General features: G+C 60.5%; 52 protein-coding genes, 3 tRNA genes and 1 riboswitch (2 of these 56 running past the window's edge). Of the genes, 15 read left to right on the top strand and 40 right to left on the bottom strand.

Going from position 1 to position 57,509, the window contains the following annotated elements:
* The 4 genes from rnr to rpmG all read left to right on the top strand — a co-directional run.
* On the top strand, positions 1-2,075 hold the 3' portion of the coding sequence (rnr, locus tag NE852_RS08260; RefSeq protein WP_258156392.1) for a ribonuclease R. It extends 298 nt beyond the left edge of the window; the window shows 2,075 of its 2,373 coding nt (coding positions 299-2,373); its start codon lies beyond the left edge, outside the window; it ends in the stop codon at positions 2,073-2,075.
* A gap of 59 nt (positions 2,076-2,134) precedes the next feature.
* On the top strand, positions 2,135-2,587 hold the full coding sequence (locus tag NE852_RS08255) for a DUF983 domain-containing protein (protein ID WP_008521785.1): 453 nt from the start codon (positions 2,135-2,137) through the stop codon (positions 2,585-2,587).
* Between the two features lie 255 nt (positions 2,588-2,842).
* Positions 2,843-4,027, top strand: coding sequence for an MFS transporter (locus NE852_RS08250; protein ID WP_008521787.1), 1,185 nt, complete (start codon positions 2,843-2,845; stop codon positions 4,025-4,027).
* Between the two features lie 93 nt (positions 4,028-4,120).
* On the top strand, positions 4,121-4,288 hold the full coding sequence (gene rpmG, locus NE852_RS08245) for a 50S ribosomal protein L33 (protein ID WP_003587245.1): 168 nt from the start codon (positions 4,121-4,123) through the stop codon (positions 4,286-4,288).
* Positions 4,289-5,052: 764 nt separating this feature from the next.
* Here rpmG and NE852_RS08240 read toward each other — a convergent pair.
* Together NE852_RS08240 and NE852_RS08235 are read right to left on the bottom strand one after the other, a co-directional pair.
* A complete protein-coding gene (locus NE852_RS08240; RefSeq protein WP_008521799.1) occupies positions 5,053-6,426 on the bottom strand; it encodes a PleD family two-component system response regulator in 1,374 nt (457 codons plus the stop codon).
* A gap of 18 nt (positions 6,427-6,444) precedes the next feature.
* Entirely contained in the window at positions 6,445-6,816 is a 372-nt protein-coding gene (locus NE852_RS08235) for a response regulator (RefSeq protein ID WP_003547430.1), read from the bottom strand.
* Between the two features lie 133 nt (positions 6,817-6,949).
* Here NE852_RS08235 and NE852_RS08230 point away from each other — a divergent pair, with 133 nt between their 5' ends.
* Together NE852_RS08230 and NE852_RS08225 are read left to right on the top strand one after the other, a co-directional pair.
* Complete coding sequence (locus tag NE852_RS08230; RefSeq protein WP_008521803.1) at positions 6,950-7,258, top strand: DUF3572 domain-containing protein; 309 nt, start codon at positions 6,950-6,952, stop codon at positions 7,256-7,258.
* Between the two features lie 2 nt (positions 7,259-7,260).
* Entirely contained in the window at positions 7,261-7,935 is a 675-nt protein-coding gene (locus NE852_RS08225; RefSeq protein ID WP_037170555.1) for a hypothetical protein, read from the top strand.
* Here NE852_RS08225 and NE852_RS08220 read toward each other — a convergent pair.
* On the bottom strand, positions 7,910-8,497 hold the full coding sequence (locus tag NE852_RS08220; RefSeq protein ID WP_008521807.1) for a GNAT family N-acetyltransferase: 588 nt from the start codon (positions 8,495-8,497) through the stop codon (positions 7,910-7,912). The two genes, NE852_RS08225 and NE852_RS08220, sit on opposite strands and share 26 nt — an antisense overlap.
* A gap of 75 nt (positions 8,498-8,572) precedes the next feature.
* On the opposite strand from NE852_RS08220, the gene NE852_RS08215 reads away from it, so the two are divergent.
* Both NE852_RS08215 and NE852_RS08210 read left to right on the top strand, forming a co-directional pair.
* Complete coding sequence (locus NE852_RS08215) at positions 8,573-9,865, top strand: DNA polymerase IV (RefSeq protein WP_008521809.1); 1,293 nt, start codon at positions 8,573-8,575, stop codon at positions 9,863-9,865.
* 92 nt (positions 9,866-9,957) lie between these two features.
* Positions 9,958-11,214 (top strand): L,D-transpeptidase family protein, encoded by a 1,257-nt coding sequence (locus tag NE852_RS08210; RefSeq protein WP_008521810.1) that lies wholly within the window; start codon positions 9,958-9,960, stop codon positions 11,212-11,214.
* Between the two features lie 20 nt (positions 11,215-11,234).
* Here NE852_RS08210 and dnaE read toward each other — a convergent pair whose 3' ends face one another.
* Positions 11,235-14,732: a DNA polymerase III subunit alpha gene (gene dnaE / locus NE852_RS08205; RefSeq protein ID WP_258156391.1), complete on the bottom strand. Its 3,498-nt coding sequence runs from the start codon at positions 14,730-14,732 to the stop codon at positions 11,235-11,237.
* A 511-nt stretch (positions 14,733-15,243) separates the two neighbouring features.
* Here dnaE and NE852_RS08200 point away from each other — a divergent pair.
* Positions 15,244-15,708, top strand: a complete 465-nt coding sequence (locus NE852_RS08200; protein WP_008521824.1) for a DUF5680 domain-containing protein — start codon at positions 15,244-15,246, stop codon at positions 15,706-15,708.
* A 7-nt stretch (positions 15,709-15,715) separates the two neighbouring features.
* Here the strand turns inward: NE852_RS08200 and NE852_RS08195 are convergent, their stop codons facing one another.
* The 25 genes from NE852_RS08195 to NE852_RS08075 all read right to left on the bottom strand — a co-directional run bounded on the left by NE852_RS08195 (position 15,716) and on the right by NE852_RS08075 (position 39,580).
* Positions 15,716-16,399: an ABC transporter ATP-binding protein gene (locus NE852_RS08195; RefSeq protein WP_008521827.1), complete on the bottom strand. Its 684-nt coding sequence runs from the start codon at positions 16,397-16,399 to the stop codon at positions 15,716-15,718.
* A 14-nt stretch (positions 16,400-16,413) separates the two neighbouring features.
* Positions 16,414-17,718, bottom strand: coding sequence for a lipoprotein-releasing ABC transporter permease subunit (locus NE852_RS08190; protein ID WP_008521829.1), 1,305 nt, complete (start codon positions 17,716-17,718; stop codon positions 16,414-16,416).
* A gap of 15 nt (positions 17,719-17,733) precedes the next feature.
* Positions 17,734-19,056 carry a proline--tRNA ligase gene (proS, locus tag NE852_RS08185; protein WP_008521831.1) on the bottom strand — a complete coding sequence of 441 codons (1,323 nt, stop codon included), beginning with the start codon at positions 19,054-19,056 and terminating at the stop codon, positions 17,734-17,736.
* 589 nt (positions 19,057-19,645) lie between these two features.
* Positions 19,646-19,921, bottom strand: coding sequence for a DUF1467 family protein (locus NE852_RS08180; protein ID WP_037170556.1), 276 nt, complete (start codon positions 19,919-19,921; stop codon positions 19,646-19,648).
* A gap of 116 nt (positions 19,922-20,037) precedes the next feature.
* Positions 20,038-20,442: a methylmalonyl-CoA epimerase gene (mce, locus tag NE852_RS08175; RefSeq protein WP_008521843.1), complete on the bottom strand. Its 405-nt coding sequence runs from the start codon at positions 20,440-20,442 to the stop codon at positions 20,038-20,040.
* A 2-nt stretch (positions 20,443-20,444) separates the two neighbouring features.
* Positions 20,445-22,115 (bottom strand): ribonuclease J, encoded by a 1,671-nt coding sequence (locus NE852_RS08170; RefSeq protein WP_008521844.1) that lies wholly within the window; start codon positions 22,113-22,115, stop codon positions 20,445-20,447.
* Between the two features lie 17 nt (positions 22,116-22,132).
* Positions 22,133-22,897: a biotin--[acetyl-CoA-carboxylase] ligase gene (locus tag NE852_RS08165; protein WP_008521846.1), complete on the bottom strand. Its 765-nt coding sequence runs from the start codon at positions 22,895-22,897 to the stop codon at positions 22,133-22,135.
* On the bottom strand, positions 22,897-24,342 hold the full coding sequence (gene nuoN, locus NE852_RS08160) for an NADH-quinone oxidoreductase subunit NuoN (RefSeq protein ID WP_258156390.1): 1,446 nt from the start codon (positions 24,340-24,342) through the stop codon (positions 22,897-22,899). The genes NE852_RS08165 and nuoN overlap by 1 nt, the downstream gene beginning before the upstream one ends.
* A gap of 18 nt (positions 24,343-24,360) precedes the next feature.
* Positions 24,361-25,872, bottom strand: coding sequence for an NADH-quinone oxidoreductase subunit M (locus NE852_RS08155; protein ID WP_008521856.1), 1,512 nt, complete (start codon positions 25,870-25,872; stop codon positions 24,361-24,363).
* Positions 25,872-27,872, bottom strand: a complete 2,001-nt coding sequence (gene nuoL / locus NE852_RS08150; RefSeq protein WP_258156389.1) for an NADH-quinone oxidoreductase subunit L — start codon at positions 27,870-27,872, stop codon at positions 25,872-25,874. The genes NE852_RS08155 and nuoL overlap by 1 nt, the downstream gene beginning before the upstream one ends.
* A gap of 7 nt (positions 27,873-27,879) precedes the next feature.
* Positions 27,880-28,188, bottom strand: coding sequence for an NADH-quinone oxidoreductase subunit NuoK (nuoK, locus tag NE852_RS08145; RefSeq protein ID WP_003587269.1), 309 nt, complete (start codon positions 28,186-28,188; stop codon positions 27,880-27,882).
* A 23-nt stretch (positions 28,189-28,211) separates the two neighbouring features.
* Positions 28,212-28,826 (bottom strand): NADH-quinone oxidoreductase subunit J, encoded by a 615-nt coding sequence (locus NE852_RS08140; protein ID WP_008521871.1) that lies wholly within the window; start codon positions 28,824-28,826, stop codon positions 28,212-28,214.
* 139 nt (positions 28,827-28,965) lie between these two features.
* A complete protein-coding gene (nuoI, locus tag NE852_RS08135; RefSeq protein ID WP_008521873.1) occupies positions 28,966-29,457 on the bottom strand; it encodes an NADH-quinone oxidoreductase subunit NuoI in 492 nt (163 codons plus the stop codon).
* Between the two features lie 40 nt (positions 29,458-29,497).
* Positions 29,498-30,541, bottom strand: a complete 1,044-nt coding sequence (nuoH, locus tag NE852_RS08130) for an NADH-quinone oxidoreductase subunit NuoH (protein WP_008521876.1) — start codon at positions 30,539-30,541, stop codon at positions 29,498-29,500.
* Between the two features lie 12 nt (positions 30,542-30,553).
* Positions 30,554-32,635: an NADH-quinone oxidoreductase subunit NuoG gene (gene nuoG, locus NE852_RS08125; protein WP_258156388.1), complete on the bottom strand. Its 2,082-nt coding sequence runs from the start codon at positions 32,633-32,635 to the stop codon at positions 30,554-30,556.
* A 225-nt stretch (positions 32,636-32,860) separates the two neighbouring features.
* Positions 32,861-33,535 (bottom strand): 5' DNA nuclease, encoded by a 675-nt coding sequence (locus NE852_RS08120; protein WP_008521892.1) that lies wholly within the window; start codon positions 33,533-33,535, stop codon positions 32,861-32,863.
* Positions 33,536-33,537: 2 nt separating this feature from the next.
* Complete coding sequence (gene nuoF / locus NE852_RS08115; RefSeq protein ID WP_008521894.1) at positions 33,538-34,842, bottom strand: NADH-quinone oxidoreductase subunit NuoF; 1,305 nt, start codon at positions 34,840-34,842, stop codon at positions 33,538-33,540.
* Between the two features lie 10 nt (positions 34,843-34,852).
* A complete protein-coding gene (locus tag NE852_RS08110; protein ID WP_008521896.1) occupies positions 34,853-36,019 on the bottom strand; it encodes an NADH-quinone oxidoreductase subunit E in 1,167 nt (388 codons plus the stop codon).
* A gap of 16 nt (positions 36,020-36,035) precedes the next feature.
* Positions 36,036-36,308 carry a hypothetical protein gene (locus NE852_RS08105; protein WP_008521898.1) on the bottom strand — a complete coding sequence of 91 codons (273 nt, stop codon included), beginning with the start codon at positions 36,306-36,308 and terminating at the stop codon, positions 36,036-36,038.
* A complete protein-coding gene (locus NE852_RS08100; RefSeq protein WP_008521900.1) occupies positions 36,308-37,498 on the bottom strand; it encodes an NADH-quinone oxidoreductase subunit D in 1,191 nt (396 codons plus the stop codon). Before NE852_RS08100 ends, NE852_RS08105 begins: the two co-directional genes overlap by 1 nt.
* Before the next feature lie 68 nt (positions 37,499-37,566).
* Positions 37,567-38,169, bottom strand: a complete 603-nt coding sequence (locus NE852_RS08095; RefSeq protein ID WP_008521902.1) for an NADH-quinone oxidoreductase subunit C — start codon at positions 38,167-38,169, stop codon at positions 37,567-37,569.
* 18 nt (positions 38,170-38,187) lie between these two features.
* A complete protein-coding gene (locus tag NE852_RS08090; RefSeq protein WP_008521904.1) occupies positions 38,188-38,772 on the bottom strand; it encodes an NADH-quinone oxidoreductase subunit B family protein in 585 nt (194 codons plus the stop codon).
* A complete protein-coding gene (locus NE852_RS08085; RefSeq protein WP_258156387.1) occupies positions 38,763-39,347 on the bottom strand; it encodes an NADH-quinone oxidoreductase subunit A in 585 nt (194 codons plus the stop codon). The genes NE852_RS08090 and NE852_RS08085 overlap by 10 nt, the downstream gene beginning before the upstream one ends.
* A 28-nt stretch (positions 39,348-39,375) precedes the next feature.
* Positions 39,376-39,452, bottom strand: a tRNA-Asp gene (locus NE852_RS08080).
* A gap of 51 nt (positions 39,453-39,503) precedes the next feature.
* A tRNA-Asp gene (locus NE852_RS08075) sits at positions 39,504-39,580 on the bottom strand.
* A gap of 414 nt (positions 39,581-39,994) precedes the next feature.
* Between NE852_RS08075 and NE852_RS08070 the strand changes: the two genes are divergently transcribed.
* Positions 39,995-40,070: transfer RNA gene (locus NE852_RS08070), tRNA-Val, on the top strand.
* Between the two features lie 536 nt (positions 40,071-40,606).
* On the opposite strand, the gene NE852_RS08065 is transcribed toward NE852_RS08070, so the two are convergent.
* Both NE852_RS08065 and NE852_RS08060 read right to left on the bottom strand, forming a co-directional pair.
* Positions 40,607-41,155 carry a glutathione peroxidase gene (locus NE852_RS08065; RefSeq protein ID WP_258156386.1) on the bottom strand — a complete coding sequence of 183 codons (549 nt, stop codon included), beginning with the start codon at positions 41,153-41,155 and terminating at the stop codon, positions 40,607-40,609.
* Positions 41,156-41,291: 136 nt separating this feature from the next.
* The gene (locus NE852_RS08060; protein ID WP_258156385.1) at positions 41,292-41,645 is read right to left on the bottom strand and encodes a hypothetical protein; all 354 of its coding nucleotides are present in this window, start codon (positions 41,643-41,645) and stop codon (positions 41,292-41,294) included.
* A gap of 163 nt (positions 41,646-41,808) precedes the next feature.
* Between NE852_RS08060 and NE852_RS08055 the strand changes: the two genes are divergently transcribed.
* Entirely contained in the window at positions 41,809-42,414 is a 606-nt protein-coding gene (locus tag NE852_RS08055; RefSeq protein WP_008521923.1) for a class I SAM-dependent methyltransferase, read from the top strand.
* A 5-nt stretch (positions 42,415-42,419) separates the two neighbouring features.
* On the opposite strand, the gene NE852_RS08050 is transcribed toward NE852_RS08055, so the two are convergent.
* Positions 42,420-42,842 (bottom strand): cupin domain-containing protein, encoded by a 423-nt coding sequence (locus NE852_RS08050; RefSeq protein WP_037170558.1) that lies wholly within the window; start codon positions 42,840-42,842, stop codon positions 42,420-42,422.
* A 124-nt stretch (positions 42,843-42,966) separates the two neighbouring features.
* Here NE852_RS08050 and NE852_RS08045 point away from each other — a divergent pair, with 124 nt between their 5' ends.
* Positions 42,967-43,953 (top strand): aldo/keto reductase, encoded by a 987-nt coding sequence (locus tag NE852_RS08045; protein ID WP_258156384.1) that lies wholly within the window; start codon positions 42,967-42,969, stop codon positions 43,951-43,953.
* 72 nt (positions 43,954-44,025) lie between these two features.
* Here NE852_RS08045 and NE852_RS08040 read toward each other — a convergent pair whose 3' ends face one another.
* Positions 44,026-45,015 carry a zinc-dependent alcohol dehydrogenase family protein gene (locus NE852_RS08040; protein WP_008521927.1) on the bottom strand — a complete coding sequence of 330 codons (990 nt, stop codon included), beginning with the start codon at positions 45,013-45,015 and terminating at the stop codon, positions 44,026-44,028.
* A gap of 104 nt (positions 45,016-45,119) precedes the next feature.
* Between NE852_RS08040 and NE852_RS08035 the strand changes: the two genes are divergently transcribed.
* The gene (locus NE852_RS08035; RefSeq protein WP_008521928.1) at positions 45,120-46,019 is read left to right on the top strand and encodes a LysR substrate-binding domain-containing protein; all 900 of its coding nucleotides are present in this window, start codon (positions 45,120-45,122) and stop codon (positions 46,017-46,019) included.
* A 160-nt stretch (positions 46,020-46,179) separates the two neighbouring features.
* Here NE852_RS08035 and NE852_RS08030 read toward each other — a convergent pair whose 3' ends face one another.
* The 5 genes from NE852_RS08030 to clpP form a co-directional block, all read right to left on the bottom strand.
* On the bottom strand, positions 46,180-47,088 hold the full coding sequence (locus NE852_RS08030) for a DMT family transporter (RefSeq protein WP_205621914.1): 909 nt from the start codon (positions 47,086-47,088) through the stop codon (positions 46,180-46,182).
* 83 nt (positions 47,089-47,171) lie between these two features.
* Positions 47,172-47,323: riboswitch (FMN riboswitch) on the bottom strand.
* Between the two features lie 120 nt (positions 47,324-47,443).
* Complete coding sequence (hupB, locus tag NE852_RS08025) at positions 47,444-47,719, bottom strand: DNA-binding protein HupB (protein ID WP_003558438.1); 276 nt, start codon at positions 47,717-47,719, stop codon at positions 47,444-47,446.
* A gap of 206 nt (positions 47,720-47,925) precedes the next feature.
* Positions 47,926-50,343 carry an endopeptidase La gene (gene lon / locus NE852_RS08020; protein ID WP_008521930.1) on the bottom strand — a complete coding sequence of 806 codons (2,418 nt, stop codon included), beginning with the start codon at positions 50,341-50,343 and terminating at the stop codon, positions 47,926-47,928.
* A 406-nt stretch (positions 50,344-50,749) separates the two neighbouring features.
* Positions 50,750-52,027, bottom strand: coding sequence for an ATP-dependent Clp protease ATP-binding subunit ClpX (gene clpX / locus NE852_RS08015; RefSeq protein WP_004680013.1), 1,278 nt, complete (start codon positions 52,025-52,027; stop codon positions 50,750-50,752).
* 302 nt (positions 52,028-52,329) lie between these two features.
* Positions 52,330-52,959 (bottom strand): ATP-dependent Clp endopeptidase proteolytic subunit ClpP, encoded by a 630-nt coding sequence (gene clpP / locus NE852_RS08010; RefSeq protein WP_003573944.1) that lies wholly within the window; start codon positions 52,957-52,959, stop codon positions 52,330-52,332.
* A 225-nt stretch (positions 52,960-53,184) separates the two neighbouring features.
* Between clpP and NE852_RS08005 the strand changes: the two genes are divergently transcribed.
* Entirely contained in the window at positions 53,185-54,615 is a 1,431-nt protein-coding gene (locus NE852_RS08005) for a GGDEF domain-containing protein (protein WP_205621915.1), read from the top strand.
* 142 nt (positions 54,616-54,757) lie between these two features.
* Positions 54,758-56,002 (top strand): cytochrome P450, encoded by a 1,245-nt coding sequence (locus NE852_RS08000; RefSeq protein ID WP_008521932.1) that lies wholly within the window; start codon positions 54,758-54,760, stop codon positions 56,000-56,002.
* A gap of 84 nt (positions 56,003-56,086) precedes the next feature.
* On the opposite strand, the gene pstB is transcribed toward NE852_RS08000, so the two are convergent.
* Both pstB and pstA read right to left on the bottom strand, forming a co-directional pair.
* Entirely contained in the window at positions 56,087-56,896 is an 810-nt protein-coding gene (pstB, locus tag NE852_RS07995; RefSeq protein WP_374992002.1) for a phosphate ABC transporter ATP-binding protein PstB, read from the bottom strand.
* A protein-coding gene (gene pstA, locus NE852_RS07990) for a phosphate ABC transporter permease PstA (protein WP_008521934.1) crosses the window boundary here: on the bottom strand, positions 56,896-57,509 show its 3' portion. 244 nt of this gene lie beyond the right edge of the window; the window shows 614 of its 858 coding nt (coding positions 245-858); its start codon lies beyond the right edge, outside the window; the stop codon is at positions 56,896-56,898. Before pstA ends, pstB begins: the two co-directional genes overlap by 1 nt.

The raw sequence follows: 57,509 nt of genomic DNA, 5'->3' as shown, positions 1-57,509 counted from the left end.
CGCTTCCGCCCGTCACCGTTCTCGATATTACGACGCGCGACAAGGACGGCGATCTGATCGGCCGGCCGGCTGAATGGCCGGAGGATCAGGGCGTGGCGCCCGCCGTCGCCATCCGTCAGCAGTCACCGGCAGGTCGCCAGGGCAAGGGTAAGGCGCCCGTCGCCGGCCTCGGCGACCGCATTCTGGCAAAGATCTTCCCGGCCGTCGATCGTGGCGGACCGGCCTATACGGCGCGGATCATCAAGGTGATCGACAGGCGCCGCGGGGCGTCGATGGGTGTCTTCCGCACAGCGCCTGGCGGCGGCGGCCGGTTGTTGCCGATTGAGCGGCGCGGCGAGGAGATGGTGATCGATCCGGAATTCACCGGCGACGCCAAGGACGGCGACCTGGTCGAGGTCGAAATCGCCCGCCTCGGCCGCTTCGGCCTTCAGCGCGCCAAGGTTCTCTCCGTCGTCGGCTCCGTCGGCTCGGAAAAGGCGATCTCGATGATCGCGATCCATGCGCACGGGATTCCGCATGTCTTCCCGCCGGCCGTCATCGCCGAGGCGGAAGCCGCCAAGCCGGCGACGATGTCGCATCGGGAAGATTGGCGTGGCGTGCCGCTGATCACTATCGATCCGGCCGACGCCAAAGACCATGACGATGCCGTTTACGCCGAGCTCGACCCCTCGGCCGACAATCCCGGCGGCGTCATCGTTACCGTGGCGATTGCCGACGTCTCCTGGTATGTCCGCCCGAATTCCCCGCTCGACCGCGAGGCGCTGAAGCGCGGCAATTCCGTCTATTTCCCGGATCGGGTCGAGCCGATGCTGCCGGAGCGGATATCCAACGATCTCTGCTCGCTGAAGGAAGGCGTCGACCGCCCGGCTCTCGCCGTGCGCATGAGCTTCTCGGGAGAAGGCCGCAAGATCGGCCACACCTTCCATCGGATCATGATGAAGAGCGCGGCCAAGCTTTCCTACCAGCAGGCGCAGGCGGCGATCGACGGAAATCCCGATGACAAGACCGGACCGATGCTTGAGCCGATCCTGAAACCGCTCTGGCACGCCTACGGGGTGATGAAGCGCGGACGCGACAGGCGCCAGCCGCTGGAACTCGACATGCCGGAGCGCAAGATCCTGCTGAAGCCCGACGGCACGGTCGACCGTGTCTTCGTGCCGCCGCGGCTTGACGCGCACAAGCTGATCGAAGAGATGATGATCCAGGCGAACGTCTGCGCCGCCGAGACGCTGGAAAAGAAGCGCCAGCCTCTGGTCTACCGCATTCACGACGGCCCAACGCTCGCCAAGCAGGAAGTCCTGCGTGAGTTCCTGGCGACGCTCGGCATCTCGCTCGCCAAGGGCGGCAGCGTGCGCGCAAACAGCTTCAACGGCATTCTCGCGAAAGCCGAAGGCACGGCGCACCAGACGATGGTCAACGAAATGGTGCTGCGCTCGCAGAGCCAGGCGATCTACAGTCCTGAAAATATCGGCCATTTCGGTCTCAACCTGATGAAGTACGCGCACTTCACCTCGCCGATCCGTCGCTACGCCGATCTGATCGTGCATCGCGCACTCGTCGGCTCGCTTGGATTCGGCGAAGGCGGCATCACGCCAGACGAAGAAGCCACCCTCGACGATATCGCCGCCGAAATCTCGACCTTTGAGCGCCGCGCCATGGCGGCCGAGCGCGAGACCATCGATCGGCTGATCGCGCATCATCTCAGCACCCGTGTCGGCGAGGAATTTTCCGGCCGTGTTTCGGGCGTTACGAAATCGGGACTTTTTATAACCTTGCCGGACTATGGCGCCGACGGTTTCGTTCCTATATCTACGCTCGGCACCGATTATTTCATCTATGACGAAGCGCATCAGGCGCTCTCGGGTGAAAGAACGGGGCTCGGCTATCGCCTCGGCGACAGCGTCACCGTGAAGCTTGCCGAAGCGATCCCGCTTGCCGGCGCGCTGCGTTTCGAAATGCTGAGCGAAGGGCGCGAGATGCCGACGGCGGTGCGCTCCTTTCACAAAGCCGGCCGCCGCGAGAGGGGCCAGGTTCGCAAGAAACCGGGAACGCGGCCTCCGCGCGGGCGCCGCTAGGGCATCGGCCCCGATTCAGGGTCTGATCCAATACTCCCGGTCCGAAAGGGGAAGATGCGATGAGCACACCGACCGATCCGGTCGTCCGCTATGGGGATACGCCCGAGGTCGAGCGCCCGCTTGGACGCTCGATCATGCGCGGACTGATGAACCGCTGCCCGGCCTGCGGCAACGGCAAGCTCTTTCGCGCATTCCTGAAGCCGGTCGATCATTGCGCGGCCTGCGGCGAAGCGATGCATCACCACCGCTCGGACGATCTGCCGCCCTATATCGTCATCCTCGTCCTCGGCCATGTCGTGGTCGGCGGCTATATGCTGACCGATATGACCTTCGTGCTGCCGGTCTGGGTCCATCTTGCCATCTGGGCGCCGATCACGGTCATCACCGCGCTGGCGTCGATCCAGCCGATCAAGGGCGGCGTCATTGGTCTGCAATGGGCGCTGCGCATGCACGGCTTCGGCGGAGAGAGCGACAGTCCCGATGATTACGACCTTCCCCGGCGGCCGGACTGAGCGCCTTCACCTTCCAGACATATTTAACGTGTAGGGCCAGCCCTCCACCGGCCACCACCGGCAGGTGGGCGTCGACGATCTTCAACGACTTGACATGGTAAGCTTTTCTTGTCCGAACAGGCTTTACATTCCGCGGATGGTCACGCACATCGGAAATACTGCGAAACGCTGCTCGTCACCCGGATTTGGCACGCCAGTGTCTTTCTATGTGACGCGACCGGCCGATTCGCTCGAGCAGCTTCTAAGGATGGATAAATGTCTCAGCCGAGAAACGGCACACCAGGCGATGTCGAGGAAATCCATTGGCCTTCTCTGGTGGCAGCCATCTCGTCCATTTCGGCCGTCGGCATAGCAATCGGCCTCGGACTCCCGCTTCTCAGCATCATCCTGGAAAAACGCGGAATCTCGTCCACCCTGATCGGGCTCAACACGGCAATGGCCGGGATTGCGGCGATGGCCGCCGCCCCTGTCACCACCAAGCTCGCCCATAAATACGGCGTTGCGCCGACAATGCTCTGGGCCGTGCTGATTTCGGCGCTAAGCGCGCTCGGTTTCTATTACGCCCAGGATTTCTGGATGTGGTTTCCGCTGCGTTTCGCCTTCCATGGCGCGACGACGACGCTGTTCATCCTCTCGGAATTCTGGATCAACGCCGCCTCGCCGCCCACCAAGCGCGGCTTCGTGCTCGGCATTTACGCGACGGTGCTTTCCCTCGGCTTTGCGGCGGGACCCCTGCTCTTTTCACTGCTGGGCAGCGATGGCATCTTTCCCTTCCTGATCGGTGCCGGCGCCATCCTGCTTGCCGCCATTCCAATCTTCATCGCCCGTGACGAAAGCCCGATACTGGAGGAAAAACCGGAGCTGCATTTCATGCGCTACGTGTTCCTGGTGCCGACAGCGACGGCTGCCGTCTTCATTTTCGGCGCAGTCGAGGCGGGCGGGCTTTCGCTTTTTCCGATCTTTGCCGTGCGCGCGAATTTCACCGAATCGCAGGCCGCGCTGCTGCTCACCATGATGGGCGTCGGCAACGTCATCTTCCAGATCCCGCTCGGCCTGCTTTCCGACCGCATTGCCGACAAGCGGCCGCTTCTGGCCTGCATGGCGCTGATGGGCTTCGTCGGGTCGATGATGCTGCCGGTGCTGGTCAACAACTGGCTGCTGATGGCCGGAATCCTGCTTTTCTGGGGTGGCTGCGTGTCCGGCCTCTACACGGTCGGCCTCAGCCATCTCGGCTCACGGCTGACGGGTTCCGACCTTGCGGCTGCGAATGCGGCCTTCGTCTTCTGTTATGCGATGGGAACGGTCGCAGGGCCGCAGGTGATCGGCGCGGCGATCGATGTCGCCGGCAATAACGGTTTTGCCTGGGCGATTGCTGCTTTCTTCGGCCTCTATGCCCTACTTTCCGGCATCAGGCTGATGTTCATTCGAAAACGGGCTTGACTTTTCGGGCGGGATTCGTAGTTTCGCGCCAGAATTTGCCGTGGAGCCTCATCCGGCTTCCACGGCTTTCATTTTCTTAAAGGCAGGACGACCATGGCCAAGGCTACAACAATCAAGATCAAGCTGCTGTCGACAGCCGACACCGGTTTCTTCTACGTCACGACGAAGAACAGCCGTACGATGACGGACAAGATGACGAAGACGAAGTACGACCCGATTGCAAAGAAGCACGTCGAGTTCAAGGAAACCAAGATCAAGTAATTACTTGGTCCCAGGGATTTCGAAAAAGCGCGCGCCCCAGGGTTGCGCGTTTTTTATTGTCCGGATTGGCTCGCCCCGGATCAGATCGCAATTGAATATGATAGCGCAAACAGACAAAACGCCGCCCTTCCATCTTCGGGAAGTGGCGGCGTTTTCTTGAAAGGGGGTCGGCCAGCATGCAAAGCGGCACGAGGAACCGCTATAGCTTGCCTACTAGCCGACCGACCCCACGACCCAGGAGATGCGGCGGACCTGAGCATCATGGGGTATGGACAACTCCTCTACGGGAGCGCTTCTCTTATGAGCCGATAATTTGCGCAAAAATGAAAGAAAATCAACAAATTCTTAAGGGTTATTTTTCCGAGCTTGATTCTATGGTTAAAAGTCCAATTTTGGCACATACAAGATTCATGGAGTTTGCTTGGGGCGCGAAGCGCAATGCATGAACCGTCGAAGAAATTCGACAATATAACCTAATAACTTACGCCTCCCCTTCCCTTACGTGAGGTGACGTCGGCGCAATCTATTTGTCGCCTGTTGGCGGCAGGCTTTTTTATAGTCTCTATTTCGAACCTGGGGACGGCCTAACGTTTTCAAGACTGTCGAATGTCAGCACATTCGCAGCAATGCGGGAAGTCCATTTTTGGGCTATTAAGGCGCAAAATTTTCACCGCCCATAGCGCAGGCGAGCATTAAAAATCGGTAATAATTCACTTACCGCAGTGGAAAACTCCAATGTGGCGTCTAAAGCGGCAAATGATTCGCTAGGCAGCCGCGGCGACCACGCGATTGCGGCCCGTATTTTTGGCTTCGTAGAGTGCCAGATCCGCCTGCTTCATCAATTGGTCGGGTGTCAGCACCGAGGCGATGCGCGAGGCGATGCCGAAGGAAGCGGTGACGTTCAGCGCATGACCGGAATGTTTCAGCGCGAACGAAGTGCTTTCGACCGCGGCGCGCAGGCGCTCGGCGACAGAGGCGGCAACTTCCGGTGAAGTGTCGGGCATCACGACGACGAATTCCTCGCCACCGTAGCGGCAGGCGAGATCGGCGCCGCGGATGGTCGAGCGGACGCGATTTGCGAATTCCCGCAACACCTCGTCGCCGCCGTCATGGCCGTAGGTGTCGTTCACCTGCTTGAAACGGTCGATATCGGTGATCAGCACCGAAAGCGGCCGGCCGCGCGCCATCGAACGATTGAAGAGCACGTTCAGGTGATTGTCGAGATAGCGCCTGTTGTAGAGACCGGTCAGCGGATCGGTCACGGCAAGCTCGATCGTCTGCTTGACGCTGTTGCGCAGGCGGTCGTTGTAGCGCTTGCGGCGGATCTGCGTCAGGCTGCGGGCAACCAGTTCGTTGGGATCGACCGGGCGGACGATGTAGTCATTGACGCCGAGATCGAGCGCGCGGACGACCATCTCGTCGGAGCCCTGCTCGGTGATGATCAGGATCGGCAGGAAACGCGTCCGTTCCAGCGAGCGCAGTTGCGAGCACAGGCGAAGCGGATCGTAATCGTCGAAGTTGGCGTTGACGATGACAAGGTCGAACGGGCTCTCCGCGGCCTCGAAGAGGGCGGCCTGCGGATCGGAAAGAGCAAGCACGTCGGCGATGGGCTTCAGCGCCTTGATGATGCGCTCCTGGGAATTGGCGCGGCCGTCGACGAGCAGGACTTGGCCGGTCTCGTCGGCGCGCCCCTCGCCCGCGCGCATGATATCGTCCATGCCCATCGTATGAGCGGTGTCGGCGCGGATACGCAGCTCATCGCTCAGCGTCTTCAGCCGCAGCAGGCTTTTCACCCGCGAGATCAGCTGCAGGTCATTGACCGGCTTGGTCAGGAAATCGTCGGCGCCGGCCTTCAGGCCGCGCACGCGATCGGCCGGCTGGTCGAGCGCAGTGACCATGACGACGGGAATATGTGCGGTCTTCTGGCTGGCCTTCAGCCGCTCGCAGACCTCGAAACCGTCTATCCCCGGCATCATGATGTCGAGCAGGATGAGATCGACCTGGTGGCGCTCGCAGATTGCCAGAGCCTCGTAGCCGTCGGCTGCGGTCATCACGTCGAAATACTCTGCAAGCAGCCGCGCTTCGAGCAGCTTTACGTTCGCAGGAATATCGTCAACCACCAGTATTCGCGCAGTCATTAGCGTCTTTCCGATGCCTCAGGCATCGCCCAGATAAGTCTTGATCGTCTCGATGAATTTCGGAACCGAGATCGGCTTGGAAACGTAGGCCTCACAGCCGCCCTGGCGAATCCGCTCCTCATCGCCCTTCATCGCGAAGGCGGTGACGGCGATGACGGGAATCACGTGCAGTTCGTCGTCTTCCTTCAGCCATTTGGTGACTTCGAGGCCGGAGACCTCGGGAAGCTGGATATCCATGAGGATGAGGTCGGGGCGATGTTTGCGCGCCAGATCGAGCGCCTCCATGCCGTTCCTCGTCTGAATCGTGGTATAACCGGACGCCTCGATCAGGTCGCGAAAGAGCTTCATGTTAAGCTCGTTATCTTCTACAATCATTACCTGTTTGGGCATGACAAGCTGTCCCTACGTCCGTTCGCGCAGTCGTTCGTCCTATGAGAAATGCACATACGGACAAATAGCTCCGTGAAACCGATAGCGCACGCTAGCGGTATTTGGTTGAAGAAAAGGTAACTTACCCCTCGAAATGCAAAGCAACTTCAAGACTTCGAAACAACCAGCCGCCGATCCGCACGAGACGGCGATCGCGGTGCTTGGCTGGCTTGCCGATGATCCCGACATGTTCGGCCGTTTCCTCGCGCTCACCGGCGTGGCGCCGAGCCAAGTGCGCAGCGCGGTCAACGATCCGGGATTCCTTGCCGGCATGATGGACTTCCTGATGAACCACGAACCGACGGCGACGGCCTTCTGCGCGGCGAGCGGCATCAGTCCCGAGGCGGTGACTGCCGCCTGGCGGCATTTTTCCTCGCCCGGCCTCGATTCCGGGGAATATTGACGGTGACGTCTGGGGAACTCGATATTTCGCATATCCGCCTTGGCGAGCGGCCGCTGATCGTCTGCGATGTCGATGACGTCGTGCTGCAGTTCATCGGCCCTTTCCAGCTTTTCCTCAAAAGCCAGGGCCATGAATTCCTGCCGCGCTCGTTCCGCCTTCACGGCAACATCGTCTCGAAGGCGGACGGGGTTGCGATCGAGGATCGGCAGGTCAGCCGGCTCATCGAAGAGTTCTTCGAAGCGCAGGAGCTGTGGCAGACGCCGCTCGACCGCGTCGTCGAGACGCTCGGCCGGCTTTCGCAAGGGGCCGACGTCCTTTTCTTGACAGCCATGCCGCCCAGGTTCCAGGATCAGCGCCGACGTTTGCTTGACAGAACAGGCCTTCTCTTTCCGCTGCTTGCCAGCGAACAGCCCAAGGGGCCGATCGTTCACGCGCTGCATGCCAGCCGCTCCTTTCCCGTCGTCTTTATCGATGATATGGCGCACAATCTGCATTCGGTCAGGGATCATGTCGCCGATTGTCTGCTCATTCACCTGATGCCGAATTCGCCCGTCCATCGTTTCGCACCGGCCGCAGCCGACAACATCACCCGCGCCGCCGACTGGGCGCATGCGGCCGAGCTCATCGAAACGCATTTCCTTTCCAACACCGTCAGTCGCGCAGTTCCAGCCGCATGAGCGGACGGCCATCCTTGCGCCGTGCCACCGTCTCGAAACCGGCAGCGTCGAAGGTCGCCGTCGAGCCGATACACAGCGTGACGGATTTCGACTGCTTCACATGATCGATCGGACAGGCTTCGAGAAACCGCGCGCCCTGGCGTCGGGCATGCTCGATTGCGCCGGCGAGCAGGCGATGGCTCATTCCCTTGCCGCGAAGTTTCGGCAGCAGAAAGAAACAGCTCACGGCCCAGATGGATGGGTCATGCGCATCGCCCTCCTCCAGCGGCCGCGAAACGGTGCGCGGCGAATTGAACTGCGGCACGTCGTGGCGCGGCCCCACCTGTACCCAGGCCACCGGCGCGCCATCGGCGTAACAGAGAATGCCCGGCGGCGGGCCTGCCTCGATCCGTTCCCGCATATGCGTCTTGCGCTCGCCGGCCGACATTTTCGTCCTCACCGCATGCGGCAGGCGCAGCGCGACGCACCAGCAATTGTAGAATGCGCCCTGCGGGCCGAAGAGGATTTCGAAATCATCCCAACGTTCCGGCGTCACCGGCTCAAAACGAAGTTCGTTATCCAAAGGCAAAGCTCCGACCTCTCTTGTGACTCGGAAGCTTAGGGCGTAGTGTCGCGACGTTCAACCTTTGTTCTCAACATGACACCCGCGCCTGACAAGACACCCGGCTTCTGTCGCGACTGCCTTGCCGAGCAGAAGGGCGAGGCACGCCGCTGCGTTTCCTGCGGCAGTCCCCGCCTCGTGCGCCATCGCGAACTCTACGCATTGACGCTCGCCCATATCGATTGCGATGCCTTCTACGCAGCCGTCGAAAAACGCGACAATCCGGAGCTTGCCAATAAGCCCGTCATCATCGGCGGCGGCAAACGCGGCGTCGTCTCCACCGCCTGCTATATCGCGCGCATTCATGGGGTGCGTTCGGCCATGCCGATGTTCAAGGCGCTGGAGGCATGTCCCGAGGCGATCGTCATCCGCCCCGACATGGAAAAATATGTCCGGGTCGGGCGCCAGGTGCGGGCCTTGATGCAGGATCTGACGCCGCTGGTACAGCCTCTGTCGATCGACGAGGCCTTCCTGGAGTTGGGCGGCACGGAGAGGCTGCACCATGATCCACCGGCGCGCACACTCGCCAAATTCGCGCGACGCGTCGAAAAGGAGATCGGCATTACCGTTTCGGTCGGGCTTTCCTATTGCAAATTCCTCGCCAAGGTTGCCTCCGACCTGCAGAAGCCGCGCGGCTTTTCCGTCATCGGCCGCGAAGAAGCGGTGGAATTCCTGGCGCCGCGTCCCGTCACCACGATCTGGGGCGTCGGCAAGGCCTTCGCAGCGACGCTTGAGGCCGATGGCATCCGTACGATCGGCCAGTTACAGCAAATGGAGGAGAACGACCTGATGCGCCGCTATGGCAGCATCGGCCAGCGGCTTGCTCGACTGTCGCGCGGCGTCGACGACCGTGAGGTGCATCTCAACGATGCGGCCAAGAGCGTGTCGGCCGAGACGACCTTCTTCGACGACATCTCACGTTATGACGATCTGGTGCCGATCCTGCGCAACCTTTCCGAAAAGGTCTCCTGGCGGCTGAAGAAAAACGATATCGCCGGCCGGACCGTGGTCCTGAAGCTGAAGAGCGCCGACTTCAAGTTACGCACGCGCAACCGCAAGCTTGAAGATCCGACCCAGCTTGCCGACAGGATCTTTCGCATCGGGCTCGAACTGCTTGAAAAGGAGACGGACGGCACGAAATTCCGCCTGCTCGGCATCGGCGTCACCGATCTCGGCGATGCCGCCCGCGCTGATCCGCCCGATTTGATCGACCGGCAATCGGGCCGGCGGGCGGCGGCAGAGGCGGCGATGGACAAGCTGCGCGACAAGTTCGGCAAGAACACGGTCGAGACCGGCTATACTTTCGGCAGCGGCAAGCGCGATCACTAAAGCGTGAGGCCGGCGCCCGATCCGGCCGATAAAATCTTCCTTAAACTTCGTCCCATAATGTGCCGTACCAGTATTGCGTATGGTTGGGTATCATGTTCTCGCGTCTCGTCTTCGGCCTCGGCTTGCTGTCGGCCACCGCACTCGTGCACCCTGCTCTTGCCGCGGATACGCGCCTGCTGCAGATCTTCGTTTCGAAGGACAAGCAGTCGCTTGCGGTCTATGACGGCACCGAGGTCGTCGCGACTTCGAAGGTCTCGACCGGCAAGGACGGGCACACGACGCCGAGCGGCATTTTCTCGGTACTCGAAAAGCAGAAATACCACGAATCCAATCTCTATTCGGCGGCACCTATGCCTTTCATGCAAAGGCTGACCTGGTCCGGCATCGCGCTGCACGAATCCAATTCCGTGCCGCGTTATCCGGCCTCGCACGGCTGCGTGCGCATGCCGGGCGCCTTTGCGAAAATGCTCTACGGAATGACCGAGACCGGTGTCCCCGTCATCATCAGCGATCGGGAATTGGTGCCGCAGCCGATCGACCATCCGACCCTTTTTCATCCGGACGTACCGGCGGCGATGCCGCTGCTGTCGGATGTCGAGCTGCGGCCCGCCATGCCCGACAGCCCGCAAAAGCCGGTGCAGGTGGCGATGAACGACACGGCAGCGATGCCGATGCCTGCGGCAGAACCGATTGCAACGCCCGAACCCGAGCCGCCGTCCGAGCCGATCAGCATGTTGATCACCCGCCGAACGCTGCGCGAAACGGTAATCGACATCCAGACCCTTCTTAACCAGCTCGGCTTTTCCGCCGGCGATCCGGACGGACTGCTCGGCTCGTCGACCGTGCAGGCGATCAAGACTTTCAAGACCCTGCGGCCGGCCGAATTTGCCGGCGACAGAAGCCTGATCTCCGACACGCTCCTCAAATCCGTCTATGCGGCGGCTGGCAAAGGCGAGCCGCCGAACGGCGTCATCATGGTGCGGCGGGCTTTCAAGCCGATCTTCGAAGCGCCGGTGACGATCGCCGATCCGAGCCTGGCGCTCGGCACACATTTCTTCACGCTGCATGCGGTCGATGAAACGGCCGGAACGGCTGACTGGCTCGGCATTACGCTCGAGAACAACCTCTCCCGCGAGGCGATGAAGCGGCTCGGCATTACCAATCAGGAAAGCGCGATCGTCATGGGCAAGCCGATTACGCGTTCGCTCAGCCGCATCACAATCCCCGACGAGACCCGCCGCAGGATCGACGCGCTGATCGCGCCCGGCTCGACGCTGACGATCTCCGATACCGGCCTCGGACGGGAGACCGGCGAAGGCACGGATTTCATCACGATCACCCGTGGGTGATCACGATCACCCCGGGTTGATCAGACGAGTTCGACATCCACGACGCCCGGAGCGGCGCGAAGAGCTGCGGCGATCTCCGGCGTGATGCGGTATTTCTCCGGCAGCGCCACTTCCACCTCGCGTTTGCCCTCCTCCTTGATCACGATGAAGGACACCAGGCCGTCGCCCTTGGCGTTCAAATGTCCGGCAACCATCCGCAGCGGCCCGGAATCTCTGACATAGACACGCAGCGCCTTCTGCATCTGCAGCGATTTTTCCTCCAGCGACTGGATCGTCTGGATGCGCAGGCCGATCCCTTCCGGCCGTTCTTCGCCCGTCGCAGTCAGCAGGAAGGATTTTCCGGACTCGAGCACATCGCGATACTGGTTGAGCATCTCCGAAAACAATACAGCCTCGAACTGGCCGGATGAATCCGAAAAGACGATGATGCCCATCTTGTTGCCGGTGCGGGTCTTGCGCTCCTGCTTCGAGATGACGGTGCCGGCAAGGCGCGCATTGGCAGCGCCCTGCTTGATGGCTTGGGAAAACTCGGCAAAGGTCTGCACACGCATCTTCTGCAGAATGTTGCTGTAGGAATCGAGCGGGTGGGCCGTGAGATAGAAGCCCAGCACCTGGAATTCCTTCAGCAGCCGTTCGGAAGCGAGCCAGGGTGAATAGGGTGGCAAGGAGATCTTCTCCGGGCCTGAGTTCAGCGCACTGCCGAAAATGTCCGATTGGCCGCTAAGCTTGTTTTCCTGGGCGCGCTGGGCATAGCCGAGGATTCGATCGAGACCGGCCGCAAGCTGGGCACGGTCCATGGCGAAACAATCGAAAGCGCCGGCATAGATCAGGCTTTCCAGCACGCGACGGTTCACCTGCCGCGGATCGATGCGCAGGCAGAAATCCTCGATGCTGGCAAAGGGCTTGTCGCCGCGGACCTCGACGATGTGATCGACGGCGGATTCGCCAACGCCCTTGAGGGCAGCGAGCGCGTAATAGATCCGGTTGTCGCCGGTCTCGAAATGGCGGAAGGAGGTTTGCACCGAGGGGGCGATTACCTCGATGCCCAGGCGCTTGGCGTCCTGGCGGAAATCGTTGATCTTTTCCGTATTGGACATGTCGAGCGTCATCGAGGCGGCGAGGAACTCGACCGGGTAATGCGCCTTCATGTAGGCGGTCTGGTAGGAGACGATCGCGTAGGCGGCGGCGTGGGACTTGTTGAAACCGTAGTTTGCGAACTTCGCCAGCAGTTCGAAGATGTTATCGGCCTGTGGCTTCGACACACCGTTCTTGACCGCACCAACGACGAAGCGTTCGCGCTGCTGGTCCATTTCGGCTTTGATCTTCTTACCCATGGCGCGACGCAGAAGGTCGGCTTCGCCAAGCGAGTAGCCCGACAGGACCTGGGCGATCTGCATCACCTGCTCCTGGTAGACGATAACGCCCTGCGTTTCCTTGAGCAAATGGTCGATCATCGGATGGATCGATTCCAGCTCTTCATCACCATGCTTGCGGGCATTATAGGTCGGGATGTTCTCCATCGGACCCGGACGATAGAGCGCTACCAGTGCGATAATGTCCTCGATGCAGTCCGGCTTCATGCCGATCAGCGCCTTGCGCATGCCAGCACTTTCCACCTGGAACACGCCGACCGTCTCGCCGCGCGACAGCATTTCGTAGGTCGGTTTGTCGTCGAGGGGAATGGCCGCAAGATCGACATTGATGCCGCGCTTGGCGACGAAATCGACGGCGACCTTCAAGACGGTCAGAGTTTTCAGGCCAAGGAAGTCGAATTTGACGAGGCCGGCCTGCTCCACCCACTTCATGTTGAACTGCGTGACCGGCATGTCGGAACGCGGATCGCGATACATCGGCACGAGCTTGGAAAGCGGCCGGTCGCCGATGACGATGCCCGCGGCATGCGTCGAAGCATGGCGGTAAAGACCTTCGATCTTCTGGGCGATGTCGAGCAGCCGCGCGACCACCGGCTCCTTCGCCGCTTCCTCCTGCAGCTTCGGCTCCTCCTCGATTGCCTTGGAAAGCGGCGTCGGATTGGCCGGGTTGTTCGGCACGAGTTTGCAGATCTTATCGACCTGGCCATATGGCATTTCCAGCACGCGGCCGACGTCGCGCAACGCGGCGCGCGCCTGCAGCGAACCGAAGGTGATGATCTGCGCCACCTGCTCGCGGCCATACTTGGCCTGGACATAGCGGATCACCTCTTCGCGGCGATCCTGGCAGAAGTCGATGTCGAAGTCCGGCATCGAGACACGTTCAGGGTTGAGGAAGCGCTCGAAGAGCAGCGAGAAGCGTAGCGGATCGACGTCGGTGATCGTCAGTGCATAGGCAACAAGCGAGCCCGCACCGGAACCACGGCCCGGGCCGACTGGAATGTCATGCTGCTTGGCCCATTTGATGAAGTCCGCAACGATCAGGAAGTAGCCGGGGAACTTCATGCGCTCGATGACGCTGAGTTCGAACTCCAGCCTCTCGCGATAATCCTTCTCGTCGTAACCCGGCGACATGCCGAGCGTGGCAAGCCGCATATCCAGCCCTTCGACCGCCTGGCGGCGCAATTCGCTCGCCTCGGCGCGCTCGGCCTCCTCGGCATCATCGGTAGCGCCCGTGAAGCGCGGTAGGATCGGCTTTCGGGTCTTCAGCACGAAGGAGCAGCGCCTGGCGATCTCGATCGTGTTTTCCAACGCTTCCGGCAGGTCGGCGAAAAGCTTGGCCATTTCGGCGCGGCTCTTCAGGTAATGATCCGGCGTCAGGCGAAAGCGGCTATCATCGGAGACGATGGCATTATGGGCCACCGCCATCAGCGCGTCATGAGCGTCGTAATCGTCTCGCGTCGGGAAGAAAGCTTCGTTGGTCGCAACCAGTGGCAGGTCGTGATCATAGGCGAGCCCGACAATCTTCTGCTCATGGCGTTTGTCGTAGGTGCCGTGCCGCTGCAGCTCGACATATAGCCTGTCGCCAAAGATGCGCTTCAGCGTGAGCAGCCGGGCTTCCGCCTGGGCGGGATGGCCTTCCTTGATCGCCACGTCGACCGGCCCGGTCAGGGCGCCGGTCAAGGCGATCAAACCTTCCGTGCCTGCCTCCTGCAGCCATGAGGCTCTGATATGGATGGCCTGGTTTCCTTCGCCACCGAGATAGGCGCGGCTGACAAGATCGACCAGCCGCTCGTAACCCGCGTCCGTCGCGGCGAGAAGAACGATCGACGGCAGCTTGATCAGCGCCTGCTGGCCGCCGCGCTTTTCCGTTTCCAGCCCGTCTTCCATATCGATCGAGACCTGGCAACCGATGATCGGCTGCAAGCCTTCGTCCATCGCCTTCTGGGAAAATTCCAGCGCGATGAACAGATTGTTGGTGTCGGTGATCGCGATCGCCGGCTGGCTATCGCCAGTCGCTTTGTAGAGGATCTTCTTCAGCGGCAGGGCGCCCTCTAGAAGCGAATAGGCGGAATGGACCCTCAGGTGAACGAAGCCCGGCGTACCGCCGGTCGCCTCACCCGTTGAAGCCTTTGCCGTTTCCGCCATGATATGCCTTCCCAATCGCCCGAATGAATCGAACGCATTGTCGGCATTGAGGGCGATGATGTCCAGAAGAAGTCCCGCGTCCGAACCGCATGACTGCCATGCGATCCCCTGAAAACTTTAGAGCGCGATGACGATGAGCGAGAAGCTGGCAACGAACATTGCGATGGAGGTGAATGCTGCGATATCACGGATCATGTCAGTCATTTGGCTCTCCTTTACTCGTTATGTTTTCAATTTGTTCCATCTATGTTCACATGTCAACAGGAATCTTTTCCTCCGCACTTGCGTTTGAAAAATGCCGTCGCGTGCTGCGAATCGGCCCTCACCTCGGAGCCGGCTTTGAACATGGTCGGCTGCCGGCTCCGACATTCCCGACCCCAGCCCGATCGGCACAGATCATCGAGGTCTGACGCAATTGCCCAGGCGATTGAGCGACGCTCGCTATTCTGTTCTTCTTATGTTCTCGGTATCCTGCTATATCCATATCAGCTGAGTCCGGGAGAAGACGATAATGCTCGATACTGCGATGCTGAACGACTTCATCGTTGAGGCCAAGGCCGCCACCTATGTCGGCGGTGGCGTGCCGCGCCAGCCCTGCCGGCCGGGTTCTCACGATATCGGCTACTTCAGTGGCGACTGGCGTTATCTCGACAGTTATTTCGGTGGCACGGATTTTGCCGGACAGGAAGTCGTGTGGTTTGCCGGCGAGCCCGTCTGGGCAATGAATTATTTCGGCTGCGTCATCGCGCCGGCTCTTATCGACGGCACAGCGGCCGGAACTATCATCAAAGCGGCTCTTTCAGCGATGTATCGCGAGGGCCGGTTTCTTGGCGGAATGGAATTCGAACATCCGCTCGGCCGCTATCTCGATCGCAGCGAAGGCAGCTGCGATCGCTTCAACGGTCACGAATGCATCATGGTCGGCGGCCGGAAGGCCTATGTGCTCGATTATCGCGGCGGGCTGGTCATCCCCTGACCCAGCCTCAGAAGTCGACGATCTTTCCGTCGGAGATCGTCACACGCCGGTCCATGCGGCGTGCGAGTTCGTGATTGTGGGTGGCGATGAGGGCGGCGAGGCCGGACTGGCGCACCAGCGCCTCCAGCGCATCGAAGACATAACTTGCGGTGTCCGGATCGAGATTACCGGTCGGTTCGTCGGCAAGAAGCAGCGTCGGCGCGTTGGCGACGGCTCGGGCGATCGCGACGCGCTGCTGTTCGCCACCGGAAAGCTCGGCAGGGCGATGCGAGCCGCGATGGCCGATGCGCATGTAATCGAGAAGCTGGCCAGCCCTCTCCTGAGCTTCCTTCCAAGACAGCCCGGCAATCAGCTGCGGCATCATGATATTCTCGAGCGCCGAAAATTCCGGCAGGAGATGGTGGAACTGATAGACGAAGCCAATCTCGCGGCGGCGGATCGCAGTACGCTTCTCGTCGGAAAGACCGTCGCAGGCGTTGCCGTTGATGGTGACTTCGCCGCCGTCAGGATGCTCAAGCAAACCCGCGACATGCAGCAGCGTCGACTTGCCCGTGCCGGACGGCGCCACGAGGGCGACGATCTCGCCTTTCGACAGCGAAAAGTCAGCGCCTTTCAGGATGGTGAGCAGCGTATCGCCCTGCCCGTAATGGCGCTCGACGCCGGTAAGATTGAGGACGACGTTGCGTTTCATGAATGCGGCATTCCTTATTCGTAGCGCAGAGCCTGCACCGGATCGAGCCTGGAGGCGCGCCAGGCCGGGAAGATGGTCGCGATGAAGGAGAGGCTAAGAGCCATGACAACAACCGAGATCGTTTCGCTGATATCCATTTCTGCCGGCAGCTGGCTGAGGAAATAGACCTGCGGATTGAAGATCACGGTACCTGAGACCCAGGAGAAGAACTGACGGATGGATTCGATGTTGACGCAGACGAGGACGCCGAGCAGCACGCCTGCAACGGTACCGACAATTCCGATGGCCGCCCCTGTCATGAAGAAGATGCGCATGATCGCTCCGGCGCTGGCGCCCATGGTGCGCAGGATGGCGATATCGCTGCCCTTGTCCTTCACCAGCATGATGAGGCCGGAGATGATATTCAGCGCCGCGACAATCACGATCAGCGTCAGGATCATGAACATGACGTTGCGCTCGACCTGAAGTGCGGAGAAGAAGGTCTGGTTGCGCTGGCGCCAGTCGGTAACGGCGATCTGACGGCCGGCAGCCTCTTCCACCTTTGGCCTCAGACTGTCGATATCGTCAGGCTTGTCAACGAAGAGCTCGATCGACTGTACCAGTCCCTCGGCATTGAAATAGAGCTGGGCTTCCTCGAGCGGCATGAAGATGATCGACGAGTCGTATTCCGACATGCCGATCTCGAAGAGGCCGGAGACCTTGTAGGACTTGACGCGCGGATTGACGCCCATCGGCGTGATGTCACCTTCCGGTGACGTCAGCGTGATGAGGTCGCCGACGCGGAGGCCAAGCTGATCGGCCATACGGGTTCCGATCAGCACGCCCTGGCCGGCGGCATAGCCCACCATGTCGCCAGACTTGATGTTATCCGAAATCGTCTTGAGCTTGGCCAAATCCTCGGCGCGGGCGCCACGCACCAGAGCGCCGGTGCTGCCGCCGGCCTGGGCGGAGGCAAGCACCTGGCCTTCCACCAGGGGCAGCGCCATCTTGACGCCGGGCACACCGGCGAGCCTGCCGGCAAGTTCGGGATAGTCGGTGAAGGGGCCGTCGACCGGCTGCACGATCATATGGCCGTTAATGCCGAGGATGCGCGAGACGAGCTCGGTGCGGAAGCCGTTCATGACGGCCATAACGATAATCAGCGTCGCGACGCCGAGCATGATGCCGACGAAGGAGAAGCCGGCGATGACCGAGATGAAGGCCTCCTTGCGGCGGGCGCGCAGATAGCGCCACGCCACGAGGCGTTCGAAGGTGGAAAATGGCCTGCCAGCCGGACCCAAGCCGGATTTTGAACTCCGGTCCACTGCTGCCTCTGCCATTTCGCCTCCGTTTCCTTAAGCCACGAACCTGTTGATAGCCGCTTCGATGGTCATCGTTTCGCGCGCGCCGGTCTTGCGGTCCTTCACCTCGACTTCGCCGTTTGCGACCGCGCGCGGGCCGGCGATGATCTGGAAAGGCACCCCTATCAGGTCGGCGGTCGCGAATTTCGTGCCGGCCCGATCGTCGGTATCGTCGTAGAGCACGTCCTTGCCGGCCTTGCTCAGCGCGGCATAGATGAGCTCACAAGTATCGTCGCAGGCCTGATCGCCCGCCTTCATGTTGATCACCACAACATCAAAGGGCGCGACCGATGCCGGCCAGATGATTCCGTTCTCATCATGCGATGCTTCGATGATGGCGGGAACAAGGCGTGTCGGGCCGATACCGTAGGAACCCATATGGACGAAGTGTTCCTTGCCGTCAGGCCCCTGCACTTTCGCGCCCATCGGCTCAGAATATTTCGTGCCGAAATAGAAGATGTGGCCGACCTCGATGCCGCGGGCCGAAAGGCGATCGCCTTCGGGAACGGCGTTGAAGGCCGCCTCGTCGTGCATTTCGGAAGTCGCCGCATAGAGCGAGGTCCACTTGTCGAAGATCGCCTGCAGGCCTTCGACGCTGTCGAAATCGGTGTTTTCGCCAGGGGTATCGAAACCGACGAAGTCCTTATGGCAGAAGACTTCGGATTCGCCGGTGTCGGCGAGGATGATGAATTCATGGCTGAGATTGCCGCCGATCGGGCCGGTATCGGCGCGCATCGGGATGGCGCGCAGGCCGAGCCGATCGAATGTTCTGAGGTAGGCGGCGAACATCTTATTATAGGAATGCTCCGCCCCTTCGCGCGTCAGGTCGAAGGAATAGGCATCCTTCATCATGAATTCGCGCGAGCGCATGGTGCCGAAGCGCGGACGGATCTCGTCACGGAACTTCAGCTGGATATGATAGAGATTGAGCGGCAGGTCCTTGTACGACTTGACGGAGGAGCGGAAAATATCCGTCACCATCTCCTCATTGGTGGGACCGTAGAGCATCGGGCGATCCTGGCGGTCCTTGATGCGCAGCATCTCCTTGCCGTAGGCGTCGTAGCGGCCGCTTTCCTGCCAGAGCTCGGCCGACTGCAGGGTCGGCATCGAAAGCTCGATGGCGCCGGCGCGGTTCTGCTCCTCGCGGATAATGTTGTTGACCTTGTCCAGCACCTTCTTACCCAACGGCAGCCAGGAATAGATGCCCTGCGACTGCTGACGGATCATGCCGGCGCGCAGCATCAGCCTGTGGGAGACGATTTCCGCCTCCTTGGGGTTTTCCTTGAGGATGGGCATGAAATAGCGGGACAGACGCATGGCGGATTCCGGACCAGTTGAGATCCCGCCGGCAAGCGGAATCGAAGGCAATTGTTAATGTCGGGAGCGTTCATAGCCGCTTCGCGGCTGGAAGGAAACCCGCAACTGATGCCGGCAACCTCCCGGAGGCGCATGTTCGCACCCGCAAAATGAAAGGGCATGAAAAAGCGCGTGTTTATAAGGACTTGAACGAAAATCTTGTCAACAGAAAAATTTTGCTAGGGTGTAGCAAAAATGCAAAAAAAGGTAATGACAAAGCCCAATGTTTGAGCTAGCTTTAGCTCACAAAACAGGCAAGGAAGTTAATTCTTGCCATTTCGCGGTCAAGTCTTGGGAGGATCAGATCTTAGGCGCGCTCGTCGCAGCCCCGGCAACGGTTACAGATCACGCGATACTTAAAACAAGGCTTTTAGCCTTGTTTTTTTTTGGTTTTTCGGCTTCCAACCCATCCTCACAGCAAGTTGCCTAACGTAAGGAGATGGGCCTCATTCCGTTACGCAAGCTCTTTGCCGTAAAAGCATGACGTTAGTATGACGGGATATGAGGTTCCAATTTTACATCTGCTCAAAGTTTGAGCAAAAGCTACTTCTTAATAGAAGCTAGGACCGAGTTGTGGAAGGGCATCGAAGCCCCAGCCGAAATAGGTGTCGGAAACATACCAGAGGCCGTAGATCGCACCCGAAATCAGCGTCGTCAGCGAAAAGACGAAAGCGGCGCGAAAGCGAGTGGGCGCACTCGGAACGGTGCCGAGCACGACGTCATTGTCCTCGGCCTGGGTGCGCAGGCCGATCGGCAGGACCGCGAAAAGCGTGAGCCACCAGACAATGAAATAGACGGCAAATCCCTGGAGAAAAATCTGGAGCATCATGTTTCCCGTTAACGCCGCATCGGCACTTGCGCGTCCTTATACGGCGGAATGGCGAACAACTCAAAGCCGACGCGAGGTTTAGCCCCTTTTGGGTCACTCTGCCGCAGCCCGGTTCAAACCTGTTCGAGTTCGATCAGCGTTCCGAAGAAATCCTTCGGGTGCAGAAAGAGCACCGGCTTGCCATGCGCACCGGTCTTCGGCTTGATATCGCCGAGTACCCTCGCCCCTGCCGCGAGCAGTCGGTCGCGGGCGAGAAGAATATCGTCCACCTCGTAGCAGATGTGGTGCATGCCGCCGGACGGGTTCTTTTCCAGGAAGGCTGCAATCGGCGAGGCGTCGCCGAGGGGCTGCAGCAATTCGACCTTGGTGTTCGGCAGTTCGACGAAGATGACGGTGACGCCATGTTCCGGCAAAGCCTGTGGCTGCGACACCACAGCACCCAGCGTATCACGATAGGCAGCCGTCGCCGCAGCAAGATCGGGAACGGCGATGGCGATATGGTTCACCCGGCCGAGCATGGTCAGACCTTGGTGACGAAGGCGGTGACGACAGGCTTCTTGCCCCAGGCATGGTTCGCGGCCGCGCGGACGGCGCGGCGCACGGCTTCCTGCAGCATGTCGAGATCCTTGCGGCGGGCGCGCGGAATGCTTTCGATGGCGCCAATGGCCGCGTCGTAAAGCGTATCCTCCATCTCTTCGCCCTCGTCGTCATAGACCGGCAGGCCGATCGAAACGAGATCGGGATCGCCCATGATGTCATAGCGGGCATCGAGCACGATGTTGACCGCGACATGGCCGACGTAGGAGAGTTTCTTGCGTTCCCCGATACCCATCTCGTCAAAATCGCCGATCAGCGTGCCGTCCTTATAGATGCGGCCATGCGGCGCCTCGCCGATCACCTCGACGGGACCGGGGGCCAGCCGCAGGATGTCGCCGTTGCGTACGCGGGGTACGATCGCTATTCCCGATTGTTCCGCAAGTTCCTTGTGGGCCGTCAGATGCGTCGCCTCGCCGTGCACGGGGACAACGATCTTCGGCCGTGTCCATTCGTACATCCGCTGCAGCTCGTTGCGGCGCGGATGGCCGGACACGTGGACCAACGCCTCGGTATCCGTGATGATATGCACGCCCTGCTCGACGAGACCGTTCTTGATATCCTGGATGGCCTTCTCGTTGCCGGGAATGGCGCGCGAGGAAAAAACGACGATATCTCCTGCGGCGAAGGCCACATTGCGCATCTCGTCGCGCGAGAGCTTGGCAAGGGCTGCCCGCGGCTCACCCTGACTGCCTGTGAGGATGACGACGACCTTGTCGCGCGGGATATAGCCGTATTCTTCCTCTGAGATGAAGGGCTTCACGCCTTCCATCAGGCCGATATCCTGGGCGACGTCGACGACCCGCTTCAGCGAGCTGCCGAGCAGCAGCACTTCACGGCCGGCAGCCTCGGCGGCCTCAGCAACGGTACGGATACGCCCGACATTCGAGGAGAAGGTGGTGATCGCCACCCGGCCCTCCGCATCCTCGATAATCTTGCGCAGACTTTCCGACACATCCTTCTCGGAGGGCGAAACGCCGTCGCGCAGCGCATTGGTGGAATCGCACATCAGCGCCAGAACACCCTCGTCGCCGAGTTGGCGGAAGCGCGTCTCGTCAGTCAGAGGCCCGAGTGACGGCTCGTGGTCGATCTTCCAGTCGCCGGTATGAATGACATTGCCGGCCGGCGTGCGGATCATCAGCGACATCGGCTCGGGGATCGAATGGTTGACAGCCACGCCTTCGATGCTGAAGGGGCCGACATTGATCGTATCGCCTGCCTTGAACGGCGTCACCGGCACTTCGCCGATCGATGCCTTCTCGAAATTGCGCTTGGCTTCGAGCAGACCTGAGGTAAAGCCGGAGGCGTAGACCGGCACATTGAGGCCGGGCCAGAGATCGGCGAGAGCCCCATAGTGGTCTTCATGCGCATGGGTGATGATGATCGCCTTGAGGTTCTTGCGCTCGCTGGCGAGGAAGCGGATATCGGGCAGCACGAGGTCAACGCCCGGCAGGTCGGGTCCTGGAAAAGTCACACCGCAATCGACCATGATCCACTGGCGATGCTCGGGCGGGCCGTAGCCATAAAGAGCGAGATTCATACCAATCTCGCCAACGCCGCCCAGAGGCAGGAATACCAGTTCGTCCTGTTTCGCCATAATTTTCGTTTTTTCCGCTATCCAAAAAACACATCGCCGGCAGCAATGGACATCATCCTGCCAGCGCCGGTATCGAGCATCAACAAGCCATTATCATCAATCCCGGCGAATTGTCCGGAAATCGAGCGGTCCGGTAAATTGACGGTGATCTTTTCGCCGATGCCGCAAGCGATCGCGCGCCACCGCGCGGTGATCTCGCTGACACCGCGGCCCTGATCCCATATGTCGAGCACATCGGCCATTGCGGCAAAGAGATGCGCGAAGAGTTCCTCTGGCGAGGCTGTTCCCCCCTGCTGACGCAGGCAAGTAGCGGGATAAAGCGGATTGTCGGGCATCACCGAGACATTGACACCGATGCCGACGATCAGCGCGTAGCGCCCGTCCGGCATCCCTTCGCCTTCAACGAGAATGCCGCAGGTCTTCTTTCGGCCGATAAGAATATCATTGGGCCACTTGACCTCGAGCGGCTCGGCGCCCGGCGGCAGCACCCTGCTGATCGCCTGGTGCACGGCGACGGCGACCGCCAGCGGCAGCGAGCCGAGGCGCTCCATCGGCGCCGGATCAATCAGGAGAAGAGAGGCGTAGAGATTGCCGGGTTCGGAAACCCAGAGCCTGCCCCGGCGGCCGCGACCGCCGGTCTGTCTTTCGGCGGTCACCCAGAGGTTGCCGCTATCCCCCGCCCGAGCGCGGGCGAGGCATTCGCTGTTGGTGGACGATGTTTCCGACAGAGCCTCGTGCCTGAAATCGCCGAGCGATATCCGGCGCCGTCCGTCGGAAGCCATTAAAAGAGCGTCGCTGCAGCAAGCTCTGCCGCGCCGCCGATCGGACCGCCGATCAGGACATAGGCAGTGACGAAGAGGCCGGAAAGGCCGAAGACCAGGCGTAGCGCGCCGGAGACCCGGGCGAATTCACCGGTCGCCTCATCGAACCACATCAGCTTGATGACGCGCAGATAGTAATAAGCGCCGACGACCGAGGCGAGAACGCCGATGATGGCGAGCGCATAGAGCTTGGCTTCTATGGCGGCGACGAAGACGAAGTACTTGGCGAAGAAGCCGGCAAGCGGCGGGATGCCGGCAAGCGAGAACATCAGCGCCGTCAGCACCACAGCCATGAACGGGTTCGTGGTGGACAGGCCGGCGAGATCGTTGACCTCCTCGACGACGGTGCCGTCCTTGCGGCGCATCGACATGATGATCGCAAAGCTGCCAAGCGTCATGACCATGTAGATGACCATGTAAAGCATGACACCGGAGACACCGGTCTGGTTGCCGGCGGCAAGACCGACAAGCGCATAGCCCATATGGCCGATCGAGGAATAGGCCATCAGTCGCTTGATGTTCTTCTGGCCGATCGCGGCAAACGAACCGAGCAGCATCGAGGCGATCGAGATGAAGACGACAACCTGCTGCCAGTCCGCCAGAACCGGCTGGAAGGCGGTGATGACGATGCGGGTCATCATCGCCATGGCGGCAACCTTGGGCGCTGCGGCAAGGAAGGCGGTGACCGGCGTCGGCGCACCTTCATAAACATCCGGCGTCCACATGTGGAAGGGAACGGCCGAGATCTTGAAGGCGATGCCGGCGAGGATGAAGACCAAGCCGAAGACGAGGCCGAGCGAACGTGCGCCTTCGACGGTCAGCGCCTGGGCGATCTCGGAAAAATGCGTGTGGCCGGTGAAGCCGTAGACCAGCGACATGCCGTAAAGCAGCATGCCGGAAGACAACGCGCCGAGAACAAAATATTTCAGGCCGGCTTCGGTCGACTTCAGGCTGTCGCGGTTGATTGCAGCTACGACATAAAGCGCCAGCGACTGCAGTTCAAGCGCAAGGTAGAGCGAGATCAGATCGTTGGCCGAGATCATCAGCAGGATGCCGAGAGTCGCGAGCACCAGGAGAACCGGGAATTCGAACTTGTCGAGCTGGTTTTCCCGGCCGTGGCCGAGCGACATGAACAGGGCGACCAGCGAGCCGATGAGCGCGACCAGCTTCATGAAGCGCGAGAAGCCATCGGCCATGTAGACGCCGCCGAAGGCAAGGCCTTCCGCGGGCACGAAAAGCAGCCACAGGCCCGAAGCCAGGAGCAGGATCATGGCAAGGCCGGTGACGACGGGGCCTGACCGCTCGCCCGAGAAGACGCCGACCATCAACAGGACAAGGGCGCCGACCGCGAGGATGAGCTCCGGCACGGAAAGATGCAGACTGAGGAGGATTGTTTCAGCGGTCATGTCCGATAAGTCCCGTCATCAATTCATAGACAGCGCAACATTCTGCGCTGCGTGCACGGCGGCCGTGTAGTTGTTAACAAGCAGATCCACCGAGGCGGCTGTCGCATCGAAGACCGGAGCCGGGTAAACGCCGAAGAGGATGGTCAGCGCGACCAGCGGATAGAGGATCAGCTGCTCGCGAGGCGAAAGATCGAGCAATGCCTTCAGCTTTTCCTTCTCGAGCGCGCCGAAGATTACGCGGCGATAGAGCCAGAGCGCGTAGGCGGCCGAGAGGATGACGCCGGTGGCGGCAAAGAGCGCGACCCAGGTATTGACCCGGAAGACGCCGATCAGCGTCAGGAATTCGCCGACGAAGCCCGACGTGCCGGGAAGGCCGACATTGGCCATGGTGAAGACCATCATCGCCACGGCATATTTCGGCATGTTGTTGACGAGGCCGCCATAGGCGTTGATCTCGCGGGTATGGGTGCGGTCGTAGACAACGCCGACGCAGAGGAAGAGTGCGCCGGAGACGATGCCGTGCGAGAGCATCTGGAAGATCGAGCCCTGAACGCCCTGCACATTGGCCGCGAAGATGCCCATGGTCACGTAGCCCATGTGGGCGACGGAGGAATAGGCAATCAGCTTCTTGATGTCGTCCTGCATCATCGCCACCAGAGAGGTGTAGATGATGGCGATCACCGACATGGCGAAGACGAGCGGCGCGAAATAGTCGGAGGCGACTGGGAACATGCCGAGCGAGAAGCGGATGAGGCCGTAACCGCCGAGCTTCAGGAGCACGCCGGCCAGGATCACCGAGCCTGCCGTCGGCGCCTGAACGTGCGCGTCCGGAAGCCAGGTATGGACCGGCCACATCGGCATCTTCACCGCGAAGGAGGCGAAGAAGGCAAGCCATAGCCAGGTCTGCAGCGCCGGCGGGAATTTGTAGGCGAGCAGCGCGGTGATGTCGGTCGTGCCGGCCTGCCAATACATCGCCATGATGGCGAGCAGCATCAGCACCGAGCCGAGCAGCGTGTAGAGGAAAAACTTATAGCTCGCGTAGACACGGTCCTTGCCGCCCCAGACGCCGATGATCAGGAACATCGGAATGAGGCCCGCCTCGAAGAAGACGTAGAAGAGCACGATATCGAGCGAGACGAAGACGCCGACCATCATCGTTTCGAGGATGAGGAAGGCGATCATGTATTCCTTCAGGCGCTTCTCGATCGAGAGCCAGCTCGCCAGGACGCAGAAGGGCATGAGGAAGGTCGACAGGATGATAAACAGCATGGAGATGCCGTCGACGCCGACATGATAACCGATGCCGGTGCCGAGCCAATCATGCTTCTCGAGCATCTGAAAGCCTGGGTTGGCATTGTCGAAGCCGGTCCAGATGAAGAGCGAGACGACAAAGGTGAAGACCGTGGTGATTAGGGAGATCCACAGCACGTTCTTCCGGCCGGCTTCACTCTCGCCGTTCATCAGCAACAGGAGCACGACGCCGACCAGCGGCAGGAAAGTGACCGTTGAAAGAATAGGCCAATCGGTCATCAGAAGGAACTCCCGAGCATCATCCAGGTAACGAGCGCCGCAATGCCGATCAGCATCGCGAAGGCATAGTGATAGAGGTAACCGGTCTGCAGGCGGACCACGCGATCGGTGACGGCGACGACACGAGCGGCGACGCCGTTCGGGCCGTAGGTATCGATGACACCGACATCACCCTTCTTCCACAAGAAGCGGCCGAGGGCTCTTGCCGTGCGGACGAAGAGGAAGTCGTAGAGCTCGTCGAAGTACCACTTGTTCAACAGGAAATGGTAGAGCACGCGATGCTGCTTGGCGAGGATGCGCGGCGTCTGCGGCGAGCGGATATACATGTACCAGGCGGTGACGAAGCCGAGCACCATGGCAATGAAAGGGCTCAAGCCCACGAGCGCCGGCACGTGGTGGAACTGTTCGACGAGTTCGTTCTCGGCGCCGGTGAAGAGCGCGCCCTTCCAGAATTCGGCATACTCCTCACCGTAGAACCGGCCCTCGAAGAGGAAGCCCGCAAATACCGCGCCGATTGCGAGGAGATAGAGCGGCACCAGCATGACCTGCGGCGATTCGTGGACGTGATGCATGACCTCGTGCGAAGCGCGCGGCTTGCCGAAGAAGGTCATGAAGATCAGGCGCCAGGAATAGAAGCTCGTGAAGAGAGCCGCGATGACGAGCAGCGCGAACGCGAAGCCCGAGACCGGCGAATGCGAAGCATAGGTCGCCTCGATGATCACGTCCTTTGAGAAGAAGCCGGCAAAACCGATCGGCGTAAAGGGAATGCCGACGCCGGTGATCGCCAGCGTGCCGATGATCATCATCCAGAACGTCATCTTGATGTGCGGCCGCAGGCCACCCATGTAGCGCATGTCCTGCTCACCATCGACGGCATGGATGACCGAGCCGGCGCAAAGGAAGAGCAGCGCCTTGAAAAAGGCATGCGTGAAGAGATGGAAGATCGCCGCGCCGTAGGCCCCTACCCCGAGCGCCACGAACATGTAGCCGAGCTGCGAGCAGGTGGAATAGGCGATGACGCGCTTGATGTCGTTCTGCACCAGGCCGACGGTCGCCGCGAAGAAGGCGGTGATCGCGCCAATCACGGTGACGACGACGAGCGCATCCGGCGACAATTCGAACAGCGGCGACATGCGGGCGACGAGGAAGACGCCGGCGGTGACCATGGTGGCGGCATGGATGAGGGCCGAGACTGGGGTCGGGCCTTCCATGGCGTCCGGCAGCCAGGTGTGCAGCAGGAACTGCGCTGACTTGCCCATCGCGCCCATGAAGAGCAGCAGGCAGATGCCGGTCAGCGCATGCGCCTTGTCGAGCTGCATGCCGAAGAGGTTGAGGATCACCTCGCCCGCCTCGCCGCCGCCTTCATGCGGGGCGAAGTTCGAAGCATTGGCGAAGATCGTGTCGAGATTGATCGAGCCGAACAGCACGAAGACGCCGGCAATGCCGAGTACGAAACCGAAGTCGCCGACGCGGTTGACGATGAAAGCCTTCATCGCCGCTGCCGTCGCCGATGGCTTCTTGAACCAGAAGCCGATCAAGAGATAGGAGGCGAGACCGACGCCTTCCCAGCCGAAGAACATCTGGGCAAGATTGTCCGAGGTCACCAGCATCAGCATGGCGAAGGTGAACAGCGAGAGATAGGCGAAGAAACGCGGGCGGTGCGGATCGGTGTGCATGTAGCCGATCGAATAGACATGCACCAGCGTCGAGACCGTATTGACGACGATCAGCATAACCGACGTCAGCGTGTCCACGCGCAGCGACCAGGACGCGTCGATACCGCCGGACTGGATCCACCGCAGCACCTCGACCTTGATCGGGCCGCCTTCGGCATGGCCCATGCCGACGGTGAAGAAGACGAACCAGGACAGGACGGCCGCGATGATCATCAGGCCGCTGGTGACATATTCCGAAGCCTTGGCGCCGATCGCGCGGCCGAAAAGGCCGGCGATGATCGCGCCGATCAAGGGAAGAAAGACGATAGCCTTATAGAGGAACATGAGCCACTCAGCCCTTCATCATATTGACGTCTTCGACCGCGATCGAGCCGCGGTTGCGGTAGAAGACAACGAGAATTGCAAGACCGATCGCCGCCTCGGCGGCCGCGACCGTCAGGATGAACAGCGCGAAGACCTGGCCGACGATGTCGTTCAGGAAGGAGGAGAAGGCGACCATGTTGATGTTGACGGCAAGCAGGATCAGTTCGACCGACATCAGGATGACGATGACGTTCTTCCGATTGAGGAAGATGCCGAAGACACCGAGCGTGAAGAGAATGGCGCTGACCGTCAGGTAGTGGGAAAGTCCGATGACCATGTTCTTTGTTCCTTGACCTGCCTTTAGACGCCCTGCCCGGGCTTGACCGACACCACCTCGACGGCGGTGGCGGGCGTGCGGGCAACCTGCCTGGAAATATTTTGCCGCTTGATGTTGGTGCGATGCCTCAGCGTCAGAACGATCGCGCCGATCATCGCCACCAGCAGCACCAGGCCGGCGATCTGGAAGAAGTAGACGTAGTTGGTGTAGAGAACGTCGCCGAGAGCGGCCGTATTGGTGCGCTCGCTGAGCGCCGGGATCGGCATGGCGACCGTCTTGGCGATCTCAGGCGAGATCACGCTGCCGCCGATAACGACGATCAGCTCGGCTGCAAGGATGACCCCGATCAGACCACCGATCGGCGCATATTCGAGAACACCAGCGCGAAGCTCGGTGAAGTCGATGTCGAGCATCATCACCACGAAGAGGAAGAGAACCGCAACCGCGCCGACATAGACGACAAGCAGGATCATCGCCAGGAATTCGGCGTCGAGCAGCAGGAAGAGACCGGCGGCATTGAAGAACACCAGGATCAGGAACAGAACCGAGTGAACCGGGTTCTTCGCCCAGATGACCATGAACGCCGACGCCACCGCGACAAAGGCGAAAAGATAGAAAAATAGAGCCTGCAGACCCATGTTGGTGCCTTTTTCATCTTCCCCCGGGCAGCCGGGAGTTTCCCTGCCCGATGGAGCTTTCCACGGCGCTAACCGGCAAAGCTCCTGTGCATATTGACCGCGATGGCCTAGGCACTACCGCGGCATTTCAAAATCTCGATCAGCGGTACGGAGAATCGATCGCGATGTTGCGCGCGATTTCACGCTCCCACCGGTCTCCGTTATCCAGAAGCCGCGCCTTGTCGAAATACAGTTCTTCGCGCGTTTCCGTCGCAAATTCGAAATTCGGCCCTTCGACAATGGCGTCGACCGGGCAGGCTTCCTGGCAGAAGCCGCAATAGATGCACTTCACCATGTCGATGTCGTAGCGGACCGTGCGACGCGTGCCGTCGTTGCGGCGCGGACCAGCCTCGATGGTGATCGCCTGGGCAGGACAGATCGCCTCGCAGAGCTTGCAAGCGATGCAACGTTCCTCACCGTTCGGATAACGGCGTAGCGCATGCTCACCGCGGAAACGCGGGGAAACCGGACCCTTTTCGAAGGGGTAGTTGATCGTCGCCTTCTGGCGGAAGAAATAGCGCATCGACAGAAAGAACGCGCCGACGAATTCCTTGAGGAACAGCGAGTTGATGGAGCTGGACAAGCTGGCCATCTTCAACCTCCAATTTTGCCGGAAACGAGAGCGGACGTCATCAAGCCCATCCCATCAGTTTCAGCACGAATGCAACGATGATGACCATGGCGAGCGACAGCGGCAGGAAGACCTTCCAGCCGAGACGCATGAGCTGGTCGTAGCGGTAGCGCGGAACGAAGGCCTTGACCATCGCGAACATGAAGAACACCAGGCAGGCCTTCAACGTGAACCAGATGATGCCGGGAACCCAGTTGAGGATCCAGATATCAACCGGGGGCAGCCAGCCGCCAAGGAAGAGGATCGTCGTCAGCGCGCACATCAGGCAGACGGCCGCATATTCGCCGAGCATGAACATCATGTATGGCGACGAGCCGTATTCGACCATGAAGCCGGCAACGAGTTCCGACTCGGCTTCCGGAAGGTCGAAAGGCGGACGGTTCGTCTCGGCGAGCGCCGAAATGAAGAAGACGATGAACATCGGGAAGAGCGACAGCCAATGCCAGTCGAGGAACGACGCCGGCAGGCCGAGCATGGTGCCGAGGCCGGTATGCTGGGCATTGACGATATCGGTCAGGTTCAGCGAACCGACGCAGAGAAGCACGGTGACGATGACGAAGCCGATCGAGACCTCATAGGACACCATCTGTGCTGCCGAACGCAGCGCGCCGAGGAACGGATACTTCGAGTTCGAAGCCCAGCCGCCCATGATGATGCCGTAGACCTCCAGCGAGGAGATCGCGAAAATATAGAGAATGCCGACATTGATGTTGGCAATCACCCATCCGTCGGCGAGCGGCACGACCGCCCAGGTGGAGAGCGCCAGAAGCACGGTGACCAGGGGCGCAAGCAGGAAGACCGCCTTGTTGGCACCGGCCGGAATGATCGGCTCCTTGAAGACGAACTTCAGCAGGTCGGCGAAGGACTGGAACAGGCCGAAGGGACCGACCACGTTCGGGCCGCGGCGCAACTGCACAGCCGCCCAGATCTTGCGGTCGGCGAGCAGCACGTAGGCGATGAAGACGAGCAGGCAGACGAGAAGCAGCAGCGACTGACCGATCATGATGATCGCCGGCCAGACATAGGTTGAAAAGAAAGAATCCATAGTCCCCTGCCCTTACTCTGCCGCGACTTTGAAGTTGTTGCGGGCCAATGCCGAGCACTCGGCCATGACAGCCGAGGCACGCGCTATCGGGTTCGTCAAATAGAAGTCTTTCACCGGCGACGCAAACCCTGACTTGTTCATCTTGCCGGCTTTTTTCGCGACTGCGGCAATTTGGGCGCGATCGGTTTCGGCGATCTCGTCGATGGCGGCGAAATGCGGGAAAGCGGCGTAGAGCTTCGCGCGCAATTCACCGAGCGAATCGAAGGGAAGCTTCTTGCCGAGCACGTCGGAAAGAGCGCGGATGATCGCCCAGTCTTCGCGAGCATCGCCCGGCGCAAAGCCTGCGCGGTTACCCATCTGGACGCGGCCTTCGGTGTTGACCCAGGTGCCGGATTTTTCGGTGTAAGCTGCGGCCGGCAGAATGACGTCGGCATGATGCGCGCCGTTGTCGCCATGCGAGCCGATATAGACGGTGAACTTGGCCTTCTTGGTGGTGAAGTCGAGTTCATCGGCGCCGAGCAGGAAGAGCACGTCCATCGCCGTCAGCATCTCGGCGGCATTGACGCCCTTGGTGCCCGGCACGAAGCCGAGATCGAGGCCGCCGACGCGCGAGGCAGCGGTGTGGAGGACAGCAAAACCGTTCCAGCCTTCGACGACCGCGCCGACCGAACCGGCGAGCTTGGCAGCGCTTGCGAGAACGCCGGCGCCATCGGTGCGCGACAGCGCGCCCTGACCGATGATGATCATCGGCTTTGCCGCATTCTTCAGAACATCAGCAAAGGCGTGGGTGCCGTCGACCAGATCCTTCAGCGTGTCGGGACCGCCGCCGAGGTAATCATAGCTGTAGCGCAGTTCGCCGGGCTCGCCGATCACGCCGATCGGGAACTTGCCGCGGCGCCAGCGCTTGCGGATGCGGGCGTTGAGAATGGCCGCCTCGAAGCGCGGATTGGCGCCAATGATCAGCAACGCGTCGGCCTGGTCGATGCCCGCGATGGTCGGGTTGAAGAGGTAGCTTGCGCGACCGAGCGACGGATCGAGTGCCGTCCCATCCTGGCGACAGTCGAGGTTCTCCGATCCGAGTGACTTCACCAGCTCGGAGAGCGCATACATTTCTTCGACGGAGGCGAGATCGCCCGCGATCGCGCCGATCTTGTCGCCCGAGGTGGCGCTGACGGCAGCCTTGATCGCGCCGAAAGCCTCGGCCCACGTCGCGGGCTGCAGGCGGCCGTCGCGGCGGACGTAGGGCCGGTCGAGGCGCTGCGTCTTCAGGCCGTCCCAGATGAAGCGGCTCTTGTCGGAAATCCACTCCTCGTTGATCGCCTCGTTGACGCGCGGCAGGATGCGCATGACTTCACGGCCGCGGGTATCGACGCGGATCGCCGAACCAACGGCATCCATGACGTCGATCGATTCGGTCTTGTTCAGCTCCCAGGGGCGCGCGGTGAAGGCGAAGGGCTTGGAGGTGAGCGCGCCAACCGGGCAAAGGTCGACGACGTTGCCCTGCAGCTCGGAGGTCATCGCCTGTTCGAGATAGGTGGTGATCTCGGCATCCTCGCCGCGGCCGATCAGGCCGAGTTCGGAAATGCCGGCGACTTCGGTGGTGAAGCGGACGCAGCGCGTGCAATGGATGCAGCGGTTCATCACCGTCTTGACGAGCGGGCCGATATACTTGTCCTCGACGGCGCGCTTGTCTTCCTGATAGCGCGAGGTATCGATGCCGAAGGTCATCGCCTGGTCCTGCAGGTCGCATTCGCCGCCCTGGTCGCAGATCGGGCAATCGAGCGGATGGTTGATCAGCAGGAATTCCATCACGCCTTCGCGGGCCTTCTTGACCATCGGCGTGTTGGTGAAGACCTCAGGCAGTTCGCCGTTCGGGCCACCGCGAATGTCGCGAACGCTCATGGCGCAGGATGCCTGTGGCTTCGGCGGGCCACCCTTCACCTCGACGAGGCACATGCGGCAATTGCCGGCAACCGACAGGCGCTCATGGAAGCAGAAGCGCGGAACCTCGGCACCGGCATCCTCACACGCCTGCAATAGCGTGAAATGATCCGGAACTTCGATCTCGTTGCCGTCAATCTTCAGTTTTGCCATCGTCGCTCAGTCCTGTTTCCCGTTTGCCTGATGACGGCAAACAAACCTATTTTTGCAACACTCTTATTGCCAAGCCGGATCTTTCGTCCTGCCGACATCTGATGTCGCCCAAATTCTCTGTCGCGCGTTCCAGATCCGAAACCCGCTTGGCATCTGCAGCTTGAGGCCCCCGCCCGTCCGCCGATCTGCCCGTTTTTCCGGCCGATTGATACGGCCGGACACTTCTCATTTCTTCCTGCGACCCCGTGTCGCGAGAATTTTTGCCTGGCCGGACCAGTCGTCGCGCCCGATGCGGCCGCTGAAGCCGAGTTCGGCATCGAGCCTGGCGATGTCCTCGTCGCTCCAGCCGGCAATCTCGGCGAAGCTGCGAATGCCCCTGGAATTCAGCACCTGCTCCAGCTTCGGACCGATGCCGGTGATCAGCTTCAGATCATCTGCCTTCACAGTCCGAGGAGCCGGCTTCGCCTTCGCGACCGGTTCCGGCTTGCTGGCAGGCCCAGCCGCGACCACCGTCAGTTTCGGCCTGGCCTTCTTCTCGACCGCCGGCTTGTTCAAGATCTTGGCAGCGGGGCGAATATTCTCGGGCCGGATATCCATATCGGGCTCCGGCTCTTCCGGCGGCGTATCGTCGAGTGCGGCGGCGAGCTTGCCCGTGGTTTCCAGGGCGCTCTGGAAAGCGCCGAAGAAGGCGCCCGCCATCTGGGTCGAAAGACCGACGCCGATCGCCGTTGCGGCGGCAAAAGCTGCGGCGGGATGCGCCATCAGCGGATGCACCGGCATCGCCCGTGCATTTTCCAGCATCTCGGCAGCAAGCCGGCCGAAGCCGGCCGCGAAATCGGCAGCCTCTTCCTTCTTCGTGCCTTCGGCGAGAATCCTCGCCTGAGATGCCTTGTCCACCATGATTATTCAGCCGCCTCCAGAACCGCACCATGATCGAGCGCGCTTGCCGTATACTGGTCGATGCGCTTTTCGATCTCGGGGCGGAAGTTACGGATCAGACCCTGCACCGGCCATGCGGCCGCATCGCCGAGCGCACAGATGGTGTGGCCTTCGATCTGCTTCGTCACCTGGAACAACATGTCGATTTCGCGCTTCTGGGCATTGCCCTTGGCCATGCGCTCCATCACGCGCCACATCCAGCCCGTGCCTTCACGGCAGGGCGTGCACTGACCGCAGCTTTCGTGCTTGAAGAAGGCGGAGATGCGCGCGATTGCCTTGATGACGTCGGTGGACTTGTCCATGACGATCGCAGCGGCGGTGCCGAACGAGGAGCCGACGCCGCGCAGGCCGTCGAAATCCATCGGGCAGTCGATGATATCCTTGGCCGGAACGATCGGGCAGGATGCGCCACCCGGAATGACGGCGAGCAGGTTGTCCCAGCCGCCGCGGATGCCGCCTGCATGACGGTCGACCAGTTCGCGGAAGGTGATGCCCATTTCCTCTTCGACGGTGCACGGCTTGTTGACGTGACCAGAGAGCATGAACAGCTTCGTGCCGACATTGTTCGGACGACCAATGGCCGAGAACCAGCCGGCGCCGCGACGCAGGATCGTCGGCGCAACAGCGATCGATTCGACGTTGTTAACAGTCGTCGGGCAGCCGTAGAGGCCCATATTGGCCGGGAACGGCGGCTTCAGCCGCGGCTGGCCCTTCTTGCCTTCGAGGCTTTCGAGAAGCGCGGTTTCCTCGCCGCAGATATAGGCGCCGGCACCGTGATGGACGAAGATGTCCATGTCCCAGCCGAGTTTGTTGTTCTTGCCGAGCAGGCCGTGATCATAACATTCGTCGATCGCCGCCTGCAACGCTTCGCGCTCGCGGATATATTCGCCGCGCACGTAAATGTAGGCTGCATTGGCGCCCATGGCGAAGCTTGCGACGACGCAGCCTTCGATCAGCGTATGCGGATCGTGGCGCATGATGTCGCGGTCTTTGCAGGTGCCGGGCTCGGATTCGTCGGCATTGACGACGAGATAGTGCGGACGGCCGTCACTTTCCTTCGGCATGAAGGACCATTTGAGGCCAGTCGGGAAGCCGGCGCCGCCACGGCCGCGAAGACCGGATGCCTTCATCTCGTTGATGATCCAGTCGCGGCCCTTTTCCAGGATCTGCTTGGTGCCGTCCCAGTGGCCGCGGCTCATCGCGCCCTTCAGGGATTTGTCCTTGAGGCCGTAGATATTGGTAAAGATGCGGTCTTTATCTTGTAACATGCTTCACCTCTTACCGCGGCTTCTTGCCGAAGACCTTGATATATTCCGCTTCGCCGCCCTTGGCGAGCGCCTTGGCCTGCTTGACCCAGTCGTCTCGCTCGATGCGGCCGCGGAAATTCAGGTAGCCATCGACCCATTCGCGCTCGGCCTTCTTCCAGCCCGCGACTTGCGCGAAGGTGAAGATGCCGATTTCGTTCAACGTCGCCTCGATCTTCGGACCGACGCCGGAGATCATCTTCAGATCATCCGGCGCAGCGGGCTTCTCGATGCCGGACGGACGGTTCTTGTCGGTCAGGCTGGGTTTTGCCGCCGGAGCTGATTCGGCCTTGACGGCAGCCGCGGGCTTCGGTTCAGCAGGCGCGGTGCCTGATATCGGCTGCTCTTGGGCAGCCTTTGCGTTCTTCGCCGCAGCCTTCGGCGCCGTTGCCGGCGTCTTCAGGGCGGCATTGGTTTCCGCGTCGGTGCTCTTCGGACGGGCAGCTTCTGATGGCGGAACCGGAGCGCGGTCGACCGGAGCCGACACGGTTTCGGCATCCGTCTTCTTGGCGCGCGTCCTTGCCTTCGGCTCTTCCGTCGTCAGCGAGGTCGGGCCGCCTTCAGGCGCCGAAAACACGCGATCGATCTGGGTGCCGGGCTTGATATCCGCGCCGTTTCCGGCGGCAAAGGCATCGATGATTTCTTCGAGACGCTCGGGCGTGAGATCCTCGTAAGTATCCTTGCCGATCATCACCATCGGGGCGTTGACGCAGGCCCCGAGACATTCGACCTCTTCCCAGGACAGCGTGCCTTCAGCGTTCCGCTCGAAGGCATGGGCATGGATCTTGCTCTTGCAGACCGACATCAGCGCTTCCGAGCCGCGCAGCATGCAGGGCGTTGTGCCGCAGACCTGGACATGGGCGCGCGTGCCGACGGGATGCAGCTGGAACTGCGTATAGAAAGTCGCGACCTCGAGCACTCTTATGTAAGCCATGTCGAGCATGTCGGCGATCTTTTCGATCGCCGCGCGCGTGACCCAACCGTCCTGCTCCTGAGCCCGCATCAATAGCGGGATAACAGCCGATTGCTGGCGGCCGGCGGGGTATTTCTGGATCGTCTTGTCCGCCCAGACCGCATTGTCATCGCTGAAAGCGAATGCGGCAGGCTGAAATTGATCTTCGGCTAATCGACGAACGGACATTCTTCCTCACGCCTTGTCAGTTTAGGGTTCCACACCGCGAAGCGGTCAAAGACTGCATTTCGCAGGCATAGGCCGACTGGTCTTTCTGCATAAACACTACGAATTTACTGCCATTCGGAACGGCAGCCTTGATCTGATAGCCCTTGGACAAAAGCTCGCCCATGGACGATTGCTGTGCCGGCGGCGTCACTTCCTTATGGCCCAGCGGCGTACCGAGGGTGTCGGCCTCCTGGGCCGAAAGCCCGGATGCCGAAAGGAGCATTGCGACGACGAGCGGCAGACGCTGCATCAGCGATCCACCTCACCGAAGACGATGTCGAGCGAACCGAGGACGGCCGCGATGTCGGCAAGCTGGTGGCCGCGGCACATGAAGTCCATCGCCTGTAGATGCGCGTAACCGGGAGCGCGGATCTTGCAACGATAGGGCTTGTTGCTGCCATCGGAGACGAGATAGACGCCGAACTCGCCCTTCGGCGCTTCGACGGCGGCATAAACCTCGCCGGCCGGCACGTGATAGCCTTCGGTGTAGAGCTTGAAATGGTGAATCAGCGCTTCCATCGAACGCTTCATTTCGCCACGCTTCGGCGGCACGACCTTGCCATCGATCGACGAGAACGGACCGGTCTTCGCATCCGAGAGCAGGCGGTTGACGCATTGCTTCATGATGCGGACCGATTCGCGCATTTCGATCATGCGGATCAGATAACGGTCGTAGTTGTCGCCGTTCTTGCCAATCGGAATGTCGAATTCGAGATCGGAATAGCATTCGTAAGGCTGGGCGCGACGCAGATCCCAGGCAGCACCAGAACCGCGTACCATGACGCCGGAGAAGCCCCAGGCCCAGCAATCCTCCAGCGAGACGACGCCGATATCGACGTTGCGCTGCTTGAAGATGCGGTTGCCAGTCAACAGGTCGTCGATGTCGTCGAGCGCCTTCAGGAACGGGTCGCACCAGCCGCCAATGTCCTGCACCAGCTTTTCCGGTAGATCCTGGTGAACGCCACCCGGACGGAAATAGGCCGCATGCATGCGCGAACCGGAGGCGCGCTCGTAGAACACCATCAGTTTTTCACGCTCTTCGAAGCCCCAGAGCGGCGGCGTCAGCGCACCGACGTCCATGGCCTGCGTCGTGACGTTCAGGAGATGCGAGAGGATACGGCCGATTTCAGAATAGAGAACGCGGATCAACTGGCCGCGGATCGGGATCTCGATGCCGAGCAGCTTTTCGACCGCCAGCGCATAGGCATGTTCCTGGTTCATCGGCGCCACGTAGTCGAGGCGATCGAAGTAGGGAACGGCCTGCAGGTATGTCTTGGTCTCGATCAGCTTCTCGGTGCCGCGATGAAGCAAGCCGATATGCGGATCGACACGCTCCACAATTTCGCCGTCAAGCTCCAGGACAAGACGAAGAACGCCGTGCGCCGCCGGATGCTGCGGTCCGAAATTGATGTTGAAGTTGCGGACGTTATGTTCTGTCATGGCGATCAGGCTCGCGTTCTCAGATAATCAGTGAATGACGGGCGCAGAGCCCGCCAGCCGCCTTGAATTTATTGCTTCGCTTTTTCGTCGCCAGGAAGCACATAATCCGTGCCCTCCCAGGGAGACATGAAGTCGAAGTTTCGGAATTCCTGCTTCAACTCGACCGGCTCGTAAACAACGCGCTTTGCCGCGTCGTCGTAGCGGACCTCAACGAAACCAGTGGTCGGGAAGTCCTTGCGTAGCGGGTGACCTTCGAAACCGTAGTCGGTCAGGATGCGGCGCAGATCCGGATGACCGGTGAAGAGCACGCCGTACATGTCCCAGGTCTCGCGCTCGAACCAGTCGGCGCCGGGATAAACGGCGCAGGCCGACGGAACGGGCGTATCCTCGTCGGTTGCGACCTTGACGCGGATGCGCAGATTCTTCTTCGGCGACAGCAGGTGATAGACGACGTCGAAGCGCAGCTCGCGCTGCGGCCAGTCGACGCCGCAAATGTCCGTCAGGTTGACGAAACCGCACTTGGCGTCGTCGCGCAGGAAGGTCAGGAGCGCGATCAGGTTCTCACCCGTCGCCGTCAGCGTCAGCTCGCCATACTTCATCTGCGATGCGGCAATCAAATTGCCGCGCGCTTCGCCAAGGTAAGACGCAAGCTCTGTCAGGGCTTCACTCATATGCCTGGTCCTTAACCCTTAGCGTTCGATCGTGCCGGTGCGCCGGATCTTCTTCTGCAGCAGAAGCACGCCGTAGAGCAACGCCTCTGCCGTGGGGGGACAGCCCGGCACATAGATGTCGATCGGCACGACGCGATCGCAGCCGCGCACCACCGAATAGGAATAGTGATAGTAGCCGCCGCCGTTGGCGCAGGAGCCCATCGAGATGACGTAGCGCGGCTCTGGCATCTGGTCGTAGACCTTGCGCAGTGCCGGTGCCATCTTGTTGGTCAGCGTGCCGGCGACGATCATCACGTCAGACTGACGTGGCGAGGCGCGCGGCGCAAAACCGAAGCGCTCGACGTCATAACGCGGCATCGACAGCTGCATCATTTCGACGGCACAACAGGCAAGGCCGAAGGTCATCCACATCAGCGAGCCGGTGCGAGCCCAGTTGATCAGTTCGTCGGTCGAGGTGACCAGAAAACCCTTGTCGGCGAGCTCATTGTTGATCTCACCGAAGAAGGCGTCGTTGCTGCCGATCGGCTTGCCCGTCGAGGGATCGATGATCCCCTTCGGCTGCTGGGCGACAAGCGGCTGATTGCTCACAGGGGTCACTCCCATTCCAGGGCTCCCTTCTTCCATTCATAGATAAAGCCGATGGTCAGCACGAGAAGGAAGACCATCATGGACCAGAAGCCGAACCAGCCGATGGCGCCGAAGGAAACGGCCCAGGGGAAGAGGAAGGCGACTTCGAGGTCGAAGATGATGAAGAGAATCGACACAAGGTAGAAGCGGATGTCAAACTTCATGCGGGCATCGTCGAAAGCGTTGAAGCCGCATTCGTAAGCGGAAAGCTTTTCCGAATCGGGCGCTTTGAAAGCCACGGCGAACGGCGCAATGAGCAGCGCCAGGCCAATGACAAGCGCGATACCAATGAAAATGGCGATCGGAATATAAGAACTGAGCAGTTCAGTCATCATGTTCATCCCTGCTTGCCGGCGGCGCCAGGCGGCGCATATGGGCAAATGCCCGGCAAGCGAACGTGCGTTGCAACAAGCCGTGGTTAGCGCAGCCGAAGCCCCGGCGCAAGACTTTATACAGAGGCAATTCGACGAGTGCGCGCGGACATTATCAAGCAGATGCAACGATGTCGCGACAAATCCGCGCAAGCCGTTTGAAGGCGCATGGCTGACCACTGGAAACTGCATGGCTTTGCGAAGAAAATGGCGCGAGTGACGGGGCTCGAACCCGCGACCTCCGGCGTGACAGGCCGGCACTCTAACCGACTGAGCTACACCCGCGCATAACGGATGAGAAGAGCCGGACAGCGACGGATGTCGCCGGCTTTGAAATGGCGCGAGTGACGGGGCTCGAACCCGCGACCTCCGGCGTGACAGGCCGGCACTCTAACCGACTGAGCTACACCCGCACTTCATTTCAAGCAATCCGGATGCCTTCGCACCCTCTCCGAAACAGCTGCCCGTTTCGATGAGCGGCTAACTACGGGGTTCGCCTTTTAGTGTCAAGCAGGTTTGGAGACAAAACCATGACAGTCGTTGAATTGTTTCGGCAAAGCCGGCGCGAGAAGATGGAAAAGCCCGCAATTCCCTCGCCTGCCGCCGCGCCGCGCGCCCGATCGAAGACGACGAAGCACTTGAAACGAATATCCCCGCGCCTTCCCCTCCCCTTTATCCACAGCCGGAGACAGCCTGATCGGCATCGCCGGACACAGGATCGTTGCCAAAAAAATCAAAAAATCTTCACAAACACTCTTGCGGTTTTGCCGCGATCCGCATAGATCACGGCCACCAACGCGGCGGGCCGATGCGGCTTCGTTTGCGATGGGCGATTAGCTCAGTTGGTAGAGCGCCTCGTTTACACCGAGGATGTCGGGAGTTCGAGTCTCTCATCGCCCACCATTTTTCCCTTACTGCCAAGTACCCGACGGATACCCAAGGCTCGCGGCCTGACACCGGCGCTGTCTTCTCACCGTATCCGGCATCACGCCCGGCAGATTCAGGCCTGTGGTCCGCAGGCCAACGTTCCACCAAAACGGACTACTCCCGCCGGAGTGCCACCTCCTATTGGGCGAATGGATAGGATTCGGCGAAAGTGGGAGAATTCGTCGCCCGGAAAATCTCCGCGCTTAAAGGCATACGACGCCTGGAGGTGTGCCATGAGGACCTTGCTCTCCGCATTGACGCTATGCATCGCGGTTGCCCTTTGCATGCCAAGCGCCATCTATGTCAGGCTGCCCGGATACGCCTTCAAGACGAATCCGAAATGCGAGCGCCACGAACCAAAGACCAAATTCGACGCAAGGTGCGACTGGCCGAGACTGGGCTACAAGGACTTTACGCCACCGCTTATCACAGTGCTGGGGATCTGAAGATCCTCCTCCGATTCTTCGCCAATCATCGCAGTTCAATGGTGCGCCTGGCAGCCCGAGTGCATTTCATCCCTTCGCCAGTTCTTTATCCACCGCGGAAACCAGCCGCGAATCATCGGCCGTGACATCTGGCGCGAAACGGGCCGCGACTTTGCCGTCCCGGCCAATCAGGAATTTTTCGAAGTTCCAGAGGATATCGTCCTCTTCGCCGCCTGATATGCCGTGGGCTTTCAGGCGCTCGCGCATCGGCCCGTCACCTGTCGTCGCGACACCCGACTTGGTCAGTTGCCGGTAAAGCGGGTGCTGAGACGCACCCTTGACGGAGATTTTGGAGAAGATCGGGAACTTGACGTCATAGGTGAGAGTGCAGAAATCGACAATTTCGGCGTCGGTGCCGGGCTCCTGGCCCTTGAAATCGTTGGCGGGGAAAGCGGCGATGACAAAACCGCGCTCGCGCTTTTCCTCATAGAGCTTTTCAAGCCCTTCATATTGCGGTGTCAGGCCGCATTTCGAGGCGACGTTGACGATCAGGAGCACTCTGCCCTTATATTCGTTGAGTGTAGTATCACGACCGTCCACTGTTTTGACAGCGATATCCAGTACATTGCCCGTCACGGGAGCCCTCCGATTTCTCAAAAGATAAGTTTCGCCAAGCTTAGCGATGTCACTGCCGCTGTCATCAGGGTCGGAATCAACTTGGCTTGAGGACGCCACCGGTGCGGCTTCCGGCCGCACCGGTGCTCAACCTATGTCAGGCTGGGGACGTTTCCTTTACGTCATCGAGCAGGAAGTGCACGACGATATAATCGGTCTTGTAGTGCCGACCGCTCTCCGACACGGCATCGACGCTACCGCCGTCCTTCGGGTGCCAGGCGTGATAGTGAGGATTGGTGGTGATCAGGGTGATGGCCTTGCCATCTTTTTCACCAAGCCGGAAGCGCATTTCGGCGAGCGGCCAGATCCGCTCGTAATCCTCCATGGTGATCCGCGCTTTCAGCGCCTGGCGACGTAGCGGCGCTTCGCCCACTTCGGCCGGTGCCTCCAGCGTGACCTCTTCGGCTCCGCTGATGATGGCGTTGAATTCTTCAGGCCAAATGCGTCTCATGAAATCGCTCCTCCCGAGGCTTTTCCGTCAGTCCACTGGTGGAACTTAGCGGTTTGTCTGAAAGAAGCAAATTCCTGTCATGCTGTTGTCATCAGCATCGGCTGCTCCTACGTTCCCCTCGAACCGCATCAGGGCATCGATCGCCCGCAATCCGAGATCAAAGATGAAGACACGTGAAGAAAGGCAGGCGCTCCGGGCGAACATGCCGCGCACTGCGCTCAGCGCCCACCATATGGAAAACGCCCGCCTGCTGCCGGATCGCGGCGAGTTGCTCTACCGCATCCCAAACGGCGGCATCGGCGTCGAGGTGGGAGCAGCCTTCGGCGAATATACGGCGGAGATCCTCCAAAAGAACCGCCCGGCGCAGCTTTACCTCATCGATCCCTGGTCGATGGACCGTTACAGCTCCGGTCTCGATTCGATCCATACGCAGTTCGCGGCCGAGATCGAGGCTGGCCGGCTGCATCTGATGCAGGGCACATCGCTCGAAAAGCTTGCCGATTTTGAGGACGACTTCCTCGACTGGGCCTATATCGATACCGATCATTCCTTCGAACTCACCTGGCAGGAACTGCTGCTCTGCGAGAAGAAGGTGAAGCGGACCGGGCGCATCGCAGGGCATGATTTCTGCACCGGCAACACGGTTAAGCCGATCGTCTATGGCGTCGTCGAGGCGGTCACCAAGTTTTGCAAGGATTACGGCTGGCAATTCGAGTTTCTGACGGTCGAATCACATGCGCATTTTTCCTATTGCCTGAAACGGCTCTGATCGCCTCAGGCCTTGCCGGAATATTGCTCGTCGCTGACCTGCTCCAGCCAGTCTGCTACGCTGCCATCCAGCGCTTCATGGATGGCGATATGCGTCATCGCCGTGTCCGGGCCGGCACCGTGCCAATGTTTTTCACCAGGCGTGAACCAGATCGTGTCGCCGGGGCGAATCTCCTGGATTTCGCTCCCCCAACTCTGGGCAAGGCCTTTGCCTGACGTGACGATCAGCGTCTGGCCGAGCGGATGCGTGTGCCAGGCCGAGCGGGCGCCAGGCTCGAAGGTGACGGATGTCGCCCTCACCCGGGCAGGCGACGGCGCTTCGATGAGGGGATCTTGACGAACAGCGCCGGTGAAATAATCGGCCGGGGCCTGCATCGAGGGACGAGAGCCGGCGGGTTTGAACTCCATGATCTTTCCTTTTGCATCCATTGCAGTTGAAGCCTTGTAACGCGACGATATTTCATCGGGGCGACCGATCAAGGCCGGATCGACAATTGCGGCAAAGTCATCTGCCTGATAGGTCCAGTGCCTTTCATCACCTATGGAGGATTTCATGAAACACCATGCTTTTGGCCGCATGCCGTTCACCGTCACCAATGTCGGCTTCGGCGCCTGGCAGATCGGCGGCTCCTGGGGCGATATCAGCGAGGCCGACGGCCGCGCGGCACTGAATGCCGCGCTCGATGCCGGCATGACCTTCATCGACACAGCCGACGTTTACGGCGACGGCCGCTCGGAAAAGATCATTGCCGACGTCTTGAAGACGCGCGGCAGCGAGCGCCCGATGGTCGCCACCAAGGCGGGCCGCCGCCTCAACCCGCATGTCGCGGAAGGCTATACCAAGGCCAATCTGGAAGGCTTCATCGACCGAAGCCTGGAGAATCTCGCCGTCGACAGCCTCGACCTCGTGCAGCTGCACTGCCCGCCGCGCGAGGTGCTTTACCAGCCTGAAGTCTTCGAGGGGCTGAACGAGCTGCAAAGGGCCGGCAAGATCAAGGGTTACGGCGTCAGCGTCGAAAAGGTCGAGGACGGGCTGAAGGCGATCGAATATCCCGGCGTCGTCAGCATCCAGATCATCTATAATATCTTCCGCCAGCGGCCCGATCACCTGTTCTTCCAGGAAGCGCGCCGCAGGAACGTGGCGATCATCGCCCGCGTGCCGCTGGCAAGCGGCCTGCTCTCCGGAAAGATCACCCGCGACACCAAGTTTGCAAGTGATGACCACCGCAGCTTCAACCGCCACGGCGAAGCCTTCGATGTCGGCGAGACCTTCGCCGGCGTTCCCTTCGAAGTCGGTCTTCAGGCGGTCGAGGAAGTGCGCAAGCTCGTTCCGGCGGGGGCGACCATGGCCGCGTTCGCGCTGCGCTGGATCCTGATGAGCGATGCCGTCACCGTCGTCATTCCCGGCGCCCGCAATGCCGAGCAGGCCGAGGCCAATGCGGCCGCAGCCGGCCTCGCACCGCTTTCGGCCGATGTCATCGCGGCAACGCGCGAGATCTACGAGCGGCTGATTGCGCCGCATGTGCATCAGCGCTGGTAGGCCCTGACGGATCATTCAGGCCCGGCCGGCAAGTTGCAGGCCGGGCTTGAGACATCATCCAGCAGAGCCGGATCAGACCGTCACGACAATCTTGCCGAACTGCTCGTTCGATTCCAGGAAGCGATGCGCCTCGACGATCTGCTCGAAGGGGAATGTCCTTGATATGACTGGCTTCAGCGTGCCGAACGCGAGCCCTTCGAAAATAAAGGTCTTTGCGGACTGCAGCCGCGCCGGATCGCGGATAATCTCATGGACGAGATAGCCACGGAGCGTCAGGCATTTGCCGAGCACGGCAGGCAAAGGAAACGGTGTTGGCCGCGGGCTTAATCCACCGTATTCAATGAGAATGCCGCCTGGTGACATCGCCGCCGTCAGCGGTTCGAAAATAGGCCCGGCCACGGCGTCGAAGACGACGCGAACGCCCCCTTGCCCAGTGATTTCCTTCAGTCGTGCTTCCAAGTCCTCCTCATCCGATGCGATGACATGCGCGGCACCAGCCTCCTGCAATGCCTGGCGCTTCGAAGACGTTCTGGTGATCGCAATCGGTGTGGCGCCGATCCCGTTGGCGATCTGGATTGCAGCGAGAGCTACGCTGCTCGAGGCGGCGGTGATTGCCACGAATTCCCCTCTTGAAAGTCGGGTAATATCGATGAGAGCGCCGTAAGCAGTCAGATACGACATCCAGACAGCGGCAGCTTCCTCCCAGGAAAGTGTCGATGGATGCCTGACAATGAGCTCGGCGGGAAATGTCACGAGCTCACCATAAGCCGGCGAGCGCACCATCGAGATCGGCGGAATGATGCTGACGGCGTCGCCAGGCGCAAAGCCGTCGACGTCTTCCCCTATGGCCTCGATGATGCCTGCCGCCTCGAGGCCGAGGCCCGACGGCAACGGCGCGGTTTCGATATAGGTGCGGGATCGTAGCAGAGCTTCTGCCCGGTTGATCCCAAGAGCCTTGACGCGGATCTGAACCTGCCCCGGCCCGGGGGCAGGAATATCCATATCTTCAAGGCGGAGAACTTCGGGGCCACCGAATTCGTGAAATCGGATTATGCGTGCCATTTCCCACAAACTCCAAAACAATTGAACCGAATGAGCTATGACAACTCAATCAAGAAAGATAAATTGGCCAAAAGGCAAGACAGAAGAAACTGCGAGTTTGCAATATGGATCGTCTCACCAGCATGACCGTCTTCGTGAAGGCCGTGGATCTGGGCTCGTTTGCGGCAGCGGCAGCAGCACTCGGCCTATCCGGACCCATGGTCGGCAAGCACATCCGCTTTCTGGAAGAGCGATTGGGGGTCAGCCTTATCAGCCGGACGACGCGCCGGCAGAGCCTGACGGATTTCGGACGCGCCTATTATGAACGCTGTCGGATGATCCTTGTCGAAACAGAGGCCGCGGATGCGCTCGCGATCGATCATCTTTCCGAACCACGCGGAAAGCTGCGGGTCACAATGCCCGTGCATTTTGGGCGGCACTGCGCGCTGCCGGTTCTGATCGAGCTCGCAAAGCGATATCCGAACCTCGAACTCGATCTTTCGCTCAGCGATCCCATTATCGATCTCGCCGATAACGGTTACGATCTCGCGATCCGTACCGGTGAACTGGCAGACAGGTCAGGCATTATCGCCCGACGCGTCGCGCGCCAGCGCATGGTGGTCTGCGCCTCGGCGAGCTATCTCGATACGCATGGCAGACCGGAGCAGATCGAAGATATTGGCGGGCACAACGCGATCATCTATGCACGCTCTGCCCGCTTCAGCCCATGGCTCTTTCCACGTGGAGACCCGTCTCCGGTGGAAGTTCGGCCGAATAGCCGATTGCGGCTCGATGATCTCGATGCGATCGCAGATGCGGCAACGGCGGGCATGGGGCTCGCCTGGCTGCCCTACTGGCTCATCCGCGACCGCGTGCGGGCTGGAGCGCTCGAAGTGTTGCTGCCGGGTCAGCCGGAGTTTCTCTACGACTGCCATGCACTGTGGCTGCAGACACCGCACCTGCCGCTCAGGATCCGTCTCGCCGTCGACGCATTGGCGGCCGCGCTGCCCAAATTCATGACCTAGGTCCGTCGGGCCGTCCGACCTTCGCAGGATGGGCAAGGAGTACAGAAAGGCGAAGTCGTCTGCTTGATAGTTCCAGCGGCTTTCATCACCTACGGACGGCGATCCAGAGCGTCGCGTCGCCGCCGGTGCCGATCGCCCACGACATTTCAGAGGGTCTGCGTCAGGCCGGTTCCCTTTCCCGGCGCATCTCGTTCCTCATGATGAAAAGCGACGCGGCGAGAATGAGTGCTGCCCCGAGCCAAAGATAGCCGGCCGGCGCATAGCCGAAGAATAGCCAGCCCGCGAGCACGTTCAGCGGTAGTTTGAGGTCGTCGAACGGCTGCACGTAGGCGGCGTCGGCGCTGGCATAGGCAAGGGTCAGCAGATATTGCGCCACAACAGTCAGGAGGCCCGCCAGCAGGAAGAGAGCCAGCGTCGTGCCCGTCGGCACGACGAAGCCTGCGGCTAATGCCAGGCCGCCGTTGATCGGCGTCAGCATCACCAGCAACCAGACGGTGATGGTCTCGGGCTTCTCGATGCCGGTCAGGTTCTTGGTGATGAGAGACGATGCGCCCCAGAGAAGCGCCGAGAGAACAGGTAGCAGAGCTGCCCAGCTGAAGCTGTCCGACCATGGCTGGAGGATGATCATCGCGCCGCCAAAGCCGACAGCCGTCGCCGCCCAGCGGGCGGGGCCGACTCGTTCACCGAGGAACAGGCGGGCGCCGAGGATGATGAAAAAGGGCGAGGTCATGACGAGTGCGATCGCCTGCCAGATCGGCACCGAGGCAAGGCCCGAAACCCAGGCCTCGACGCCGAGCGCGGCAAAGACGACGCGCACGACATGCCGCCACGGATAATCCGTCCGCATGGCGGAAAGGCCTGATTTGCGCAGAAAGGGCAAAGAGAAAAGGAAGGCGAAGCCATATTGCCAGAAGGCCGTGGAGGCCGGGGGAAAGGCGAGCTTCATGGTCAGCCATTGGGTGACCACATTCAGGAGCGAGAAGGCCACGCCTCCGAGCACCATGAAGGCTGCGCCGGCAAAGGCGCGGGAACGCGGGACTGCAAGGGAATTCTGATTCATGTCTTCCATCCGGAACAAGGACCAAACATAAATCAGGACGTATGAGGCGACGGCACGCAGAAACAGGCAGTTCCCTGCCCGCATGCGGTCACGCTCATTCTCTTTCATCCGGACTATACCGTCGGCTCCGGAATCGCACCGGATCTGCTGACCCCTCCCCGGCTAAAGCTTCGGAAGGCGCTCGCGGGCTCGGGCCGCAGCCCTTACCGCCGGTGGGGACTTTCACCCCGCCCTGAGAACGGCTTCGTTCGTAGAACAAAGCGCTGCATGCGGCAAGCGACAAAAACAAAGAGGGGCTCAGCGATGCCGAACCCCTCCGAAATCCTGCGCAGCCGCTCTCGTGTACGGCTGGCGGACTATCCAATCAGCCGTTGACGGCATCCTTCAGGCCCTTGCCGGGCGTGAACTTCGGCACGTTGCGTGCCGGAATGTCGACTTCAGCGCCGGTCGACGGGTTGCGGCCCTTCGTTGCGGCACGATGAGAAACAGTGAAGCTACCGAAACCCGCGAGGCGGATGTCGCCCTTGTTCTTGAGTTCGGCCTGTACAACGTCGAAAACCGCGTCGACAGCGGAAGCCGCGTCAGACTTCGTCAGTCCAGCCTTTTCGGCTACTGCGGACACGAGTTCATTCTTGTTCATGTTTCCACCCCTTTCTAAATGGTATGAAACGACTCAAATGTAAGCTAGGCGCAGAATAGGTTTCATCAGGCCCGCCGGGAACCCAAAAGCCCTGCAAATCAAGGAAAAGCAAGCGTCTCCATGACGTTTTCACAAAAAAGGCTGGCGTTTCCGCCAGCCTTTTCGCGTCTTTTGCGCCAATGGGGCATAAATGTGGCAAGCGCCACTCAATGCGCTATGGCTGCGCCCGTATCATCAAGGCCTTCGACCGATGCGATGACCGGCGTTTCCACCGTGCCATCCCACTCGATCGGCTCCGGCCGCCGGATCAGTGCATGCTTGATCACCTCGCCCATCCGGGATACCGGGATGATCTCCATGCTGTTCTTCACGTTGTCCGGAATCTCCGCCAGATCTTTGGCGTTTTCCTCCGGAATCAGCACCTTCTTGATGCCGCCACGAAGTGCTGCCAGCAGCTTTTCCTTGAGACCGCCGATCGGCAGCACACGGCCGCGAAGGGTGATTTCACCGGTCATGGCCACATGCTTGTTCACCGGGATGCCGGTCATGATCGAGACGATGGCGGTCGCCATCGCCACGCCTGCCGAGGGGCCATCCTTCGGCGTTGCGCCTTCCGGCAGGTGCACGTGGATGTCGCTCTTGTCGAAGCGCGGCGGCTCGATGCCGAAATCGACGGCGCGCGAGCGGACATAGGAAGCCGCTGCCGAGATCGATTCCTTCATCACATCCTTCAGATTGCCGGTGACCGTCATGCGGCCCTTGCCCGGCATCATCACGCCTTCGATGGTCAGCAGTTCGCCGCCGACTTCCGTCCAGGCAAGACCGGTCACGACGCCGACCTGATCCTCGCCCTCGGCTTCGCCATGGCGGAAGCGCGGAACGCCCAGATAGTCGGCAATGTTGGCGGCCGTCACATGAACGGACTTCGTCTTGCCCTTGATGATCTCGGTGACCGCCTTGCGGGCGAGCTTCATCAGTTCGCGTTCGAAGCTGCGGACACCGGCTTCACGGGTATACTGCTGGCTGATCGCCATCAGGGCGTCGTCGCTGACCGAGAATTCTTCCGGCTGCAGCGCATGTTCCTTGATGGCCTTCGGCAGCAGGTGCCGCTTGGCGATCTCGCGCTTTTCATCCTCGGTGTAGCCGGCGATACGAATGATCTCCATGCGGTCCATCAGAGGCGCAGGAATGTTCAGCGTATTCGCCGTCGTGATGAACATCACGTCCGACAGGTCGTATTCGACTTCCAGGTAGTGGTCCATAAAGGTCGAGTTCTGCGCAGGATCGAGCACCTCGAGCAGGGCCGAAGACGGGTCGCCACGATAATCCTGGCCGAGCTTGTCGATTTCGTCGAGCAGGAACAGCGGGTTGGACTTCTTCGCTTTCTTCATCGACTGGATGACCTTGCCGGGCATCGAGCCGATATAGGTGCGGCGATGACCGCGGATTTCGGCTTCGTCACGAACGCCGCCGAGAGCCATACGGACATACTCACGGCCGGTCGCCTTGGCGATCGACTGGGCGAGCGAGGTCTTGCCGACGCCCGGAGGGCCGACGAGGCACAGGATCGGACCCTTGATCTTGGTGGCGCGGGCCTGCACGGCGAGATATTCGACGATGCGCTCCTTGACCTTGTCGAGACCGAAGTGATCGGCTTCAAGGATCTTCTCGGCATTGTTGAGATCGGCCTTGATCTTCGACTTCTTGCCCCAGGGGATGCCGAGCAGCCAGTCCAGATAGTTGCGCACGACGGTGGCTTCGGCCGACATCGGGCTCATCTGGCGCAGCTTCTTCAGCTCCGCATCGGCCTTTTCACGGGCTTCCTTGGACAATTTGGTCTTGGAGATGCGCTCTTCAAGCTCGCTCATCTCGTCGCGGCCTTCCTCGCCGTCGCCGAGCTCCTTCTGGATCGCCTTCATCTGCTCATTGAGATAGTATTCGCGCTGGGTCTTCTCCATCTGGCGCTTGACGCGCGAGCGGATGCGCTTTTCGACCTGCAGGACCGAGATCTCGCCTTCCATGAAGCCGAGCGCCTTTTCGAGGCGGGCCTTGACGCTGGTGGTCTCCAGCATTTCCTGCTTCTCGGTGATCTTGATCGACAGATGCGAGGCGACCGTATCGGCGAGCTTGGAATAGTCGTCGATCTGGCTGGCGGCGCCAACCACTTCGGGCGAAATCTTCTTGTTGAGCTTCACATAGCTCTCGAATTCCGAAACGACCGAGCGCGACAGAGCTTCCAACTCGACCGGATCGTCATGCGGCTCGTCGAGCACATGGCCGAGCGCCTCGTAGAAATCCTCGCGGCTGGTATAGGCGTCGATCTCGGCGCGTGCACGGCCTTCGACGAGAACCTTGACGGTGCCATCAGGCAGCTTGAGCAGCTGCAATACGTTCGCCACGGTGCCGACATTGTGGATCGCCGAAGGGTCCGGATCGTCGTCGCTGGCGTTGATCTGCGTCACCAGCATGATCTGCTTGTCGGAACCCATGACCTCTTCGAGCGCACGGATCGACTTTTCCCGTCCGACGAACAGCGGCACGATCATATGCGGGAAAACCACGATGTCGCGCAAGGGCAGAACAGGGTAGGCGGTGCTGCTCGCTACAGACGTTTTCTTCGTCATTCTTTTGTCCTTTCCATCGTCCCGTTGCCGGGCTCTCTGCACGGCCGCTTGGGACCGGCCGGCACTCTCACTTGGCTCTACAAGTGGAGGTTCTGACTACGCTTTTCAAGCCACGCTAACGCCCGCGTTCCCCGGATGTGACAGCTTTGTTACAACGGAACGCCAACACTATGAAGCGCGTGGCTGGACCGGCGCTTACCACTTCCGACCCGGCTAAAATACAAACGCCAACAATAGGCTTACGGAATCACTGCATCTTTGCCAAGCACCACCCCTTGCGCAATATCGGCAAGGGCAATTGCGGTTCCCATCCGCAAAATACTAACAGTGCCTCGCATGGTTTTTCAAATAGAAAGGGGCTTGCCGACGGCAAGCCCCTCAAAATAATCGTGTGAAAGTCACAAGGTCACGCGGAAGCGTTGGCCTTTTCTTCCTGACGATCGGCATAGATGTAGAGCGGACGGGCAGAACCGCGCACCACTTCCTCGGAGATGACAACCTCGCGCACGCCTTCCAGCGTCGGCAGCTCGAACATCGTGTCGAGCAGGATCTTCTCCATGATCGAGCGAAGGCCGCGGGCGCCGGTCTTGCGCACGATCGCCTTGCGGGCGATTTCGCGAAGCGCATCCTCGTGGAAGGTCAGTTCCACGTCTTCCATCTCGAACAGGCGCTGATACTGCTTGATCAGTGCATTCTTCGGCTCGGACAGGATCTGGATCAGCGCATCCTCGTCAAGATCCTCAAGCGTCGCCAGAACCGGCAGACGGCCGATGAACTCGGGGATGAGGCCGAACTTGACCAGGTCTTCCGGCTCCAGTTCGCGCAGGACTTCGCCGACGCGGCGGTCGTCCTGGGCCTTGACGGTCGCACCGAAGCCGATCGAGGTCTTCTCGCCGCGGGCGGAGATGATCTTGTCGAGGCCGGCGAAAGCGCCGCCGCAGATGAACAGAATGTTCGTCGTGTCGACCTGCAGGAATTCCTGCTGCGGATGCTTGCGCCCACCCTGCGGCGGAACGGAAGCGACCGTGCCTTCCATGATCTTCAGGAGCGCCTGCTGCACGCCCTCGCCCGAGACGTCACGGGTGATCGACGGATTGTCGGACTTGCGCGAGATCTTGTCGACTTCGTCGATGTAGACGATGCCGCGCTGCGCGCGCTCAACATTGTAGTCCGCCGCCTGCAGGAGCTTCAGGATGATGTTTTCCACATCCTCGCCGACGTAACCGGCCTCGGTCAGCGTCGTCGCATCAGCCATGGTGAAGGGAACGTCGATGATGCGGGCGAGCGTCTGGGCAAGATAGGTCTTGCCGCAGCCGGTCGGGCCGACGAGCATGATGTTCGACTTCGCCAGCTCGACTTCGCCGTTCTTGGAGGCGTGTGCCAGGCGCTTGTAGTGGTTGTGAACGGCGACCGACAGGATCTTCTTCGCCTGCCGCTGGCCGATGACGTATTCGTCGAGGACCTTGATGATGTCCTGGGGCGTGGGGACGCCGTCACGGGACTTGACCATCGAGGACTTGTTCTCCTCGCGGATGATGTCCATGCACAATTCGACGCATTCATCGCAGATGAACACGGTCGGTCCGGCAATCAGTTTCCGGACTTCGTGCTGGCTCTTTCCGCAGAACGAACAATAGAGGGTGTTCTTGCTGTCGCCGCCGTTGCTGCCGCTGACCTTGCTCATATCACTTTCCTTCCAGCACGCCGCATTTCAAGGTGAAATCGCGGTCCACTCAATCAGCTCCTGGCGGCACTCCGTTTCCGGAGCCTTTGCCGAGAAGGGCTTCAGGGGCTACGAACCGGGCCCAATCAATCATGTCCGGGTTCCGGCGGCAACGAATTCCCCTTCGAATGCCAAATGCTATGTCATAAAAATTCAACATAGCATTAATAGTTACTATTAGCGTCTTCGTCGCCGGATGAAAGCCTTGTTCGATCACAAATGAGATAGAACTGTGGCGAGGAAAACACCATCCCTATTAATTACTAGGCCTGCTCGCCTTCCATTTCGAGGCGCGAGGTCAGAACCTTGTCAATCACGCCCCAGCCCTGGGCCTCATCGGCATCCATGAAATGGTCGCGATCAAGCGTCTTTTCAACTTCCTCATAGGTGCGGCCGGTGTGCTTGACATAGACCTCGTTCAGGCGGCGCTTCATCTTGAGGATGTCACGGGCGTGGCGCTCGATGTCCGAGGCCTGGCCCTGGAAGCCGCCCGAAGGCTGATGCACCATGATGCGGGAATTCGGGGTGGCGAAGCGCATGTCCTTGTGGCCGGCCGCAAGCAGCAGCGAACCCATGGACGCGGCCTGGCCGATGCAGAGCGTCGAAACCGCGGGCTTGATGAACTGCATCGTATCGTAGATCGCCATGCCTGCGGTGACGACGCCGCCGGGCGAATTGATGTAAAGCGCGATTTCCTTCTTCGGGTTTTCGGCCTCGAGGAAGAGAAGCTGGGCGCAGACGAGCGTCGCCATATGATCCTCGACGGCACCCGTCAGGAAGATGATGCGTTCCTTCAACAGGCGGGAATAGATGTCATAGGAGCGTTCACCGCGATTGGTCTGTTCCACGACCATCGGCACGAGGGCCATTGCGGTATCGACTGGGTTTCTCATGTGCGTCCTTTGTCAACGTCTCGCCGGCCGGCGCCGGGAATCAAAGAAAATGTCTTATCCCTACATAGAGTGTCCCTGCCCTCCTCTTCAAGACACGCATGAGGATAACGTTAAGAAGGCGGGGCAAGACGGCTCTACTTGCGGCTCGTGGTAGCCTCTTTCCTCAAAACGCCTGTTAACGGCGAGCCCTTCGCAAGGTCTCCCCCGGCTTTTCTCCATGACAGGATGAAGAAAGCCTTACTCCATTCGACAGTGCTCACACACGTTTACCCAACGGAAAGCCTACCGGCAGATATCGGCACAAAACCATACCGCAGTGCAGCGGCATTAAGAAAGTGGCGAGCTTCCTCGGCAAGGATGCGAGCCAACAGAAACGGGCCGACAGACAAGGGGTTTGCTGCCGTGTTCAATATCGCTACGGGTCTCGCCATCTGGTGTTCGGAGGCCATGACGCTGGCTTTGGTGCTCTTCGTCGCCTGGCGTCACAACGTCAGGAACGAGGCCTATCTCTATTGGGGCTTCGGTTTTCTGCTGACCGGCATCGGCTTTGCGATGATCGCGTTGCGTGGCCAAATCCCGAGCGTGCTTTCCATCGAGACCGGCAATGCCATTGCGCTGCTCGGCCAGAGCGCCTGGGTGGCGGGCTTCCTTGCGCTCGAGCGCAAGAGGATCGAATGGTGGGCGCTGCTGCCGCCGGTCATCTGGCTGGCCGGAGTTTTCCTGCCCTGGGTCAACGATGATTATTCGAACCGCGTCGTGCTCTACAATCTCGCTTCTGCGACAGGCGCCACGGCACTCGCCATGGCGGTTGCCGCCGGCGACATGCGCCGCGAGCGCACCCGCGTCAAACTGATGGGCGTCTTCGTCATTCAGGGCTGCCTGTGCTTCGGCTCTGCGCTGACGATGGCGCTGACGCTGCCGAGCGAAATCGACGCAACCAATCTCGCCGGCGCCTCCGCCATGGCAAGCGCCTTCCTGCTTACCATCGCCTTTGCCTTCACCTGTCGGCTGATCATGGAGCGTTCCGAACGCCACCTACGCGCGCTGACCTTGACCGATGCGCTGAGCGGCGTGCTCAACCGCCGCGGCTTGCTCGGCTATTTCGGCGCCATCCAGGAAAGAGCCCATAACGAGCAGCGCCAGGTCGCGGTCATGCTTTTCGATCTCGACCATTTCAAGCGCGTCAACGACCGCTTCGGCCACCAGTCCGGCGATGCCGTGCTGACCGCGTTTGCCCGCATGGCCCGCCAGTATATTCCGAACAACATCTTCGGCCGCATGGGCGGCGAGGAATTCGCAGCCTTCGCAGCCGTCGCCGACCAAACGGAAGCCGAAGCGATTGCCGAAGCGATCCGCACCGAATTCTGCCGTCTTCCCGTCAGCACCGGCGAGGCGATCGTTCCGGTCACGGTCAGCATCGGCATCGCGCTGGCCTCCTCGATCGAAGCCAATATCGACAAGCTGATCTCGGCCGCCGACCGGGCGCTCTATGCGGCAAAAGGTGCTGGCCGCAACTGCACTGTCACCTTCGGCGAAGCGGAGGCAGCAGCCCCGGCGCCAGCGACGCCGGACAACACCGCCGGCGAACTCGTGCCGACGGTCGACGACCAGGTCGAGGCGCTGCGGCGCATGGGCCAGCTCTCGAGGGCCGGCTAACACGCCGATCCGAAAATCGGAATCGATTCTCAGGGTTAGAGGGAAAATTTAAAGTGATGGAGCGCTCGCCCGATGCTGAGCGTTCCACCGTTCCCTCCTCCGCATCTTTCCGAGGCCCGGCAAATCCGCTAAGCCTCGGGACATGACGATACCGCCCTTCCTCAAGATTGATCCCGTAACCCGCCATGTGTCGCTCGACGGCAGCGACCCGGCCTTCTACGGCAACCCGAACGCGGTCTATGCCGCGCTCCATGCCCATTGCCCCACCTTCTATTGGGAGCAGCAGAAGCAGTGGTTCGTGACCGGCTACGATCATGTAAACGGGCTGCTGCGCGACCGGCGCTTCGGCCGGCAGATCCTGCATATTGCCAGCCGCGAGGAACTTGGCCTTGCCGAACCCGAGCCGCATATCGCCGCCTTCGATCTTGCCGAGCGCTATTCGCTGCTCGAGTTGGAGCCGCCGGAACACACGAGGCTGCGCACCCTCGTCAACCGCGCCTTCGTCTCGCGCCATGTCGAGAAGATGAAGCCGGAAATCGAAGACCTTGCCAACAGGCTGATCAACGCCTTTGCCGACAAGGGCGAAGTCGAGCTTCTTTCGGCCTTTGCCGATATCATCCCGGTGACGATGATCGCACGCATGATCGGCATTCCAGAAGAAATGGGACCGCAGCTGCTGAAATGGTCGCATGCCTATGTGCGCATGTACATGTTCGGGCGCACCCGCGCGGACGAAGATGCGGCCGAGCAGGCGGCACGGGAATTTTCCGATTATGTGAAGACCGTCATTGCCGAGCGCCGGGCCGAACCGCGCGACGACCTGCTGACGCATATGATCCATACCGAGCACAAGGGCCAGTACCTGACGGAAGACGAGCTGGTTTCAACGACCATCGTGCTGCTCAATGCCGGCCATGAAGCGACAGTCCACCAGATCGGCAATTCGGTGCGCATCATTCTGGATAGCGGCTACGATCCGGCTGAGCTTTTCGGCGACGAAACCGCAACGGAACGCACCGTCGAGGAGTCCCTGCGTATCTGCGCGCCCGTCCACATCTTCCAGCGCTGGGCATTAGAACCTGCAGAGATCGACGGTGTGGAGTTCAAGCGTGGCGACAAGGTGAGCATGATCCTCGCCGCCGCCAATCTCGATCCGGCGAAATTCAGCGATCCCCTGACCTTCAAGCCCGACCGCAACGAAGCACCCAACCTCTCCTTCGGCGCCGGCATCCATTTCTGCATCGGCGCACCGCTGGCACGGCTGGAGCTCAACGTCGTGCTGCCGATCCTGTTCCAGCGCCTGCCGAGTCTCAAGCTTGCCAAGACGCCCATCGTCAAGGACGTCTATCACTTCCACGGCCTCGATCGCCTGGATCTCGTCTGGTAGGCCGCCACATCAGCACCTGCAAACGAAAACGGCCGGTGTGCTCACAGCGCACCGGCCGTTTCTTTTCGCGGAGGGAATGCCGTATCAGCCGTAACGGCCCGTAATGTAATCTTCCGTGCGTTTGACCTTCGGCGACTGGAAGATTTCCGTGGTCGGGCCGTATTCGATCAACTCGCCCAAATACATGAAGGCGGTGTTGTCGGAGATACGGCTTGCCTGCTGCATGTTGTGCGTGACGATCACGATGGTGAACTCGCCCTTCAGCCGCGAGACCAGCTCTTCGACCTTGGCGGTCGAGATCGGGTCGAGGGCCGAGGTCGGCTCGTCGAGAAGCAGAACCTCAGGACGTAGCGCCACGCCGCGAGCGATGCAGAGACGCTGCTGCTGACCGCCAGAGAGGCCGAGGCCGCTACCCTTCAGCTTGTCCTTGACCTCATCCCAGAGAGCCGCCTGGCGCAGCGCCTGCTCGACCCGGACGTCCATATCGGCCTTGCCCAAGCGCTCGTGGTGGCGAATGCCGTATGCGATGTTGTCATAGATCGACATCGGAAACGGCACGGGCTTCTGGAAAACCATGCCAACACGGGCGCGCAGTTCATTCATCGAAAAACTCGGATCAAGGATATTCTTGCCGTCGAGCTTGATCGAGCCAGTCGCGCGCATCTTCGGATAGAGCATGTAGATGCGGTTGAGGATGCGCAGCAGCGTAGACTTGCCGCAGCCCGACGGACCGATCAGGGCCGAGACCTGGCGCTCGGGGAAGCTCAGGCTCACATCTTTGATCGCGTGGGCGTCGCCATAGTAGAAATTGACTTTCTCGAGAGTGATCTTGTCTTTGGCCCTCGCCTTTTCGGACTTGCTGACGGCATCGAAAGTATCTGAGGACTGAAGCATCATTTCCCGCCTTTTCGGTTCAGGACAGAGCGCGAAACGACGCTCAGAATCAAAACGACAGCGGTCATCACGAAGGCACCGGCCCAGGCGAGATTCTGCCATTGCTCATAGGGGCTCATAGCGAACTGGAAGATGACGACCGGAATGTTCGCTATCGGCTGCGACATATCCAGGCTCCAATACTGGTTGTTCAGAGCCGTGAAGAGGAGCGGCGCGGTTTCGCCCGAGATACGGGCAATGGCGAGCAGGATGCCGGTCAGAATACCCGTGGAAGCGGCGCGGTAGAGAATGTTGACCGTGACCTTCCAGCGCGGGATGCCGAGCGAAAGTGCCGCCTCGCGCATCACATCCGGAACCAGCCGCAACATCTCGTCGGTCGTGCGCACCACGACCGGCAGGAAGATGAAGGCAAGCGCAATGCCGCCTGCAAAGCCGGAGAAGCGCGCCGTCGGCCGGACGACCAGTTCATAGACGAACAGGCCGATGATGATCGACGGCGCCGAGAGCAGGATGTCGTTGACGAAGCGGATCGTCTCGCCAATCTTTTTGCCGCGGCTGAACTCCGACAGATAGGTGCCGGCGAGCACGCCGATCGGCGTGCCGATGACGACGG

This window comes from Rhizobium sp. Pop5, from assembly GCF_024721175.1.
In the GTDB taxonomy this organism is placed as follows: Bacteria; Pseudomonadota; Alphaproteobacteria; order Rhizobiales; family Rhizobiaceae; genus Rhizobium.
This window is presented reverse-complemented; position numbering and strand designations above follow the sequence as displayed.

Coding starts and splice junctions, on each gene's coding strand:
- nuoF (WP_008521894.1), bottom strand. CDS start 34,842: ATGTTACAAGATAAAGACCGCATCTTTACCAATATCTACGGCCTCAAG.
- nuoG (WP_258156388.1), bottom strand. CDS start 32,635: ATGGCAAAACTGAAGATTGACGGCAACGAGATCGAAGTTCCGGATCAT.
- NE852_RS08050 (WP_037170558.1), bottom strand. CDS start 42,842: ATGGATGCAAAAGGAAAGATCATGGAGTTCAAACCCGCCGGCTCTCGT.
- NE852_RS08195 (WP_008521827.1), bottom strand. CDS start 16,399: ATGAAACGCAACGTCGTCCTCAATCTTACCGGCGTCGAGCGCCATTAC.
- NE852_RS08105 (WP_008521898.1), bottom strand. CDS start 36,308: ATGCAGCGTCTGCCGCTCGTCGTCGCAATGCTCCTTTCGGCATCCGGG.
- NE852_RS08165 (WP_008521846.1), bottom strand. CDS start 22,897: ATGGCTTCCGACGGACGGCGCCGGATATCGCTCGGCGATTTCAGGCAC.
- NE852_RS08235 (WP_003547430.1), bottom strand. CDS start 6,816: ATGCCCAAACAGGTAATGATTGTAGAAGATAACGAGCTTAACATGAAG.
- nuoK (WP_003587269.1), bottom strand. CDS start 28,188: ATGGTCATCGGACTTTCCCACTACCTGACGGTCAGCGCCATTCTCTTC.
- NE852_RS08005 (WP_205621915.1), top strand. CDS start 53,185: ATGAAGAAAGCCTTACTCCATTCGACAGTGCTCACACACGTTTACCCA.
- NE852_RS08090 (WP_008521904.1), bottom strand. CDS start 38,772: ATGGGAGTGACCCCTGTGAGCAATCAGCCGCTTGTCGCCCAGCAGCCG.
- NE852_RS08140 (WP_008521871.1), bottom strand. CDS start 28,826: ATGGGTCTGCAGGCTCTATTTTTCTATCTTTTCGCCTTTGTCGCGGTG.
- NE852_RS08100 (WP_008521900.1), bottom strand. CDS start 37,498: ATGACAGAACATAACGTCCGCAACTTCAACATCAATTTCGGACCGCAG.
- NE852_RS08120 (WP_008521892.1), bottom strand. CDS start 33,535: ATGGTGGACAAGGCATCTCAGGCGAGGATTCTCGCCGAAGGCACGAAG.
- clpP (WP_003573944.1), bottom strand. CDS start 52,959: ATGAGAAACCCAGTCGATACCGCAATGGCCCTCGTGCCGATGGTCGTG.
- NE852_RS08030 (WP_205621914.1), bottom strand. CDS start 47,088: ATGGAAGACATGAATCAGAATTCCCTTGCAGTCCCGCGTTCCCGCGCC.
- NE852_RS08240 (WP_008521799.1), bottom strand. CDS start 6,426: ATGACTGCGCGAATACTGGTGGTTGACGATATTCCTGCGAACGTAAAG.
- NE852_RS08045 (WP_258156384.1), top strand. CDS start 42,967: ATGAAACACCATGCTTTTGGCCGCATGCCGTTCACCGTCACCAATGTC.
- nuoH (WP_008521876.1), bottom strand. CDS start 30,541: ATGGATTCTTTCTTTTCAACCTATGTCTGGCCGGCGATCATCATGATC.
- NE852_RS08255 (WP_008521785.1), top strand. CDS start 2,135: ATGAGCACACCGACCGATCCGGTCGTCCGCTATGGGGATACGCCCGAG.
- NE852_RS08155 (WP_008521856.1), bottom strand. CDS start 25,872: ATGACCGATTGGCCTATTCTTTCAACGGTCACTTTCCTGCCGCTGGTC.
- NE852_RS08230 (WP_008521803.1), top strand. CDS start 6,950: ATGCAAAGCAACTTCAAGACTTCGAAACAACCAGCCGCCGATCCGCAC.
- NE852_RS08095 (WP_008521902.1), bottom strand. CDS start 38,169: ATGAGTGAAGCCCTGACAGAGCTTGCGTCTTACCTTGGCGAAGCGCGC.
- proS (WP_008521831.1), bottom strand. CDS start 19,056: ATGCGTCTGTCCCGCTATTTCATGCCCATCCTCAAGGAAAACCCCAAG.
- NE852_RS08180 (WP_037170556.1), bottom strand. CDS start 19,921: ATGCTCCAGATTTTTCTCCAGGGATTTGCCGTCTATTTCATTGTCTGG.
- nuoI (WP_008521873.1), bottom strand. CDS start 29,457: ATGGCCAGCTTGTCCAGCTCCATCAACTCGCTGTTCCTCAAGGAATTC.
- NE852_RS08000 (WP_008521932.1), top strand. CDS start 54,758: ATGACGATACCGCCCTTCCTCAAGATTGATCCCGTAACCCGCCATGTG.
- nuoL (WP_258156389.1), bottom strand. CDS start 27,872: ATGTTCCTCTATAAGGCTATCGTCTTTCTTCCCTTGATCGGCGCGATC.
- pstB (WP_374992002.1), bottom strand. CDS start 56,896: ATGCTTCAGTCCTCAGATACTTTCGATGCCGTCAGCAAGTCCGAAAAG.
- hupB (WP_003558438.1), bottom strand. CDS start 47,719: ATGAACAAGAATGAACTCGTGTCCGCAGTAGCCGAAAAGGCTGGACTG.
- mce (WP_008521843.1), bottom strand. CDS start 20,442: ATGCTCGGCCGGGTGAACCATATCGCCATCGCCGTTCCCGATCTTGCT.
- NE852_RS08200 (WP_008521824.1), top strand. CDS start 15,244: ATGCTCGATACTGCGATGCTGAACGACTTCATCGTTGAGGCCAAGGCC.
- lon (WP_008521930.1), bottom strand. CDS start 50,343: ATGACGAAGAAAACGTCTGTAGCGAGCAGCACCGCCTACCCTGTTCTG.
- NE852_RS08035 (WP_008521928.1), top strand. CDS start 45,120: ATGGATCGTCTCACCAGCATGACCGTCTTCGTGAAGGCCGTGGATCTG.
- NE852_RS08040 (WP_008521927.1), bottom strand. CDS start 45,015: ATGGCACGCATAATCCGATTTCACGAATTCGGTGGCCCCGAAGTTCTC.
- NE852_RS08190 (WP_008521829.1), bottom strand. CDS start 17,718: ATGGCAGAGGCAGCAGTGGACCGGAGTTCAAAATCCGGCTTGGGTCCG.
- dnaE (WP_258156391.1), bottom strand. CDS start 14,732: ATGGCGGAAACGGCAAAGGCTTCAACGGGTGAGGCGACCGGCGGTACG.
- NE852_RS08110 (WP_008521896.1), bottom strand. CDS start 36,019: ATGTCCGTTCGTCGATTAGCCGAAGATCAATTTCAGCCTGCCGCATTC.
- clpX (WP_004680013.1), bottom strand. CDS start 52,027: ATGAGCAAGGTCAGCGGCAGCAACGGCGGCGACAGCAAGAACACCCTC.
- NE852_RS08215 (WP_008521809.1), top strand. CDS start 8,573: ATGACACCCGCGCCTGACAAGACACCCGGCTTCTGTCGCGACTGCCTT.
- rpmG (WP_003587245.1), top strand. CDS start 4,121: ATGGCCAAGGCTACAACAATCAAGATCAAGCTGCTGTCGACAGCCGAC.
- NE852_RS08250 (WP_008521787.1), top strand. CDS start 2,843: ATGTCTCAGCCGAGAAACGGCACACCAGGCGATGTCGAGGAAATCCAT.
- NE852_RS08170 (WP_008521844.1), bottom strand. CDS start 22,115: ATGGCGAAACAGGACGAACTGGTATTCCTGCCTCTGGGCGGCGTTGGC.
- NE852_RS08060 (WP_258156385.1), bottom strand. CDS start 41,645: ATGAGACGCATTTGGCCTGAAGAATTCAACGCCATCATCAGCGGAGCC.
- nuoN (WP_258156390.1), bottom strand. CDS start 24,342: ATGACCGCTGAAACAATCCTCCTCAGTCTGCATCTTTCCGTGCCGGAG.
- NE852_RS08055 (WP_008521923.1), top strand. CDS start 41,809: ATGAAGACACGTGAAGAAAGGCAGGCGCTCCGGGCGAACATGCCGCGC.
- NE852_RS08210 (WP_008521810.1), top strand. CDS start 9,958: ATGTTCTCGCGTCTCGTCTTCGGCCTCGGCTTGCTGTCGGCCACCGCA.